Source organism: Ignatzschineria ureiclastica (genome assembly GCF_003121845.1).
Classification (GTDB): Bacteria; Pseudomonadota; Gammaproteobacteria; order Cardiobacteriales; family Wohlfahrtiimonadaceae; genus Ignatzschineria; species Ignatzschineria ureiclastica.
Map to the genome: position 1 here is coordinate 461,374 of NZ_QEWQ01000001.1, position 57,671 is coordinate 519,044.

General features: G+C 40.7%; 49 protein-coding genes (2 of these 49 only partly in view). 19 read left to right on the top strand and 30 right to left on the bottom strand.

Going from position 1 to position 57,671, the window contains the following annotated elements; all coding sequences use genetic code 11:
- The 11 genes from rplD to DC083_RS01970 form a co-directional block, all read right to left on the bottom strand.
- Positions 1-464, bottom strand: partial view of a 50S ribosomal protein L4 gene (rplD, locus tag DC083_RS01920; RefSeq protein ID WP_109188570.1) — the 5' portion only. 145 nt of this gene lie to the left of the window's left edge; the window shows 464 of its 609 coding nt (coding positions 1-464); its start codon is at positions 462-464; its stop codon lies off the left edge, out of view.
- Entirely contained in the window at positions 464-1,117 is a 654-nt protein-coding gene (rplC, locus tag DC083_RS01925) for a 50S ribosomal protein L3 (protein WP_026878330.1), read from the bottom strand. Before rplC ends, rplD begins: the two co-directional genes overlap by 1 nt.
- A 78-nt stretch (positions 1,118-1,195) precedes the next feature.
- Positions 1,196-1,507: a 30S ribosomal protein S10 gene (gene rpsJ / locus DC083_RS01930; RefSeq protein WP_026878329.1), complete on the bottom strand. Its 312-nt coding sequence runs from the start codon at positions 1,505-1,507 to the stop codon at positions 1,196-1,198.
- A gap of 53 nt (positions 1,508-1,560) precedes the next feature.
- Positions 1,561-2,751: an elongation factor Tu gene (gene tuf, locus DC083_RS01935; protein ID WP_109188571.1), complete on the bottom strand. Its 1,191-nt coding sequence runs from the start codon at positions 2,749-2,751 to the stop codon at positions 1,561-1,563.
- Positions 2,752-2,870: 119 nt separating this feature from the next.
- Positions 2,871-4,970, bottom strand: a complete 2,100-nt coding sequence (gene fusA / locus DC083_RS01940; RefSeq protein ID WP_109188572.1) for an elongation factor G — start codon at positions 4,968-4,970, stop codon at positions 2,871-2,873.
- Between the two features lie 104 nt (positions 4,971-5,074).
- Positions 5,075-5,545: a 30S ribosomal protein S7 gene (gene rpsG / locus DC083_RS01945; protein WP_026879365.1), complete on the bottom strand. Its 471-nt coding sequence runs from the start codon at positions 5,543-5,545 to the stop codon at positions 5,075-5,077.
- A 54-nt stretch (positions 5,546-5,599) separates the two neighbouring features.
- The gene (gene rpsL, locus DC083_RS01950; protein ID WP_026879366.1) at positions 5,600-5,974 is read right to left on the bottom strand and encodes a 30S ribosomal protein S12; all 375 of its coding nucleotides are present in this window, start codon (positions 5,972-5,974) and stop codon (positions 5,600-5,602) included.
- A 108-nt stretch (positions 5,975-6,082) separates the two neighbouring features.
- The gene (fdhD, locus tag DC083_RS01955; RefSeq protein ID WP_109188573.1) at positions 6,083-6,874 is read right to left on the bottom strand and encodes a formate dehydrogenase accessory sulfurtransferase FdhD; all 792 of its coding nucleotides are present in this window, start codon (positions 6,872-6,874) and stop codon (positions 6,083-6,085) included.
- Positions 6,875-6,934: 60 nt separating this feature from the next.
- Positions 6,935-8,119 (bottom strand): hypothetical protein, encoded by a 1,185-nt coding sequence (locus DC083_RS01960; RefSeq protein WP_109188574.1) that lies wholly within the window; start codon positions 8,117-8,119, stop codon positions 6,935-6,937.
- A 56-nt stretch (positions 8,120-8,175) separates the two neighbouring features.
- A complete protein-coding gene (locus DC083_RS01965) occupies positions 8,176-9,111 on the bottom strand; it encodes a PulJ/GspJ family protein (RefSeq protein ID WP_133243356.1) in 936 nt (311 codons plus the stop codon).
- Positions 9,112-9,127: 16 nt separating this feature from the next.
- Positions 9,128-9,379, bottom strand: coding sequence for a hypothetical protein (locus DC083_RS01970; RefSeq protein ID WP_133243357.1), 252 nt, complete (start codon positions 9,377-9,379; stop codon positions 9,128-9,130).
- A 375-nt stretch (positions 9,380-9,754) separates the two neighbouring features.
- On the opposite strand from DC083_RS01970, the gene rplU reads away from it, so the two are divergent.
- The 3 genes from rplU (at position 9,755) to cgtA (ending at position 11,568) form a co-directional block, all read left to right on the top strand.
- Positions 9,755-10,069: a 50S ribosomal protein L21 gene (gene rplU, locus DC083_RS01975; RefSeq protein ID WP_026879370.1), complete on the top strand. Its 315-nt coding sequence runs from the start codon at positions 9,755-9,757 to the stop codon at positions 10,067-10,069.
- A gap of 25 nt (positions 10,070-10,094) precedes the next feature.
- Positions 10,095-10,355, top strand: a complete 261-nt coding sequence (gene rpmA / locus DC083_RS01980) for a 50S ribosomal protein L27 (RefSeq protein ID WP_026879371.1) — start codon at positions 10,095-10,097, stop codon at positions 10,353-10,355.
- 85 nt (positions 10,356-10,440) lie between these two features.
- A complete protein-coding gene (cgtA, locus tag DC083_RS01985; protein ID WP_109188577.1) occupies positions 10,441-11,568 on the top strand; it encodes an Obg family GTPase CgtA in 1,128 nt (375 codons plus the stop codon).
- Between the two features lie 252 nt (positions 11,569-11,820).
- On the opposite strand, the gene lpdA is transcribed toward cgtA, so the two are convergent.
- The 4 genes from lpdA to DC083_RS02005 form a co-directional block, all read right to left on the bottom strand.
- On the bottom strand, positions 11,821-13,632 hold the full coding sequence (lpdA, locus tag DC083_RS01990; RefSeq protein ID WP_109188578.1) for a dihydrolipoyl dehydrogenase: 1,812 nt from the start codon (positions 13,630-13,632) through the stop codon (positions 11,821-11,823).
- An 11-nt stretch (positions 13,633-13,643) separates the two neighbouring features.
- Complete coding sequence (gene aceF / locus DC083_RS01995) at positions 13,644-15,338, bottom strand: dihydrolipoyllysine-residue acetyltransferase (RefSeq protein WP_109188579.1); 1,695 nt, start codon at positions 15,336-15,338, stop codon at positions 13,644-13,646.
- Between the two features lie 250 nt (positions 15,339-15,588).
- Positions 15,589-18,261 carry a pyruvate dehydrogenase (acetyl-transferring), homodimeric type gene (aceE, locus tag DC083_RS02000; RefSeq protein ID WP_109188580.1) on the bottom strand — a complete coding sequence of 891 codons (2,673 nt, stop codon included), beginning with the start codon at positions 18,259-18,261 and terminating at the stop codon, positions 15,589-15,591.
- 540 nt (positions 18,262-18,801) lie between these two features.
- Positions 18,802-19,227, bottom strand: coding sequence for a DUF1090 domain-containing protein (locus DC083_RS02005; RefSeq protein WP_109188581.1), 426 nt, complete (start codon positions 19,225-19,227; stop codon positions 18,802-18,804).
- 651 nt (positions 19,228-19,878) lie between these two features.
- On the opposite strand from DC083_RS02005, the gene DC083_RS02010 reads away from it, so the two are divergent.
- The 5 genes from DC083_RS02010 (at position 19,879) to rpsT (ending at position 24,546) form a co-directional block, all read left to right on the top strand.
- Positions 19,879-20,928 (top strand): methionine ABC transporter ATP-binding protein, encoded by a 1,050-nt coding sequence (locus DC083_RS02010; protein WP_109188582.1) that lies wholly within the window; start codon positions 19,879-19,881, stop codon positions 20,926-20,928.
- Between the two features lie 85 nt (positions 20,929-21,013).
- Positions 21,014-21,691: a methionine ABC transporter permease gene (locus DC083_RS02015; RefSeq protein WP_109188583.1), complete on the top strand. Its 678-nt coding sequence runs from the start codon at positions 21,014-21,016 to the stop codon at positions 21,689-21,691.
- A 206-nt stretch (positions 21,692-21,897) separates the two neighbouring features.
- Positions 21,898-22,788, top strand: coding sequence for a diaminopimelate dehydrogenase (locus DC083_RS02020; RefSeq protein ID WP_109188584.1), 891 nt, complete (start codon positions 21,898-21,900; stop codon positions 22,786-22,788).
- A 544-nt stretch (positions 22,789-23,332) separates the two neighbouring features.
- Positions 23,333-24,112: a MetQ/NlpA family ABC transporter substrate-binding protein gene (locus DC083_RS02025; protein ID WP_109188585.1), complete on the top strand. Its 780-nt coding sequence runs from the start codon at positions 23,333-23,335 to the stop codon at positions 24,110-24,112.
- 170 nt (positions 24,113-24,282) lie between these two features.
- The gene (rpsT, locus tag DC083_RS02030; RefSeq protein WP_109188586.1) at positions 24,283-24,546 is read left to right on the top strand and encodes a 30S ribosomal protein S20; all 264 of its coding nucleotides are present in this window, start codon (positions 24,283-24,285) and stop codon (positions 24,544-24,546) included.
- Positions 24,547-24,778: 232 nt separating this feature from the next.
- Here the strand turns inward: rpsT and DC083_RS02035 are convergent, their stop codons facing one another.
- From DC083_RS02035 to rpoH, 6 genes are all read right to left on the bottom strand, one after another.
- A complete protein-coding gene (locus DC083_RS02035; protein WP_109188587.1) occupies positions 24,779-25,339 on the bottom strand; it encodes an L-threonylcarbamoyladenylate synthase in 561 nt (186 codons plus the stop codon).
- A 1-nt stretch (position 25,340) separates the two neighbouring features.
- The gene (locus tag DC083_RS02040; protein WP_109188588.1) at positions 25,341-26,816 is read right to left on the bottom strand and encodes an inorganic phosphate transporter; all 1,476 of its coding nucleotides are present in this window, start codon (positions 26,814-26,816) and stop codon (positions 25,341-25,343) included.
- A 46-nt stretch (positions 26,817-26,862) separates the two neighbouring features.
- The gene (gene gorA / locus DC083_RS02045; protein ID WP_109188589.1) at positions 26,863-28,218 is read right to left on the bottom strand and encodes a glutathione-disulfide reductase; all 1,356 of its coding nucleotides are present in this window, start codon (positions 28,216-28,218) and stop codon (positions 26,863-26,865) included.
- Positions 28,219-28,338: 120 nt separating this feature from the next.
- Positions 28,339-28,938 carry a BON domain-containing protein gene (locus DC083_RS02050; RefSeq protein WP_109188590.1) on the bottom strand — a complete coding sequence of 200 codons (600 nt, stop codon included), beginning with the start codon at positions 28,936-28,938 and terminating at the stop codon, positions 28,339-28,341.
- A 349-nt stretch (positions 28,939-29,287) separates the two neighbouring features.
- Positions 29,288-29,854, bottom strand: coding sequence for a D-sedoheptulose-7-phosphate isomerase (locus tag DC083_RS02055; RefSeq protein ID WP_109188591.1), 567 nt, complete (start codon positions 29,852-29,854; stop codon positions 29,288-29,290).
- Positions 29,855-29,926: 72 nt separating this feature from the next.
- Positions 29,927-30,805, bottom strand: a complete 879-nt coding sequence (gene rpoH / locus DC083_RS02060; RefSeq protein WP_109188592.1) for an RNA polymerase sigma factor RpoH — start codon at positions 30,803-30,805, stop codon at positions 29,927-29,929.
- 371 nt (positions 30,806-31,176) lie between these two features.
- Between rpoH and DC083_RS02065 the strand changes: the two genes are divergently transcribed.
- Both DC083_RS02065 and DC083_RS02070 read left to right on the top strand, forming a co-directional pair.
- Positions 31,177-33,504, top strand: coding sequence for an NADP-dependent malic enzyme (locus DC083_RS02065; protein ID WP_109188593.1), 2,328 nt, complete (start codon positions 31,177-31,179; stop codon positions 33,502-33,504).
- 338 nt (positions 33,505-33,842) lie between these two features.
- Complete coding sequence (locus DC083_RS02070) at positions 33,843-34,418, top strand: peptidoglycan DD-metalloendopeptidase family protein (protein WP_229822116.1); 576 nt, start codon at positions 33,843-33,845, stop codon at positions 34,416-34,418.
- Positions 34,419-34,549: 131 nt separating this feature from the next.
- Here DC083_RS02070 and pcnB read toward each other — a convergent pair whose 3' ends face one another.
- The 3 genes from pcnB to rplM all read right to left on the bottom strand — a co-directional run bounded on the left by pcnB (position 34,550) and on the right by rplM (position 37,007).
- On the bottom strand, positions 34,550-36,073 hold the full coding sequence (gene pcnB / locus DC083_RS02075; protein ID WP_157954868.1) for a polynucleotide adenylyltransferase PcnB: 1,524 nt from the start codon (positions 36,071-36,073) through the stop codon (positions 34,550-34,552).
- Positions 36,074-36,165: 92 nt separating this feature from the next.
- Positions 36,166-36,558, bottom strand: coding sequence for a 30S ribosomal protein S9 (gene rpsI, locus DC083_RS02080; protein ID WP_109188596.1), 393 nt, complete (start codon positions 36,556-36,558; stop codon positions 36,166-36,168).
- A gap of 20 nt (positions 36,559-36,578) precedes the next feature.
- A complete protein-coding gene (gene rplM / locus DC083_RS02085) occupies positions 36,579-37,007 on the bottom strand; it encodes a 50S ribosomal protein L13 (RefSeq protein ID WP_026879266.1) in 429 nt (142 codons plus the stop codon).
- Positions 37,008-37,616: 609 nt separating this feature from the next.
- On the opposite strand from rplM, the gene DC083_RS02090 reads away from it, so the two are divergent.
- Positions 37,617-38,414: a siderophore-interacting protein gene (locus DC083_RS02090; RefSeq protein WP_109188597.1), complete on the top strand. Its 798-nt coding sequence runs from the start codon at positions 37,617-37,619 to the stop codon at positions 38,412-38,414.
- 238 nt (positions 38,415-38,652) lie between these two features.
- Here the strand turns inward: DC083_RS02090 and DC083_RS02095 are convergent, their stop codons facing one another.
- From DC083_RS02095 to ptsP, 3 genes are read right to left on the bottom strand one after another with little or no spacing between them, the layout of a single operon-like run.
- The gene (locus DC083_RS02095) at positions 38,653-40,428 is read right to left on the bottom strand and encodes a PTS fructose transporter subunit IIC (RefSeq protein ID WP_109188598.1); all 1,776 of its coding nucleotides are present in this window, start codon (positions 40,426-40,428) and stop codon (positions 38,653-38,655) included.
- A gap of 3 nt (positions 40,429-40,431) precedes the next feature.
- Positions 40,432-41,391 carry a 1-phosphofructokinase family hexose kinase gene (locus tag DC083_RS02100; RefSeq protein ID WP_109188599.1) on the bottom strand — a complete coding sequence of 320 codons (960 nt, stop codon included), beginning with the start codon at positions 41,389-41,391 and terminating at the stop codon, positions 40,432-40,434.
- Complete coding sequence (gene ptsP / locus DC083_RS02105) at positions 41,388-43,946, bottom strand: phosphoenolpyruvate--protein phosphotransferase (RefSeq protein WP_109188600.1); 2,559 nt, start codon at positions 43,944-43,946, stop codon at positions 41,388-41,390. The genes DC083_RS02100 and ptsP overlap by 4 nt, the downstream gene beginning before the upstream one ends.
- 404 nt (positions 43,947-44,350) lie before the next feature.
- On the opposite strand from ptsP, the gene DC083_RS02110 reads away from it, so the two are divergent.
- From DC083_RS02110 to ygiD, 4 genes are all read left to right on the top strand, one after another.
- On the top strand, positions 44,351-45,805 hold the full coding sequence (locus tag DC083_RS02110; protein WP_109188601.1) for a DUF4139 domain-containing protein: 1,455 nt from the start codon (positions 44,351-44,353) through the stop codon (positions 45,803-45,805).
- Between the two features lie 166 nt (positions 45,806-45,971).
- Positions 45,972-47,027 carry a hypothetical protein gene (locus tag DC083_RS02115; RefSeq protein ID WP_109188602.1) on the top strand — a complete coding sequence of 352 codons (1,056 nt, stop codon included), beginning with the start codon at positions 45,972-45,974 and terminating at the stop codon, positions 47,025-47,027.
- A gap of 92 nt (positions 47,028-47,119) precedes the next feature.
- Positions 47,120-47,692: a LemA family protein gene (locus tag DC083_RS02120; protein WP_157954869.1), complete on the top strand. Its 573-nt coding sequence runs from the start codon at positions 47,120-47,122 to the stop codon at positions 47,690-47,692.
- A gap of 176 nt (positions 47,693-47,868) precedes the next feature.
- Positions 47,869-48,690, top strand: coding sequence for a 4,5-DOPA-extradiol-dioxygenase (ygiD, locus tag DC083_RS02125; RefSeq protein WP_109188604.1), 822 nt, complete (start codon positions 47,869-47,871; stop codon positions 48,688-48,690).
- Between the two features lie 180 nt (positions 48,691-48,870).
- Here ygiD and DC083_RS02130 read toward each other — a convergent pair whose 3' ends face one another.
- The 3 genes from DC083_RS02130 to DC083_RS02140 are packed head-to-tail and all read right to left on the bottom strand — an operon-like array spanning position 48,871 to position 52,335.
- Positions 48,871-50,190, bottom strand: coding sequence for a c-type cytochrome (locus DC083_RS02130; protein ID WP_109188605.1), 1,320 nt, complete (start codon positions 50,188-50,190; stop codon positions 48,871-48,873).
- A gap of 11 nt (positions 50,191-50,201) precedes the next feature.
- Positions 50,202-51,791 (bottom strand): GMC family oxidoreductase, encoded by a 1,590-nt coding sequence (locus tag DC083_RS02135; protein ID WP_109188606.1) that lies wholly within the window; start codon positions 51,789-51,791, stop codon positions 50,202-50,204.
- 10 nt (positions 51,792-51,801) lie between these two features.
- Positions 51,802-52,335 (bottom strand): sugar dehydrogenase complex small subunit, encoded by a 534-nt coding sequence (locus tag DC083_RS02140; protein WP_109188607.1) that lies wholly within the window; start codon positions 52,333-52,335, stop codon positions 51,802-51,804.
- 517 nt (positions 52,336-52,852) lie between these two features.
- Between DC083_RS02140 and DC083_RS02145 the strand changes: the two genes are divergently transcribed.
- The 4 genes from DC083_RS02145 to DC083_RS02160 all read left to right on the top strand — a co-directional run.
- A complete protein-coding gene (locus DC083_RS02145; protein ID WP_109188608.1) occupies positions 52,853-55,165 on the top strand; it encodes a TonB-dependent hemoglobin/transferrin/lactoferrin family receptor in 2,313 nt (770 codons plus the stop codon).
- A 215-nt stretch (positions 55,166-55,380) separates the two neighbouring features.
- Positions 55,381-56,292 (top strand): heme/hemin ABC transporter substrate-binding protein, encoded by a 912-nt coding sequence (locus tag DC083_RS02150; RefSeq protein ID WP_109188609.1) that lies wholly within the window; start codon positions 55,381-55,383, stop codon positions 56,290-56,292.
- 3 nt (positions 56,293-56,295) lie between these two features.
- Complete coding sequence (locus tag DC083_RS02155; RefSeq protein WP_229822122.1) at positions 56,296-57,309, top strand: FecCD family ABC transporter permease; 1,014 nt, start codon at positions 56,296-56,298, stop codon at positions 57,307-57,309.
- On the top strand, positions 57,309-57,671 hold the start of the coding sequence (locus tag DC083_RS02160; protein ID WP_109188610.1) for an ATP-binding cassette domain-containing protein. 435 nt of this gene lie beyond the right edge of the window; the window shows 363 of its 798 coding nt (coding positions 1-363); the start codon lies at positions 57,309-57,311; the stop codon falls past the right edge of the window. The genes DC083_RS02155 and DC083_RS02160 overlap by 1 nt, the downstream gene beginning before the upstream one ends.

Here is a 57,671-nt window from a genome sequence, read left to right on the forward strand (position 1 = left end):
TCTACCGCTTCCGTGACTATTAACACGCTTCTACTTTCAATATTTAAGCCCGCAAGCTTCTCAATGAACGCTTTTGTTTTAGGCTCAGCTACTGTGAAATCTTCCACAACAACTAATCTTTCACTTCTAATTAACTCAGAAAGAATGTTAAGCATTCCCGCTTTATACATTTTCTTGTTAATTTTTTGACTCCAATTTTGTGGCTTAGCAGCAAAAGTTACACCACCGCCTCTCCAAATTGGGTTACGTTTACTACCAGCACGAGCACGACCCGTTCCTTTTTGTCTCCAAGGTTTAGCAGTACTTCCTGCTACCTCTGAACGTGTTTTTTGTGCACGTGTACCAGCTCTACCACCTGCTTGATACGCAGTTACAACTTGATGAACCAATGCTTCGTTGAAATCACGAGCAAATTGCGCTTCATCTAATTCAACTGGAGATCCGCCAATTACTTGAATTTCCATTACGCCTTACCTCTTTTCACTTTAATTGCAGGAGACACAACAACATCTGACCCCTTAGATCCTGGGACAGCACCCTTAATGAGAAGTAAGTTGCGCTCTGTATCTACGCCAACGATTTCAAGGTTTTGAGCTGTTCTGCGAACTGCACCCATATGCCCTGACATTTTTTTGCCTTTGAAAACACGACCAGGATCCTGACATTGACCAATTGATCCAGGAACACGATGTGACAATGAGTTACCATGCGTATTACGTTGACCAGCAAAGTTATGACGTTTAATTGTACCAGCGAAACCTTTACCTTGTGTAATACCTGAAACGTCGACTTTTTGTCCCGCTTCAAATAATTCTACAGTTAACTTTTGTGCAATTTCAAACTCAGCAACTTGTGTTGCATCAAGACGGAACTCCCAAAGCGAACGGCTTGAAGTAATTCCTGCTTTAGCAAAATGACCATCTAATGATTTTTTCTTTTTGCTTGAGTATTGAGGACCATGCGCGACTTGAATTGCGCTGTAGCCATCGACATTTTCTGTTTTAATTTGAGCAATTTCATTGTTTTCGATTTGCACAACAGTCACTGCTAGTGAGCGACCATCTTCACCAAAAACTCTACTCATTCCGAGTTTTTTTCCGATTAATCCTACTGCCATTTTAATAACCTCAATTAAATAATAATAAAAACGAGAGGAAGGTTGGCGACCTTCATCGCGGACAAACCCCTTTAGGAATTACCCTAAACGAATTTGCACATCCACACCAGCAGCTAAGTCAAGCTTCATTAAAGCATCCACTGTCTTATCTGTTGGATTTACGATATCCATAAGTCTCTTATGGGTTCTTAACTCATATTGATCACGCGCATCTTTATTTACATGCGGTGAAGTCAATACAGTGAAGATTTCACGTTTGATAGGTAAAGGAATAGGACCTTTAACCTGCGCACCAGTGCGCTTAGCTGTTTCAACAATCTCTTTAGCTGACTGATCGATTAAACGATAGTCAAATGCTTTAAGGCGAATTCTAATTCTTTGATTATCCATACTACTCTCATTTTAAAAATCCTAGGCTCAAAAAGAGCCTAGGAAAAAATTAATTATGCAATAACTTTAGCTACAACGCCCGCACCAACGGTACGACCACCTTCACGAATTGCGAAACGTAAACCTTCATCCATAGCGATTGGGTTAATCAACTCAACAACCATTTTCACGTTATCGCCAGGCATAACCATTTCTACGCCTTCAGGTAACTCAACTGAACCAGTTACGTCTGTAGTACGGAAATAGAATTGTGGACGGTAACCTTTGAAGAATGGAGTATGACGACCACCTTCTTCTTTAGAAAGAACGTATACTTCTGCTTCAAATTTTGTATGTGGCTTGATTGAACCTGGTTTTGCTAATACTTGACCACGTTCAACATCTTCACGTTTAGTACCACGAAGAAGAACACCTACGTTATCCCCTGCTTGACCTTGATCAAGAAGTTTACGGAACATCTCAACACCTGTACAGGTTGTTTTTTGTGTAGGACGGATACCAACGATCTCTAACTCTTCACCAGTCTTAACAACACCAGTCTCAACACGGCCAGTTACAACTGTACCACGACCTGAGATTGAGAATACATCTTCGATTGGCATAAGGAAAGGCTTGTCGATTTGACGCTCTGGAAGTGGAATCCAGCTATCAAGCGCATCAAGTAATTTTTTGATTGCAGGTACACCAATCTCAGACTCATCGCCTTCAATTGCTTTAAGTGCTGAACCTACGATTACTGGAGTATCATCGCCAGGGAATTCATACGCATCAAGAAGTTCACGAACTTCCATCTCAACTAATTCGATTAACTCAGCATCATCAACCATATCTGCTTTGTTTAAGAACACAACAATATATGGAACGCCTACTTGGCGAGATAAAAGGATGTGCTCACGAGTTTGTGGCATAGGACCATCTGCAGCTGAACAAACAAGAATTGCGCCGTCCATTTGTGCCGCACCAGTGATCATGTTTTTAACATAGTCAGCATGCCCTGGGCAGTCAACGTGCGCATAATGGCGTAATGGTGATTCATATTCTACGTGAGAAGTAGAGATTGTAATACCACGTTCTCTCTCTTCTGGCGCATTATCGATCTGATCGTATGCACGAACATTCGCACCTGAAGACTCATTACCCACTTTAGTTAAAGCAGCTGTTAAAGTAGTTTTACCATGGTCAACGTGACCAATTGTACCGACGTTTACGTGCGGTTTATTACGACTAAAAGTTTCCTTTGACATATTCTAATACCCCAATTTTTTAAAGAGCTAAAAACAAGCTCTACATTATAGAGCTTGTCTCTTAGATTGCAAACTATTATTTCAACTAATTGTTTTTTAGAGCGACTAACTCTTAAAAATTAGTCTTTTTTGCTTGCGTTAATAATTGATTCTGCAACATTATTAGGAGTTTGTTGATATTTCAAGAACTCCATAGAGTATGTTGCACGACCTTGAGTTGATGAACGAAGTGCAGTTGCATAACCGAACATTTCTGATAATGGAACTTCTGCACGGATCAATTTTGAACCATATGCATCATCGATACCTTGAAGGTTACCGCGACGACGATTCAAGTCACCCATTACATCACCCATATACTCTTCAGGCGTTTCAACTTCCACTTTCATTACAGGCTCAAGCAATACTGGACCTGCTTTCTGCACACCATTCTTGAAGCCCATAGAACCAGCGATTTTAAACGCCATCTCACTTGAGTCAACATCATGGTATGAACCATCATAAAGTGTTACTTTTACATCTTCGATTGGATATCCCGCGATAACACCATTAGCCATCTGCTCTTGGATACCTTTATCAACCGCAGGGATATATTCTCTTGGAACCACACCACCTACGATCTCATCAATGAACTCATAACCTTTACCAAGCTCTTGCGGCTCGATACGCAACCAAACATGACCGAACTGACCACGACCACCTGATTGACGAACAAATTTACCCTCAGCTTCAACCGCTTTAGTAATCGTTTCACGATAAGCAACTTGAGGAGCACCAACACCACACTCAACTTTAAACTCACGCTTCATACGGTCAACGATAATATCCAAGTGAAGTTCACCCATACCACCGATAATTGTTTGACCTGACTCTTCATCAGTTCTTACACGGAAAGATGGATCTTCTTGCGCTAAGCGAGAAAGTGCAAGACCCATTTTTTCTTGGTCAGCTTTTGTTTTTGGCTCGATCGCAACAAAGATTACTGGCTCTGGGAATTCCATACGCTCAAGTGTAATTTGATCTTTCTGATCACAAAGTGTATCACCCGTAATCACATCTTTAAGACCAACCATCGCAGCGATATCCCCTGCACGGATCTCATCAATCTCTTCACGAGAGTTTGAATGCATCTGCAATAGACGACCTACACGCTCACGCTTACCTTTTACAGGGTTATAAACATGATCACCTGATTTAATAACACCAGAATAAACACGCACGAACGTTAAGTTACCTACAAACGGGTCATTCGCTAATTTAAACGCTAGCGCAGAGAAAGGTTCATCATCAGACGAAACACGCACTCCAGGCTCACCATCTGGCAACACACCCGCAATATCTTTTACTTCTGTTGGTGATGGAAGATAATAAATCACATCATCAAGAAGCGCTTGAACACCTTTATTTTTGAATGCAGAACCACAGCATACAGGCACTAATTCTGACGCAAGCGTACGAGCACGAAGACCTTGACGAATCTCTTCTTCAGTCAATTCACCTTCTTCAAGGTATTTATCCATTAACTCTTCGCTTGATTCAGCCGCTGCTTCTACCATTTTTGAACGATAGTTTTCAGCATCTGCAAGAAGATCTGCAGGAATTTCACGCTCTTCGAACGTCATCCCCATATCTTCTTCATTCCAGTAGATTGCTTTCATTGTTACTAAGTCAATCACACCTTCAAATTTATCTTCAGCACCGATTGGAATTTGGATCGGCACGGCATTCGCACGTAAGCGCTCTTTCATCTGGCTTACAACACGGAAGAAGTCAGCACCAGTACGGTCCATTTTGTTTACAAATGCAATTCTTGGTACTGCATATTTGTTTGCTTGACGCCATACAGTTTCAGATTGTGGCTGAACACCACCCACTGAACAGTAAACCATTACCGCACCATCTAATACACGCATTGAACGCTCAACTTCGATTGTGAAGTCAACGTGCCCCGGAGTATCGATAAGATTGATACGATGCTCTTGGAATTGTTGTTTCATTCCTTTCCACGAACAAGTTGTTGCAGCTGAGGTAATAGTAATACCACGCTCTTGCTCTTGAGCCATCCAGTCCATTGTTGCAGTACCATCATGAGTTTCCCCAATACGGTGATTTTTACCTGTATAGAATAGAATACGCTCAGAAGTCGTAGTCTTTCCTGCATCGATGTGAGCACTGATACCGATATTACGATATCGATCAATAGGCATAGTACGAGCCATAATTAAAATCCTTCTTTATAAATTCAATTTTTTCTTTAAACAACAAATGCGGTGACCCATTATAGATGAGCACCGCAGTTGCATAAACAAATTCTGTAAATTTCTTACCAGCGGAAATGTGAGAACGCCTTGTTTGCTTCTGCCATACGGTGCATATCTTCTCTTTTTCTCACCGCAGCACCACGATTCTCAAGGGCATCTAAAATTTCAGCACCCATACGACGAACCATTGATTTTTCAGAACGTTTTCTAGCCGCATCTACCATCCAGCGCATAGCTAAGGCATCACGTCTTGTGGCACGAACCTCTACAGGAACCTGATAAGTTGCACCACCAACACGTCTTGACTTAACTTCAACTTTTGGTCGAACATTTTCTAAAGCCTGCTCTAAGGCTTCAACAGGATTTTCGTGGCCTTTCTCTTTAACGATATCTAATGCGCCATACATGATTCGCTCAGCGATCGATTTCTTACCAGAAACCATCACCATATTAATAAACTTCGCAAGCATTACATCGCCATACATTGCATCAGGCAAAATCTCGCGTTTTGGGACTTCTCTTCTTCTAGACATGAGATACTCTCAATAAATACTAAATCCAATCTTAACTAAAATCACCAAGCTTGATTAAGCTTTAGGCTTCTTAGCACCATATTTTGAACGACCTTTACGGCGTTTATCAACACCTTGTGAGTCCAATGCACCACGAACAACGTGATAACGAACCCCTGGAAGGTCTTTTACTCTTCCACCACGTACTAAAACAACACTGTGCTCTTGTAAGTTATGGCCTTCACCACCGATGTAGCTAGACACTTCATATCCGTTAGTTAAACGAACACGACATACTTTACGCATAGCAGAGTTAGGTTTTTTAGGTGTTGCTGTATAAACCCTTGTACACACTCCACGACGTTGAGGTGAACCCTCAAGTGCAGGAACGTCAGATTTATCAGCTTTCGTTCCGCGCGGACGGCGGATTAACTGATTAACTGTTACCATTAAATCTAAATCCTTGCTTAAAACATGAGTTATAAAAATAACAAAAAACGTAATTACCCCTCAGTTACCCTAGGGGATACGAGATAGTATAATTAATCACCATTTCTGTCAACCTTGATAGAGATTAATTTTACCCACTCGACTAAAAGCAGCGAGCTTTAAATTCATCTCACGCGCTAAATCAATGGCCATAGATGTGGGCGCTGACATTGTCACCAATAGTCCCACTCGCGCAGCAACAGCTTTCTGTATCATTTCAAAACTTGCCCGAGAAGTGGTCAAGATAAAACCCGTTTTAGGATCGATATTCTGTTGTATCATCGCACCTATCAGCTTATCGAGCGCGACATGCCGGCCAACATCTTCCCGCATCAATATAATTACGCCATCACTTGCGACGAAGAAAGCGGCATGCGCCCCACCCGTCTTTTGATTCATAACCTGCGTATCCATAGCATCACCTAACGCTTTATCAATCGCAATTTCACTGATTTTAAAATCAAAGTCTATAGGCTTTTGCTCTCTCACTACATCAGTCAATGTATCTAAACCACAGATGCCACATCCTGTCCGGGCACTCATCTGCCGTTTTCTCCCCTCAATACGCGACATACAAAGAGGTGTAACCTCAACGCGCGCTTCAATTCCTAGTGGCTTAGGGTGAATATCGATAGAACGAATATCATCCCGACTCATGACTATCCCTTCGGTTAGCGAAAATCCATAGATAAAATCTATCAAATCTTGTGGCGTACACATAATTACCACATGAGGCATACCATTATAAATAAGCGATACTGGACGCTCTATTAACACGTCATCTTCCACCACCCGCCACTCTCCAGCGCGATACCGCTGAACATTGACTGTTTCAAAAAAAGCCGTTTTATCTTTTGTCATTTAATCCCTCATTTACCTTAATTCATTAGCCATCAAATAAACGTACAACCACCCACTAGATTACTCTATCACTATTTTACTTTCTCGTAATCGCTGACATCCTAAAGGCCATCCCGCTACAGGTTCAAACAATGTTTGTTGCAGACCGCAATAAACCTCATCTTTTTCTCTTCTCCCCCAAAAAGCACTACTACCCCATAATGGTCGACCTTGCCAATCTACTGCAAATAGTCGATCGTTTTCCCGGTTAAGATCCTTAAATAATAAGATCATTCCAGCCTGATCCAACCACTCAACATTCCAACGATCTAGGCTCAAATCATCCCTATTTCCCAATAGCCTATACTCATCAAAATCCCACTCATCTTGAAGATCCCATCTCCCTATCTCCTCCCCAACACCCACAAGATCTATCGAATACAATCTCAACTCCGATTTTTTTGATTGCACTAAAAAGTAGACTCTACTCAAATTGACTTCATTCGAATACAGCCTCTCTTTTCCATCATCATTGTCAAACCCGCTCTCCACAGAGATAAAAGCCGATAATAGTATGGATTCAAATCTAAAGGGTAAATCTCGCATTATAAGCTCAACTTCCCCAGTAAACGATAAAAACCAGAGTGTGTGATTTACAACAATCATCACACCATCATCAACTCCTCTTACCAATTGATATTGTATCCAACCTCCATCATCAAATAAGGGTAAATGATACCCATACTGTTGATCCTCATAGCGAATAACAACCAATACAAAACCCTCTTCAACCCCAGCCAACTCAACTAAACTAGCGTTTTCTAAAGCTCTACTGTCATTATTGACTTTATAATAATAGTGCGCATAAGAGATATTTTGCTCAGGAGATACCGCATCTAGGTAGAAATCAACATTCAATTTATAAAAGTGATCATTATAACAATCAGATATATTTAAAGAATGATTCCCCTCTAACTGACGATCTCTAATTAGAATTTTCTGCCGATATAGATCACAACTCCCGACTTGATAAGCCTCTTTTTTCACAATTGCAGCTTGACCCTGTTTTTGAATAGGAAATTGTGAAATATCTAGCTTCTCAACCCAAGCAGATTTTTTACGTAACAAAAACCATTCTTGAGAGAGCATCTGTTGCATCGCCCAAAAAAATAGAAAAAACAACCCTACTACTATAATGATACCGACAAAAATAGAACCTGATTCTCGTTCTTGCTCACCCTCGATCCCATAGCCTGCCTCATTCATATAATCAATACCTACGGTAAATTAAATAATCATTAAGCCCAATCTCTAACACCAATCTATTCTAAAGAAATCTCAATGGGCCAAACATTGATATTCCAACCATTCTCAATAGTTCGCCCATAAAAATCTTCTACAATATTTTCAGCTGACGCACTTCTTGTAATGCCGGACACCAATAAAACCGTCAATACCCCATTTTGTAATTGCAATCCCACATCCACAATATAAGGCGCTCTATAGAAGGCCTGACCATCCATATAATCTATAACTAAAAAACTCTCTTGATCTCGAATCTGCAGATATACGAGATATTCTTGTACGACATAAATCTGTAACTTTTTCTGATCAAACCATTGAGTAATCAATTCTAAATCTATAGCCGATAATTCAAACCCCTCATTTTTGCGATTTGCCGATAACAACATACTGTTACGGCAATCCGTTAAATAAAAAAGAGCTTCTCGTATTCCGATAAGCGATGCTGGCATCTCCCCTTGAACCTTTGCACCTTGCAGCGATAACCCTGTCTCTTTAAGACCAATAAGGTAAAAAAGTTCACTTCCCTCCACTAAACGTTGTAATTTTTTTACTGGCTCTGGTGAATATTGTCCACTTCCGCGCCCTTGCAGTTTGTGTAGATTCAGCACTTTGGCTTTATGCGCCGGCGTGGGCGAAGATATTAAAAGGCTTTGTTGTAAAAAATCCCGATATTGTCTATCAACATTCACTCCAAGCATCATCGACGAATAAGAAGGCAGTAAAGATGGACAGTATGGAGCAAATAACAGTGTTTCAAATTCCTTCCGTAAGAGATCTTCTGTCACCACTAACGAATCTAATAGCTCGACCTCTTGTTTAAGCAGGATAGTCTGCCCCATCCAACTACGAGTAATGATTGATATCATTAAAAGAATGATAGCGAACAGCGTCAAACCAATCAGCATAGAAAACAGACTCTGCCCCAACTCGCTACCCGGATACGAATTCTTCATATCTGCTATCTCTTTATCAATCATTTTGTTTCTGCATCAATACTTGATGAGTTATAATGACTTTCTGGTAATTCAGGTGATAAAATCCTAATAAACGGTTACCCGCACTCATTACTAACAAAAGAAATAGCGAGGCAATGATGACTTCCAACAAAATAGCGCCTCGTTCTCTCGCACTCTTATAACGCTTCTGCCTACTGTCGCTCTTTTCAGCTTGTTGATTACGCTCAGTAGTCTCTAACTTTTTGTCATTTTCTTGTATCGACACAAAACCACCCACTCTATCTATTTGATTCAATAAGAAATCGTTTCAACCTTTCTTCCATATTCGAATCACCCTTCGTATGACCATAATTAAAGCGTAGTGAATGTCTGAAAATTGAGGGATTCAAAAACATTTAAATTATTTGAAAATATTTAAAATGACTGATTGATTGTTGTATTAAAGCGTGGGATAATCCCGAGCTAGATTGATCATAGAGTTGTGTTATTCCTAGAAAAGTCCCTAGGGATTGCTTGACTATTTTTTAGTTAAGCAGTAATATTACCCCTCTTAAACCCGACCGTTTTGTAGTCCCCTCTCAAATGGCTGGTTTGATCGAATATTTTATGTAAATTAATTTATGCGGAGCATTCAGCAATTATGTATGCAGTAATTAGAACGGGCGGTAAACAATATCGCGTTGCGGAAGGTCAAATCCTCCGTATTGAAAAAATCGAAGGCGCAGAAGAAGGTTCAAACATCGAATTAAATGATGTTCTTCTTGTAAGTGCAAATGGTAACTTAACTGTCGGTACTCCTGTGGTAGCCGGTGCTAAAGTAACTGCGGAAGTTAAAAAACAAGGTCGTACTCGTAAAATCGACATTATTAAATTCCGTCGTCGTAAGCACTATCGTCACCATGCAGGTCATCGCCAGCATTTTACAGAAATTAAAATCACTGGCATTAGCGCTTAATTAAACTTATAGAGGTACTTAAACTATGGCACAGAAGAAAGGTGTTGGTTCGAGCCGTAACGGTCGTGACTCAGAAAGTAAACGTCTTGGAGTAAAGCGTTTTGGTGGTGAGCTTGTAACAGCTGGTTCAATCATTGTTCGTCAACGTGGTACACGTTTTCATGCAGGATTAAATGTAGGTGTTGGTAAAGATCACACACTTTTTGCAAAAACTGATGGTCATGTAACATTCGAAACCAAAGGTTTAGGCAAGCGTAAATATGTAAGCATCGATCCAGTTGCTTAATAATATCGCTCTAAACAGTTATAAAAGCTCCATTATTTAATGTGGAGCTTTTTTTATTTCTTGCTCTAAATTTCGAGGTAATAAAATGAAATTTATTGATGAAGCAAAAATCGTAGTCATCGCCGGTAATGGTGGCAACGGTTGCGTCAGCTTTAGACGCGAAAAATTTATCCCTTTCGGGGGACCTGATGGTGGCGATGGTGGCGATGGTGGCAGTGTCTATCTGAAAGCGACAAAAGGCCTCAATACCTTAATGACTTATCGTTACACTCGTACCTATCGTGCCGAGCGTGGTGAGGATGGTGCAGGAGCAAATCGTACCGGTAAAGATGGTGAAGATCTCTACTTAGATGTACCACTAGGTACTCAAGTATTTGATGATGTCACAAATGAATTTATTGCGGACTTAACGGAAGAAGGTCAAGTCGTCAAAGTTGCACAAGGCGGTTTCCATGGATTAGGCAACTCTCGCTACAAAACCTCTACCAATCGTGCACCAAGACAATCTAAACCCGGTTCTGAAGGTGATGAACGAGAACTACGTTTAGAGCTTAAAGTGATGGCTGATGTCGGATTATTAGGCTTACCCAATGCTGGTAAATCCACCTTAATTCGAGCAATCTCCGGTGCTCGCCCTAAAGTAGCTGATTATCCATTTACGACGTTAGTACCAAGCCTTGGTGTCGTTGAAATTGATGAGCTTCGGAGCTTTGTCGTAGCCGATATTCCTGGTCTTATTGAAGGGGCATCTGATGGTATTGGTCTTGGTCATCAATTCTTAAAACATTTAAGCCGAACCTCAATTCTACTACATTTAGTTGACATCTCACCTTCTAGCGACTCTCAAGATCCTGTTGCAGATTACTTCACTATTTTAGAAGAACTCAAAAAATATAGCGAAGAGCTTCATAATAAACCTCGTTGGTTAGTCATGAATAAGATCGATATTATTCCCGAGGAAGAACGCGAAGAAGCCATTAATCATTTCTTAAATGCAATCAATTGGGATCGTTCAGTTCCGCATTTTGCAATTTCTGCGATTGCTAGACTAGAAACTCGCGCAATGTGCTTCCAAATCATGGATGAAATTGATCAAGAGCGAGCTGATGAAATCAATGAGTATGATGAGAAAGCCAAAAAAGCAATTATCAAAGAACGGGATAAACTACTCACTGAAGAGGAATACTATGCAATGATGAATGAAGAGAAATAGTCTTAATTCATTCAACTCATTTCATACAATTATTTATAGTAATGTCGGTTCAAAATAAGCATATTTAAATGCCGGCACATCGGCTTTAATAGTAAGGAAGCTATGCTATCCGGCATCTTGCAAGTATTGTTTAAAATCAGTTTTCTTAAACCAAATTTACTATAATACAATTCAGTAAAAATAAAACCCAAAATATCACTCGATATTTTGGGTTTCTTTTATCACTTTTAAGTAGACTGTATCAGCACTAACCTATTTTTTCCGTTGTGGTGGTAGATCAGTACATGCGCCCAGGATATTTTCTGCAGCCATTCCCACAGATTCGATCAAGGTTGGATGAGGATGAATCGTATGACCAATATCAATACTATCCGCCCCCATTTCAACCGCAAGACAGATTTCACCGATTAAGTCACCGGCATGAATCCCGACAACTGCCCCACCAAGAATAATTTTGCTCTCGGGATCATAAAGCAATTTCGTAAAGCCTTCATCACGACCATTGGCAATCGCCTTACCACTTGCAGCCCAAGGGAAAACTGAGACCTCATACTTAATCCCTTTTGCTTTAGCTTCGGTTTCCGTTAAACCTGCCCAAGCAATTTCAGGATCAGTATAAGCCACTGATGGTACAAATTTTGCATCAAAGAAGCGTTTCTCACCGATGCAAACTTCTGCAGCTACATGTGCTTCATGCACAGCTTTATGCGCAAGCATCGGCTGACCGACAATATCTCCAATTGCAAAGATGTGGGGCACATTAGTCCGCATCTGTTTATCAACAGAGATAAAGCCACGCTCATCGACATTCACACCTGCTTTCTCAGCATGAAGCGTTAAACCGTTTGGTTTACGTCCGACTGCCACTAATACCTTATCAAAAGTCAAAGATCCATCGGGTGCATTTTCACCTTCAAAGGTTACTTCAATCCCTGCATCTGTTGCTTTTGCACCGGTTACAGCCGTTTTAAGCATCACTTTATGGAAACGATCTTTATTATATTTTTCAAAGACTTTGACCAAATCACGATCCGCCCCCGGCACTAAGCCATCTGCAAATTCTGCGATAGTAATTTCACTACCTAGTGTTGAGTAGACAGTAGCCATCTCAAGTCCAATAATTCCGCCACCAATAACCAATAATTTCTTAGGAATATCTTGTAACTCAAGTGCACCCGTTGAATCAATAATGCGAGGATCTTCTGGTAAGAAAGGTAATTTGACAACAGAAGACCCTGCCGCAATAATCGCTTTATTAAAGCTAATTTCACGTTCGCCACCTTCTGTCAAGGCAACCGTTAAGTGGTGATCATTCTTAAAGGTTGCAAAACCTTGAACAATTTCCACTTTACGCATTTTAGCCATTCCTGCTAAACCGCCTGTCAATTTATTAACAACAGACTCTTTAAAACCTCGTAATTTATCAATATCGACTTTTGGTGCTTCGTAGGTAATACCGATATCTGCAAAAGATTTCGCAGATTCCATCACATCTACAACGTGCAGTAATGCTTTAGAGGGAATACAACCCACATTTAAGCAAACACCACCAATAGTTGGATATCGTTCAACGAGAATCACTTTAAGCCCTAAATCAGCCGCCCTAAAAGCTGCAGAATAACCACCAGGACCACCACCAATCACAACAAGATCACAATCTGGATCTAAAATCGTAGACATCACCACATCATCTGTCTGCGCTGTTGCCGTTTGGTGAGTTGCTTGAGCAGGTTCTGTTTTTGCTGCTACTTTTGCCTCTGATTTCGCTTCCGCTTTAGCAGAATCTGCTTTAGAGGCATCAGTTTTAGCAGCCGATTCTGATGAGCTTTCTGCTACTTCTAATTTCGCAATGACAGTTCCTTCACTTACAGAATCACCCACAGAAACTAGCACTTCTGTGATCGTCCCTGATTTTTCCGCGGGTACATCCATAGAAGCCTTGTCAGACTCAAGCGTTAAAAGTGTATCATCAATAGCAACGGTATCACCCGGTTTTACGAGCACTTCAATCACATCAACACTATCAAAATTGCCAATATCTGGAATTTTTAACTCAATAATCATCTCTAACTCCTTTAGATTACCATGCGACGCATATCTGTAAGTAACTCATTGAGATAAACGATGAAACGCGCACCTAATGCTCCATCGATCACCCGATGATCGTAAGAGAGCGATAATGGAATCATTAAACGAGGTTCAAACTCTTTACCATTCCATACAGGCTTAATTTGATTCTTCGCAACGCCGAGGATTGCCACTTCAGGTGCATTAATAATCGGAATAAAGTTCGTTCCACCAATCCCCCCTAATGATGAAATAGTGAAACATCCACCGGTCATTTGATCAGGTTTCAATTTACCATCACGAGCAAGCCCTGCAAGTTCACGCATTTCAGCTGCAATCTCTAAGACGCCTTTTTTATCACAATCACGAATCACCGGTACCACTAAACCATTAGGCGTATCAGCAGCAAAACCAATATGATAATATTTTTTGAGGATAAGTTTATCGCCCTCTAAAGAACTATTAAACTCAGGGAATTTTTGCAATGCTTTCACAACTGCTTTAAAGAGGAATGCTAAAATAGTGACTCTTGCACCTTGTTTTTCATACTCTTTGTTAAGCTGCTTACGAAGCGCTTCTAAATCTGTAATATCTGCCTCATCAAACTGTGCCACATGAGGAATCATCGCCCAGTTACGTGCAAGATTTGCACCCGAGATTTTTTGAATTCGGCTTAATGGTTTCTCTTCCACTTCTCCAAATTTAGTGAAATCTACTTTTGGCCATGGAAGCAGGTCTAAGCCTCCGCCATTAGAAGATACAGTTGCTTTACCGGCAACCGCAGGCTGAGTACCGCTCAATACACCTTTCACATAACTTAGAACATCTTCACGAACAATCCGGCCATTACGTCCTGAGCCTTTCACCTCATTAAGATTCGCACCCAATTCACGGGCAAAAGCACGCACAGAAGGTGAAGCATGAGCCCCACTAATATCAAGTGTTGCTTGTGCAACTTGACTTGGTGGTGCGACAGGAATTTCATCCCCTTTATGGGGCGCAGTTAAATCAGGTTTTGAAGCGCTGGTTACTTTTACATCAGAAGATTTCGCTTCTGGTGCTTGCGCTGCTACCGATGTAGACGTTGATTCTGATGAAGAGCCGCCTGTCGCAATTTTGACGACAAGATCACCCTCTTTCACTTTGTCACCGACAGATAATGCGATCTCAGTAATGGTACCGGCTTTATCTGCGGGAACATCCATTGATGCTTTATCTGACTCTAATGTGGCAAGCGTGTCATCAAGTGCAACGACATCACCTACTTTCACAGGAATATCAATTACATCTAACTCATCATTATTTCCGACAGCAGGAATGCGAATCTCTGCAATTTCACCGGCTGGTTGTGCTGCAACTTTCGCTACAGGTGCTTGAACTGATTCAGTCTTAGCTGCTTCAGTCTTAGAAGTTTCGGCAGGCGCTTGAGCTGTATCCGATTTTACCGAATCCGCTTCGGCATCTCCTGCTACTTCCATGCGACCAATCAGATCTCCCGTCGTTACTTGATCACCTACTTTGACAAGTAGCTCTACAATTTTACCCGCAGCTTCTGCTGGGACATCCATTGAAGCCTTATCTGATTCTAATGTCATGAGCGTATCATCGACCGCTACTGTATCGCCAACCTTTACCGGAATTTCGATAATATCTACGGCATCAAAATTACCAATATCTGGCACTCTTAATTCAATTGTCGCCATATTTTTAATCCTTTTAATCAGTTATATTCAACCATTTCAAAACATTGAATGATCTCATCACTATAAACGCATCACTATAAGTGCATTACTACAATGCGTACTTCCTTCATCCACGTAATAGTCCTATTCAGAAGCCAGTGTTCTATCATTTTACGTTCAAATATTCATACTCAAATCGTACTCAAATATTCAACTTCGAACATTACAATCTCGATAGAACACTGTCTCTATCCTCTATTACGGGTAGTTACTACACCCAAAGTGGATTTGGTTTATTAACATCAATGTTGTATTTCTGAATCGCTTCAGTTACGACTGATTTAGCAATAGTACCAGCATCAGCAAGCTCTTTGAGCGCTGCAATCGTAATATAGTAGCGATCAACTTCAAAGAATTTACGAAGTTGTGGACGTGTATCTGAACGACCAAAACCATCCGTACCTAAAACACGATAAGGGGCATTTGTGATTGCCGGGCGCACCTGCTCTGCATACATCCGCACATAATCCGTTGACACAATAATCGGTGCCTCTTCGTGATTCAGTTTTTGTGCAACGAAAGACTCTGGTGCTGCTTTCTCTGGATGGAATAGTGCTTGACGCTCACATTCATTGAAATCACGCGCAAGTTCCGTAAAGCTTGTCGCACTAAAGATATCACTCTCCACATTCCAATCATTTTTGAGAAGCTCAGCTGCATGCATCACTTCTTGCAAAATGGTACCTGATCCCATTAAGCGAACTTTTGGACCTTTACCTTTATCCGCTGCTTTCAGTAGATAGAGACCTTTAAGAATATCTTCCTCTACCCCTTTCGGCATTTCAGGGTGTGCATAATTCTCATTCATAATGGTGATATAGTAGAAGATATCTTCTTGCTCTTCGACCATACGGCGTAAACCATCTTGCATAATCACTGCTAATTCAAACTGAAGTGCAGGATCATATGATTTACAATTAGGAATCAAGCTTGCCAAGATATGGCTGTGGCCATCTTCATGCTGTAGACCTTCCCCATTAAGCGTTGTACGACCAGAAGTACCGCCCATTAAGAAACCGCGAGTCCGCTGATCTGCTGCCGCCCAGATAAGATCCATAGTGCGTTGCATTTGGAACATAGAGTAACAAACAAAGAATGGAATCATCTCCACATTAGAGTTTGAATAAGCCGTTCCTGCCGCAATCCATGAGCTTACACCGCCTGCTTCATTGATCCCTTCTTGCAGAATCTGTCCATCTTTTGTCTCTTTATAGAACATCAATTGACCAGCATCTTGTGGTGTATATTGTTGTCCTGCTTGTGACCAGATACCTAACTGACGGAACATCCCTTCCATTCCGAAAGTTCTAGATTCATCTACAAGAATAGGCACTACACGCTTACCAATCGTTTTATCCTTCACTAAGGTATTCAGGATACGGACAAAACTCATGGTTGTTGAGATTTCTCGGCCTTCTGCAGTCGCTTCAAGTTGTGGTTTGAAGGCTTCTAACTTAGGGACTGTTAATTTCTCTTTCGCTTGTGTACGGCGAGAAGGAACATAACCCCCTAATGCTTTACGACGCTCATGCAGATACTCAAGTTCAGGGCTCCCTTCAGGTGGACGAATAAAGTTCACTGCTTCTAAATCTTCATCTGAGATTGGCACTTCAAAGCGATCGCGGAAACGACGGAGGGATTCAAGGCTAATAGATTTCTGTTGGTGCGCAACGTTTTGTGCCTCACCATCTTGCCCCATCCCGTAACCTTTAATAGTTTTTACCAGAATAACCGTCGGTTGACCTACTGTTTTAACCGCTGCATCATAAGCTGCATAGACTTTATTCTCATCATGGCCACCACGATTTAAACGCCAAATATCATTATCTGACATATGCGCAACCATCGCTTTTAATTCTGGCGTATTGAAGAAATGCTCACGAACATAAGCCCCATCACGTGATTTATATGTTTGATAATCTCCATCAACACATTCCATCATACGACGGCGTAAGATCCCATCATGATCTTGTGCTAATAAGGCATCCCAACCATTTCCCCAAATAAGTTTAATCACATTCCAGTTATTACCGCGGAAGTTTGATTCAAGCTCTTGGATAATTTTACCATTACCGCGCACAGGGCCATCAAGACGCTGTAAGTTACAGTTAATCACAAAGATCAAATTATCGAGTTTCTCGCGGCCTGCAAGTGAAATCGCACCTAATGATTCAGGCTCATCCATCTCACCATCACCACAGAAGCACCACACTTTGCGATTTTCAGTATCCGCTAATCCCCGAGAATGAAGATACTTCAAGAAACGAGCTTGGTAGATCGCTTGCATCGGACCTAAACCCATCGATACTGTTGGGAATTGCCAAAAATCTTTCATGAGCCAAGGATGTGGGTAGGATGATAAACCTTTACCATCCACTTCTCTGCGGAAATTATCCATCTGCTCTTCTGTAATACGTCCTTCAATAAACGCACGCGCATAGATACCTGGGCTTGAGTGACCTTGGAAGAAGATTAAATCGCCATCTTGCGTTTCAGTATTCCCTTTCCAGAAGTGGTTAAAGCCCACTTCCCACATCGTTGCTAAAGAGGCGTAACTTGCAATATGTCCGCCTAAACTAGAATCTTCTGCATTGGTGCGTACAATCATCGCCATCGCATTCCAACGAATATAAGAGCGAATTTTATGCTCTAATTCGGAATTACCAGGATAGCGAGGTTGTTTATCTGCAGGAATAGTATTGATATATTCAGTAGTACCGATAAAAGGGATCTGTACGCCATCACGATGAGCACGCTCAATCACTTTCTCAATCAGAAAATGCGCCCGCTCTTCCCCTTCTACTTCAAGGACACTTTCGATTGAATCGACCCAATCTTTGGTTTCTAACGGATCAATATCATTCAATAACTTTTGGTCTGCCATAAAATTATCCTCTTTTGCATTGACTAGAACGTCCTATCTCTCGATAGAATCTAGCCTTGTGAAAAATAGACAGATGACTGCCTTTAAAATCAAAGTGAATGCTCTCAGATATGAATAGATCTTCAAGCTCAAGTATTTTCCACACAATTGATAAAAGCCTCACGAAAAATAGGGTTCTTCTGAGGCCAATAAATGTAAGTAACTACTACAGTATAACGGATATTTAGTGAAATTTACGCTATTTTTATTAATAGCAATTATAACGAAAACAAAAGGCTTCTTCCGCTTGAGCTAGGATATCGCTCTGATATTTATTTGATTTTTATTTAATTTTTATTTAATTAAATTCATATAACTTTAAATTTAACCGCCTAAAACGTAGATTCAATCTGCATAATATTTGCCAGTGATATGATAAAAGGCAAAAAAGGGATAGAAGTTTCCCTCTATCCCTCTCAATTTTGAGTTGTTTTAACTAGATTTAGCTAGCTTTTTTTAATTTTTTAATCTTACTTTCCCTTTAAATTAGAGAACTAAAGATTATTGCAAACCATCAAAGTAACCTTCATACATTTCGATACGCATTTTAGCTTCTTTAATTTTGTACTCGGCCTCATATTGATCTTCAATATCGCCTTTCAGTTTTGCTTTTTGTAACTTATATTCCGCTTTTGCTAAATCTTTTTTAGCATCTTCAATCTTCTCTAACACTTCTAAGCGTTGCTCTGCTTCATAGTAAGATTTTGCTTCCGGTGAATCTAAAGGGTATCCGCCGCCACAATAACTTTGAACATTAGCAAGCGCACGCTCTAAGCCTTTAATACGATAGGTGTTATTATACTTTTTAGCATATTCTAATTGATTTTCGAGTGCTGCCACTTTACGTCGACAACCATAGTCAGCCATAGAAATCGCTGGAACCATAAGTCCTGAGAGTACAAGTGCAATCACACTTAACTTTTTCATTTTCTGATCTCCTATTAACCTAGTATAAAAAGACTAATGTGAAAAACGCCATTAACTAGGTTGAAATGATATTATTATGGCGCCATCAATTCGTTTTACGCATAAAACATTGATACGCAATAACTTAACTGAAATTTTGTATAAAAAAGTCAACATTATATAAATAATTATAATCAACTATTTATCAAAATAATCAGATGATTAAATACAATTATTATAGATTCCTCTTATCTCCCTGTTTATAGCTTTCTTTATCTTGTTTTATCTCATTATGTTATGAGCACCTCTCAGAACATCAATCATCCTTACTTTTCACCTATCCTCGTAACTCAATTTACCCCCTCTTTTTAAAGTTTTTTAAACAATGATTCATCAAACCATTCTATCTATACTTAAAAGAGATGCCTCACCCCAACCCCACCTATTTACAACTACCCAAAGATATTGATTATTCAATAAAAATCCCATTACCATTCGGTTTTTTGTTACCCTAACAGCACTGATTGCACCATAATCTTGCTATAATCACTCTCGATTTAAATATGCCACTAAAAATAAAGTGCAAAGAGCTTTCCCTTACAGCTTAATTAAGCTTATGATTTTATAAAGTTTCTTCTGCATACTATCGAATAAAGATATAAAGATTGTCTTATGATAAAAATTAAACATCTCAAAAAATCCTACCCTACTAAAAATGGGGCTAAAATTGCGCTGAATGATATCTCCTTGAATGTCGATACAGGTACAATCTTCGGCGTAATCGGCCATTCTGGTGCCGGGAAAAGTACCTTGATTCGTTGCCTGAATCTCCTTGAAAAACCCGATAGCGGTGAAGTCATCATTGATGGTACAGATATTACCAAACTTTCCGCCAAAGCCTTGATGCATGAACGCCGGAAAATGGGGATGATCTTCCAACACTTCAATCTACTCTCGAGTCAAACAGTATTCGATAATATCGCCTTTCCCTTACGTTTAGAGAAGATGAGCGCAAGTGCGATTCAAAAACGCGTAGAATCCCTATTAGAACTGGTCGATATCGCCGATCATCGCAATAAATATCCGTCAGAACTCTCCGGCGGACAAAAACAGCGCGTAGGGATCGCAAGAGCGCTTGCGAATAATCCGAAAGTACTACTCTGCGACGAGGCAACTTCGGCACTTGATCCACAAACGACACAATCTATTCTGGAACTGCTCGTTGATATCAATCAGAAACTGAATTTAACAATCGTCTTGATTACCCATGAAATGGAAGTGATTCGCTCTATCTGTCACCGTGTTGCAGTGATCCACGATAGTCAAATTATCGAGGAAGGCCCGGTAGAAGAGGTCTTTTTGCATCCAGCATCTGATGTTACCAAAGAATTTATCATTGATAAGACTGAGCAAGCACAACTGATTAAATATCTTGAGCGTGCTCCTGAACAGCAAGATCATCTCTATCAGCTCTCTTATATCGGTAATGAAGCATTTGAACCCCATCTCAGCCAGATCATCAAACAGAGTAATATCGATCTCTCTATCTTATCGGGTTCTATTAGCTATATCCGCGATATTCCTTATGGGCAGATGATTGTCACGATTAATGGTGACAAGGATGAAGTTGAAGAGGCGATTACGCTCTTTAAAGCCCATAAAGTATTAGTGACATCACTTTCACCGGCACTTACTCAAATCACAGATCATTCGCACTTATAACAATCTATCGATTCGATAATTGATCGTTCATTGTGGTATTCATTCTGTATTAACAACCTGATTCAAAAAAAAGGCTTTCCAAACTATGACAGCGTTTTTAGATGCTCTTAGCAATGCACAATATTGGGATATGATTCTCAAAAATACTTGGATTACTCTAATTATGTTAGGGTTTACTTGGCTCTTTACCATTCTGATTGGACTTCCTTGGGGAATTGCGCTTTTTCTCTCTTCGCCTAAGCAATTACTCGCAGCGCCCAATTTTTATCGAGTATTCTCTTTCATCACCAATATTTTGCGTTCCATTCCTTTCTTAATCTTAATTGTCGTCCTACTTCCCCTAACCTTCCATCTTATGGGCACCAAAATGGGCGTAAAAGGGGCCGTTTTCCCGCTTGTTGTCGGCTCTGCCCCCTTCTTCGCTCGACTTGCAGAAACCGCATTTAGAGAGATCGATCGAGGGGTGATTGAAGCCGCGCAAAGTATGGGAACACCACTTCGTACAATTATTCTCAAAGTTTTACTTCCTGAAGCAAGACCGAGTTTAATTGCCGCAACAACAGTTACCGGTATTTTAATTCTCTCCTATACCGCTATGGCGGGAACAGTAGGTGCAGGCGGGCTTGGGGATATTGCGGTTCGTTTTGGCTTCCACAGAAATATGTCAGAATTGATGTATCTTATTGTGATTGTACTCATTATTATGGTACAAATTATGCAATGGGTTGGCGATTGGCTCGTTCGTCACTACACACGAAAATAATCCATTTTCGATCTAAATGAGAGTGCATTCTTGTGGCAATAGCCTTGAGATTGCACTTTTTTTGAGAGTATTTTTTAATAAATGATAAGTGTTCTCACTTGCAAAATATAAACAGTGGATCCCTGATATTAGTTATATTGGTATCATTTTTATAAAACTCTCTTAACGAGCTTCTTCTCACAATTTTACAACCGGAGATTATTACTATGAGCAAAATAACTGCTGCTATTGTAGGTTACGGCAATATTGGACGCTACGTTTTAGATGCCCTTGAAGCGGCACCTGATTTTACAATCGCAGGCATCGTACGCCGTCAAGCAACTCCAATTAAGGGCGTTGATTATCCCGTTGTCACAGAGATCACCGAATTAGGCAAAGTCGATGTCGCAATTCTCTGTGTGCCAAGCCGTCAAATTGAGCAATATGCTTCTGAAATCTTAGCGAAAGGTATCCATACCGTAGACAGCTTCGATATTCACTCAGATATCACGAAAGTCCGTGCACACTTAAATGACGTAGCCCAAAAGCATGGTAAAAGTGCGATTCTTTCAGCAGGATGGGATCCCGGTTCTGACTCTGTGATTCGTGCGCTTCTCTTAGCCGCTGCGCCTAAAGGTATTACTTATACCAACTTTGGCCCGGGCATGAGCATGGGACACTCTGTTGCCGTTAAAGCCATTGAGGGTGTAAAAGATGCACTCTCTGTTACCATTCCGATTGGTACAGGAAAACACCGTCGTATGGTTTATGTGGAAACAGAACAAGGTGTTAATTTCGACACCGTTAAAAACACTATTTTGAATGATGATTACTTCAAAAATGATGACACTATCGTTGAGCATGTTGATTCTATCGATTCGCTCAAAGATGCAGGTCATGGCGTGACGATTACTCGCAAAGGTGTTTCGGGTAAAACGGATAATCAACTCTTCGAATTTGATATGCGCATCAATAACCCTGCATTAACTGCACAAATCCTTGTATCAAGCGCACGTGCTGTGACAAAACAACAACCTGGTGCTTACACCATGATTGAGATTCCATTAATCGATCTATTATATGGCGATCGTGAAACCTTAATTCATGATTTAGTGTAGTCTATTAATCTTATCTATCTCATTGATAGATAAGCAGAGATATGAATCGTTTATAGCTATAATTTATAGTGATCAATGTATAGTAAATTTGGTTTAAGAAAACTGATTTTAAACAACACTTGCAATATGCCGGATAGAATGGCTTCCTTACTTATTACAGCCGATTCGCCGGCATTTAAATAAGCTTATTTTGAACCGACATTACTATATAAATCAGAAAGGCCAAAGATCATTTCTTTGGTCTTTTTATTTTATTTCGATATTTCAATCGATCTATTCGAGTAGCTTCCTCGCCTCGATCAGCTGATGTGCCGGCATTTGAATAAGCTTATGCTGAATCGGTCTCACTGTAAAACTCATAATAGCTCATTGAGATTGCTATTATAGAATGATGCGTCTAACCTTGAACGCCACCCATTAAATACATACTAAACATACTTTTTAAATATATTTTTATCAAAATGGCTTGATTTCATAGAGAAAGCTCGCTATAAAAGAGTTCTCGAGGCTCGATTCCTCATCATTCATATAAAGGATATTCATCATGCGTAAATTAGCACTTGTTTCAGCACTTTCCCTTATTCCATTCTTTGGTCTTGCAGCAGAAAAGCTCACTGTAGCGGCAACACCGGTACCTCATGCAGAGATTCTAGAGCAGATCGCACCTAAACTCGCAGAGAAAGATATCGATCTTAATATCGTAGTTGTGACTGACTATGTATTACCGAACATGATGGTTGATGAGAAAGAAGCAGATGCAAACTTCTTCCAACACACGCCTTATCTTGATGAATTTAACAAAAATCACAATATCAATTTAGTAGCCCTAACGCCTTCGATTCATATCGAACCCATTGCCGGTTATTCACAAAAAATTCAAAATATTAGTGACCTTCCTGATGGCGCAAAAGTGAGTATTCCTAATGACCCATCAAACGGTGGTCGCGCACTCATTTTATTGCATAATGAAGGTTTAATTAAACTGAAAGATCCGAGCAATATTCTTTCAACCACATTTGATATCGTTGAGAATCCTCATAAATTAGAATTTGTGGAACTTGAAGCGCCTATGCTTGCTCGTACACTAGACGAAGTTGAGTTAGCACTCATTAATACCAACTTTGCATTAGATGCAGGTTTAAACCCTACCAAAGATTCTCTCTTCATCGAGGGTGCGCAGTCACCTTATACAAACATCATTGTTGTCCGTCCTGAAAATGAAAATGATCCTCGTATCAAAGCATTAATGGAAGTGATTACATCAGATGATGTTCGCCAATTCATTGAAACAAAATATGAAGGTAGTATCGTTCCTGTTTTCTAAGAAATCGCTCTTAAAAAAAGTGATCGCTTTCTTCCCATTTTCAGTGAAATTACATTGACAAAACCTTGAAAAAGGTTAATCATATGTGATTATTACAAATTTAATTGCGCCGATTTTAGGCGCAATATTGTGTTATAAATTCATACATTTTTTTAAATTGGAGTACAACCTTGGCAAATACAGCACAAGCAAGAAAACGCGTTCGTCAAGCTGAGAAGCACAATGCAGCTAACGCTTCATATCGTTCAATGACTAGAACTTATGTTAAGAAAACCATCAATGCAATCAAGAGCAATAACCGTGAAGAAGCTGTTAAAGCTTTCGCTAAAGCTCAAGGCGCACTTGATCGTTCAGTAAAACGTGGTTTAATCCATAAGAACAAAGTTGCACGTCTTCTTAGCCGTTTAAATGCTCAAATCAAAGCATTAGCTTAATTGATTCGTGGATATTGCCGTTATCTATGATGAATAGCAATATCGATATACAATCATTCTCCTCCTAGAGTTATAACACTCTTTGAGTGATGAAGATCATAGAAAAGCCCTGTCATTCATGTCAGGGCTTTTTATTTGCCTAAATTTAGAGGGGGATCGATACACATAAAAAAGAGACTTACATATAAGCCTCTTTTATTCAAATCAAATATGATGCCATCCTAATTAAAATCTAAGCACGAATCACCGCTTTAGTTTTAAGATTTACGATACGTGTAGGCGATGATAGCCCACCCGTCTCTCCAACCATCACACCGGCAATATTAGCGCCAAACACCTCTATAATCGCTTCAGGCGACATTAATGGCGCCTCTTGATGTAAATTAGCACTTGTAGAAACAACACCAACAGGCATCCGTTCACAAAGCGCTAAAGCATCCGGATGATTGGTAACCCGAATGGCCAACGTCGAAAAATCACCTCGCAGATAATGTGGAACGGATTCTTTTGCCGGAACAATCCAAGTGTAACGAAAACCGCCACGATATGATTCTAATACTTCAGTTCTCTCCGCTGCATTTAAAGGCTCAATTAATGAGCCTAGTTTCTCCAAGGAAGCACTCATCACAATAAATCCTTTACTAGATGCACGTTGCTTCATGGCTAGCAAACGTTCAACCGCTGATTGATTAGTCGCATCAGCTGCTAATCCATATACCCCTTCCGTGGGGTAGGCAATCACTTCCCCGTTTTGCAACGCGAAAGCTGCCTCGTCATAACTTAATAATTTCATCCTAATTCACAAACAGATAAGTGCCCAGCACATAAAGCCCAAAAGAGAGCGCAGTTGAGACCGGCAAGGTCAAAATCCACGCGATAATAATATTTTTAACCGTTGATTTTTGTAGCCCTGCCTTATTGGCAATCATCGTACCGGCGACGGAACTTGAGAGAATATGTGTCGTAGATACAGGGAAACCAAAATGACTCGCTGAAGCAATCGCAAAGGCCGAGACAATTTGCGCACTCATTCCCTGTGCATAAGTCATATCTTTCTTACCGATCTTGCCGCCCACAGTATCTACAACACGCTTCCAACCAATCATCGTTCCCATCCCAAGCGCAGCCGCTACTGCAACAATGACCCAGAAAGGCGCATATTGCGTTGTCTTTGTGAGATCTTTACCAATCGCTTTATACGATTTACGATAACCCTCTGGTAATGCATCTACTGACTCAAGCGTTTTAGCAATATTTGCTAAACACATAACTTCATTACGTACACCCCAACGCTGTTCTGTTGTAAGTTGATCATAATTATCAATGCCATCTAAAAGATGAATTAACTTCTCAGAATGTTGTGTCATTTCACTATATTCACAACTAAAGAGACCTTCATCTTCAGCTTGAACTTTACTCTGCTTAGGATAGAGCTCATCTAAGACCGTTTTATTACTATCGTAATAAGCGATCATCTGCTGTGCCGCAACCCTTGTCTGTTCAATCTCAAAAACACTCGAATTGAGATTTAAGACAAAGTGCGCAGGCACAACACTGAAAAGCACCAACATCACTAGACCAATACCTTTCTGCCCATCATTTTGCCCATGCGCATAACTCATTCCCATCGCTGAGGTTACAAGCCAAAAACGTGGCCAAAAAGGAGGCTTTTTCTTATTGTCTATCACATGACGCTGATAAGGCGTTTTATGAATATAACTATTCGGTAGAAAACGCAATAAACCTAAAAGCAGTAATCCCGCTAACCCCGCACCAATAAAAGGTGAAAAGAGTAGAGATTCAAAGACACCTAGAGCTTTCCCCCAATTCACGCCATCCACTAATGAGTGATCATTAATCAAGGCATTCGCAAGCCCAACCCCAAGAATTGAACCAATTAATGTGTGTGAACTAGAAGCCGGAATACCAAAATACCAAGTACCAAGATTCCAAATTAATGCTGCCACTAAGAGCGACACCACCATAACTAAGCCTTTTGTTGAATCGGCACTCGCCAAGAGATCCATCGGTAAAAGATTGACAATAGCGTAAGCAACCCCCAATCCTCCGAGTAAAACGCCGAGAAAGTTAAAAATCCCTGACAGAAATACTGCTAAACGTGGCTTCAATGATTTAGTATAAATGACCGTTGCGACTGCATTTGCCGTATCATGAAAACCATTGACAAACTCAAAGGCGAGCACTAAACCGACCGATAAGACTAATGTTAATAAAATTGCGAAATCAATACCCTGAAAAAATTCTAACATTCCGTTTTCTACTCTTAATTCATCTGAAATTTATTAGTCTTATTATTTAACGCATTGTCACTAATTCTTCGGCTGCTGTCGGGTGAAGCGCTACCGTATCATCGAAATCTTGTTTACGCGCACCCATTTTAACTGCCACAGCAAAACCTTGAAGCATCTCATCAACAGAAGGACCAATGAGATGAATACCGACAATTTTTTCATCTTCACCTGCACAGACCATCTTCATCGCTGTTTTCACAGGTTTATCGCTAAAGTTCGAGTACATTGCTGTAAACGAGGTAGTATAGCAGGTGATCGCAGCTTGCCCATACTCAGCTATCGCCTCTTTTTCAGTCAGACCAGTGGTGCCAATCGGAGGATGTGAGAAGACAATGCTTGGAATATTGTGATACTCCAAATGACGATCTGTCATGCCATTATGCAGACGATCTGCTAAACGCCGCCCCGCAGCAATGGCAACCGGTGTTAATTGATATTTTCCACCAATAATGTCGCCTAATGCGTAGATACCCTCAACATTTGTCGCTTGATATTTATCCACAGTAATCGTGCCATCCGGATTGACCGGTACATCTGTATTCTCTAGACCAATATTACGCGTGTTATAACCACGACCGATCGCCCAGACTAAGAGATCCACCTCAAGTGTTTCACGCTCTGTGCGAACCGTTAACGATCCATCTGCATTTTGAGTGACTTCTTGTACATTAGAGCGAGGATGAAGTGTCAAATGCTCATCTTTCATCAACTCCTCATAGAGATGCTCTGTAATATAAGAATCAAAATGACGAAGAACCATATCACCACGGCACAAGAGCTCTGTTTTACTTCCTAATGCCGATAATAATTGTGCTAATTCAACGGCAATATAACCTGCCCCCACCACAGCAACCCGCTTTGGTGCTTCTTCAAGGTCAAAAAATTCATCAGAAGTAATACCATACTCTGTTCCGGGCACATCTAAACGAAGCGGATATCCTCCCGTTGAGATAACGATCGTTTCGGCGCTATATTGTTCACCATTGACTTCTACCGTCTTGTTATCTACAAACTTTGCAGCGCCATGAATGACATCGACACCAGCATTGGGCATATAACTTGCGTTATACCAGCTAACAATATTTTGAATATATTGATCCCGTTTAGCTTTAAGTGTCGGCCAAGAGAATGTTGGCCCTTCGAAAGAGAAACCATATCCTTTCGCATCATCAAAAGTATGAGCGATATTCGCTGCATTCCACATCACTTTCTTAGGAACACAGCCTACATTTACACAAGTACCGCCGAGCTTATCTTTTTCAATAAGAAGGCATTTCACACCATAACTTGCAGCGCGCTCCGCATAGGATAATCCCCCCGATCCGCCACCGATTATAATTGCATCATACTTTTGTACCATTACATTCACCTTTTTAATGTTATTCATCTGAATAATGAACAGCTCTATTTTACTATAAACTCGCTGAGCAATTTTTTATTTATTCAGTTTTTATAAAGAATCTTATATTAAAGTTTTGTATTAATTTACATTATAGAATTGTCGATTCACAATATCAAAGAATGGCACGACCTCTTCCACCCCTTCGACATGTCTTGCGATATTAATCGCCTCTTTCGCCTCTGCTTCGTTGACAATTCCCATTAAGTAGACTTTTCGACGAGACGTTTCTACTTTCACATTTGCCGCATTAAAGCCTTTAAGGGTAATCTCTGTCGCTAGCGCTGCTTTCACTTTAGCAGTAATCATAGAATCGGTAGAGATACTAGCAATAGATGCTTCAGGCGCAACTATCAGCTCATTATGTACGCCTTTCACATGTTCCGTATTAAGTACAGCTTTCTCCACTTCAAGCCCTAACTGCTGTGTTGGGACCTCTCCCAAAATGAGCACTACACCGTTATAACTGAGAATACTAATATGAGCATGCATTCTGCCGGGCAACTCTCCAATTTTACTTTGCACCTTTACGGTAATCGCATTATCTTCGACAATCTGTCCTGCTGTACGTCGATCATTGACCCCTAATGCAGTTGCACCAACGCCACCTACTATCAGCGCAGGAACACACCCTGCTAGAACCCATAAAACACTGCCTAATAACAAAAATCGTTTCATCATATTTACTCACCATTTAGGGCAAAATATCTTTACATTATATCTTACAATCAAACTTATTATTAATAATAAAGAAGATAATTCATTATCTAATTTGCAAATTTCAAGCTGATTTTGAGATCACATATACTTATTGATATACATATTACTGCGTCTTATCTTATCACTACTTCATGATGTCCTATACAACTTCCCTATTCTCTCTGACCTTCATCACATTTTGATTCTGATCTATCTGAAGATCTAAGAGACTGAAATCTAAGAGACTGAAAAAATATTCCTTAATCTGACCTAACGCTTTCAGATAACAACTAACCTATTTAGTTGTACGGCCACTTATGTGAGTCATAATTTAAAATGATTGGTCAATCATTGCGCACCAAATATGGATCACCAAAATATGCATCTCTTGAATGCGTGCGGTCCTACGACTCGGAATTTTCACAAGATGTAGATGATCCGAAGCAATCTCTGCCATTTTACCGCCCGTTTCCCCAGTTAAAGCTAATACTTGCATATCTTTTGCAAGCGCTGCTTCTACCGCATTATTAATACTCACAGAATTACCACTTGTACTAATCGCGATCAGTACATCGCCTGCTTGCCCTAACGCTTGCACTTGTTTTGAGAAAACCACCTCATAACTATAATCATTCGCGATCGATGTGAGATTCGAGCTATCTGTTGTTAAAGCAATACCCGGCAGTGGGGCGCGTTCTGTTTCAAAGCGATTAATTAATTCCGCTGCAAAATGTTGTGCATCTGCCGCTGAACCACCATTACCACACACTAAAACTTTCTTCCCTGCTTTTAATGCTTCTACTAAAATATGACCTGTCGATTCGATCACTTCCGGTAATTGTGCCAATACTTTCTCTTTAACGGCGAGACTCTCTTGAATATGGGAAATTGCTGTCATTGTTGTTTGCTCTCCAAATAATAGAAAAGACCCAGAAAGTCATCTTCTGAGTCTTATTACTATAATAAATTCTTATACGGTTAACAGGTCTTTGATTTTATTCATCGCCTGATTTTCAATTTGTCGAATCCTCTCTGCTGAGACTTCATACTTATCCGCAAGCTCTGTCAAAGTCGGACGCGCTTCATCTTCATCTTGCATCCAGCGCTGCATAATAATATCTTTACTGCGAGGATCTAGCTCTGCTAAGGCCGTACTTAACTTCTCATTTTCATAATGCGTGTAATCCTCTTTCTCTAATTGTTGCGAAGGATCTGCATTATGGCTTGCAAGCCAATCAGATGGGCTAAAGTCACCATCTTCACTACTACTATTCACAGGTAGATCAAAAGCAATATCGTTAGAAAAAAGACGCATTTCCATCTGTTTTACTTCTGCTTTACTCACCTTGAGCTCTTTCGCGATGTCAGATGCTTCTTGATCTGTCAACCAGTCGAGATTCTCTTTAGATGAACGAAGATTAAAAAAGAGTTTACGCTGTGCTTTTGTGGTTGCGACTTTCACAATTCGCCAATTGCGAATCACATATTCATGGATTTCTGATTTAATCCAATAAACCGCAAAAGAGATCAACCGGACATTATAGGCAGGATCAAAACGTTTAACCGCCTTCATGAGACCCACATTACCCTCTTGAATCAGATCAATCAGTGGTAAACCGTAACCTGTATAGTTCTTGGCAATATGGACAACAAACTTCAAATGGGAAAGAATCAACGTTTGTGCAGCATTGAGGTCTTGATGTTCAAGCAAACGATAAGCAAGCGCTTGCTCTTCTTCTGCAGTGAGCGTTGGAATATCACTGATAGCACTAATGTAAGCATCTAAACCATCTGCGACCGATGGGAATGTATTGGCTCGTAGTACTAATTGTTTATCTTGATTGGACATTCAACCCTCCAAATTTGAGTGGAAGAAATGATCTCTTCCATTAAACTCAGTTCAAAACAGTTTTTGCCATACTGTTCACTGCCGGTTAGTATAACAAATATCATCTAAATCGTCCTTATTATATCGTCATTTAATATTCTTATGAAGATCATAGAATTGAGAATTTAACGCCTAAAACCCCATTATAAACAAATGATAATTTCACTGTAGCTATCCCTATTTAATCGATTTTATTCGGGCATTTCCAGATATCCAAGATGGATTTCTTTCACCATTACGTTTTTTTATAACACGATCTGTAGATTCACAATAAAATCCTTGTTAGTATCTAATATTTCCCTCATATTTCAGTATAAAGGATAGATCTAAATATGGATTCTCCCAACAATAAAACTGAAGATCTTCGTATTGAAGCGCTTCGCTATCATGCACAGCCTAAACCTGGAAAAATTTCGGTTGAAGCCATCAAACCGCTTGTCAACCAAAAAGATCTCTCTTTAGCCTACTCTCCCGGCGTTGCCTATGCTTGTGAAGAGATCCAAAAAGATCCATTAACAGCTCTAGATTACACCGCTAAAGGAAATCTTGTTGCCGTCATTAGTAACGGTACAGCCGTTTTAGGATTGGGCAATATTGGCCCACTCGCCGGCAAACCTGTTATGGAAGGTAAAGGCGTTCTCTTTAAAAACTTCTCTGATATCGATGTGTTTGATATTGAAGTCGACGAACTCGATCCTGATAAATTTATCGATATCGTTGCAAGTCTAGAGCCAACATTCGGTGGTATTAACCTCGAAGATATCAAAGCACCTGAATGCTTCTATATCGAAAAAGAACTCAAAAAACGGATGAATATCCCCGTTTTCCACGATGATCAACACGGTACTGCTATTATTACTGCTGCCGGCGTGATTAATGCACTCAAACTCACCGACAAACGGATCGAAGATGTAAAAGTCGTCTGTAGTGGTGCTGGGGCTGCAGCAATCTCTTGCTTAAATCTGTTAATGCGTTTTGGTCTTAAGAGAGAGCATATTACAGTGGTCGATCGTGAAGGCGTTGTGAATCATCTTCGCACTCCTGAAAGTTTAGATGAGTATAAATCGGCTTTTATTCAACAGACAGATTGCACAACCTTAGGTGAAGTGATTGAAGGCGCTGATATCTTCCTAGGTCTTTCAGCTCCTCGCGTTTTAACCCCTGAAATGGTGGTTAAAATGGCACCTCATCCGCTCATCTTTGCTCTTGCAAATCCTGAGCCTGAAATCCGTCCTGAATTAGCCCATGCCGTACGGGAAGATGCCATTATTGCAACGGGCCGTTCTGATTACCCAAATCAGATTAACAATGTGCTCTGCTTCCCGTATCTATTTAGAGGCGCTCTCGATTGTGGTGCAACAGAGATCAATGAAGCTATGAAAATGGCCTGCGTTGAAGCGATCGCAGAATTGACTCATAAAGAGCCCACCGATGAAGTGCTTCATGCTTATCCGGGTGAAAATCTACGCTTCTCAAGTAGCTATATTATTCCAAAACCATTTGATCCGCGTCTAATCGTCGAACTTCCCATTGCCGTTGCAAAAGCAGCGATGGAATCAGGGGTTGCACAACGTCCTATTACCAATTTTGAGGAATATCGCCAACGTCTTACTGAGCATTTCAATAAGACCAATATGGCAATGCGCCCAATCTTCAATCAAGCAAAAGAGAATGCTAGAACTATCGCTTATTGTGAAGGTGAAGATGAGCGTGTTCTACGTGCGGTTTATCTTGTCAAACAAGATCGTCTCGCAAACCCTATCTTAATTGGCCAGCCTAAAGTGATTCAACGCCGTATCGAAGAACTTGGCATCAATCTACCAACTAAAGTATTAGCACCGACCGATAAGATCAATAAAGATATTATGAGCGACTATGTTCAGATTATTGATTATCGCAATCCGCCAATGCTCGATGAATGTGCCGAGAAATATTACGATGTCATGCGCCGTAAAGGGATTACACCGGAACTTGCTCGCCAAAGAATGCAAACACGTGGCAACCTACTTTCAGCAATGCTCTTGCAATTAGGCGTTATTGATGGCCAAATCAGCGGTATTTTAGGTCAATATCATCGTCATGTTCATCATATTGTCGATGCAATTGGTCTTCGTAAAGGTACTTTACAACCAGCGGCAATCACGATGCTCCTCTCTCCAAAAGGCCCTCTCTTCTTCTGCGATACACATGTCAATGAAGATCCAACCGCCGAAGAGCTTGCAGATATTACCCAAATGGCAGCAAAAGTGGTTGAACGTTTTGGTATTACGCCAAAAGTGGCTTTAATTTCCCACTCTAACTTTGGCTCTCGGGAATCTAAATTTGCACGCAAAATGCAACAGACTCTGAATATCCTCAAAGCAGAAGCGCCTGAGCTTGAATGTGAAGGTGAGATGCAACCTGATCTTGCGCTCTGGGAACGTTATCGTAATGCATACTTCCCTAATTCGGAACTGCAAGGGATGGCAAATCTCTTCATCTTTGCCAATATAGATACGGCAAATGTAACTTATAATTTCGTTCGTACGATTACAGATAGCATTGCTGTAGGCCCGATTCTTACAGGAATCTCTAAACCTGCACATGTTGTTACGAATATTGCAACAGCGCGTCGCATTGTCAATGTCACTGCAATCTGTGCAACGGATCCTATTGAGTAAGTCTATCCGTCATCAAAAAATCGACAGATAAGTGTTACAGTGATAAAGATTAATGATTATCCACTCTTTTTGTGAATATCTCATTGATATAAATTGTAACATTTATCTTTAATACGAATTTATTATGACAAACCATACCCCTAAAAGCATGAAGGTGTTAAAATGATCACCCTCCTTTTAGGGTTTTTTATTAGCGATAGTTAAAGTAGAGAGTTATGCACCTTAAACGACTAGCACTATTTTTGATCACTCTTTTGATCGTTCAAGCTTGTAGCTCCACAAGAGAATATACTGTGCGCCGCGGCGATTCATTAAGCAAAATCGCCCAACGACATAATATGTCAGTTAAAGAATTACAAAGATTGAATAATATCTCGAACCCCAATCATATTCGAGTCGGCCAAACGTTAGTTGTTAAAGGTAAAGCCGGCGCTGCCCCTGTTGCTTCCACTGCAAGTAGTAATGCTAATCCACAAGCGCTCCCTAAACGCAATAATACTGTTGTCACGCCCGCAGCTGCAGCGGCACCAAAAGATAAAGTTGCAACGAAAGTAAAAAATTGGCGTAAACCCACTGCTGGAAATGTCGTTCGCTCTTATAATCCGAATATCCCTGGCCAAAAAGGGATTCAGATTGCCGGCACATTACATCAACCTATTGTTGCCGCAAATGATGGGGAAATTGTCTTCTCAGGCGCCGGAAATTCTGGTTATGGTCAGCTCATTATTATTCGCCATGATGCTAATACCTACTCCGCCTACGGTTATCTCTCCTCTATTAATGTGAGAGAAGGTCGCAAAGTGAAGAAAGGTGAACAGATTGGCACTATGGGAAATAGCTTTGATGGTCGCACAGTGCTCTATTTTGAAATCCGCACACAAGGGCAAACGGTTAATCCGATGAATTATATTTAACGATCTTTCAATATTGAGAGATACTCGGTATTTAATACAAGTAAGCATCAAAAAAGGTAGCCAGGGCTACCTTTTTAATACCTATTTATAAATCTACTGATTAGAGTCTATCAACGATTACCACTTACTTATCAAGAGTCACTCTCTTGTGAATTATTTTTAGACTTCGAGCGCTTACGAGGACGTCTTTTGCGTTTCTTCTTAACTTCACCTTCTGCCCTATCGTTACCTGTAGTCGATTTACTCTCAATCGGCTTTAGATTGACTTTATTCTCGCCGGGATGATGATCCGTTTTGGATTTCTTCGATCTACGTCTTGAAGGTCGTTTTTTCTGAGAACCATCATTGGCATTCGTAGAATCATCTTGTCCATTCACGACATTTTTCAAAGCTTGTTTGACTTCTCGGCGCTCTTCTCTGTTACGTTGCTGTTCATCCGCTAAAAGCGTTGCTTCATAGACAGAAAATTGCCCTTTCCAATAATTCGCTCGAGCGATAACCGACTCACTCTCTCCCGCCTCAGCGCGAAGTAGTAAAAAGTCATAAGCCGCCTTAAAACGCGGATTTGTCATCAATTTTTCAGGATGATGAATCACTTTTGCTTCTAATCTAAATTGTAATATCCATAATTCTTCAATAAACTCACGCACATAACGCGGAATCACTGTAATCTGATGCTGAATTTTAAAAACTTCATCAATGGCTTGTTCAGAAGCCTGGCGATATTTTACACCTTGTGCGGTTAATGTATTAAAACGGGTAATAAAGGGTTCCCATAACAAAGAACCATACACAAAATAAGGGGAACTCGATAATCCCTCTTTAGCGCGTAAATCTGAATTATGAAGCGACTGACGTAGCAGATGTTGTGCCGGGAAATCTTGTTGCGCTAATGCTTTATAAGTTAAAGGGAATAAAATCTCAAATAACTGATGCGCCATTAATCGCCCATACGATGCTTCACCATGCCCTGTTAAAAAGAGCTTCAGGACTTCATCATACATCCTTGCCGGTGAGACATTTTCAAGTAATTGCCGATGCTCAGCTATCGGTGCTAATAACGCAGAATCAATTTGGAAACCAAGCTTTGCCTCAAAACGAATTGCTCGCAAAATCCGCACAGGATCCTCTAAGAATCGTTCAGTAGGGTTTCCAATTAAACGAAGTTGCCGTTTTTTCATATCAGCCAAACCACCACAATAATCAATAATGGTTTGGTCACGCACATCATAAAAGAGCGCATTAATGGTAAAATCTCGGCGCATTGCATCTTCATCAATATCTCCATAGATATTATCCCGCGTAACAAATCCTTCTTGATTAGTCTGATAGTGCTTCGAACGATCATCCACTTCATTAGAACGGAAAGTCGCAACTTCTACCACTTCTCGCCCAAATAGGACATGCACTAAACGAAAGCGACGACCAATAATTCGGCTATTGCGGAATAATTTACGAATCTCATTTGGATGTGCATCAGTGACAATATCAAAATCTTTCGGTGCTAAACCCAACAAAAGATCCCGAACACCGCCACCGACCAAATAGGCATTAAATCCGGCGCGATTCAATCGTTGAATGACGGTCATCGAATTTTTTGAAATTTGGCGATTACGGATAGGATGCGTATCTGCCGAATAGATTGTTGGCTCCATTGCCACTGGCTCCTCGCCGTTATTCCAAAAAGAAAAGCCTTTCGCTAGAAAGGCTTTGATCTGTTTTATCATACTCAAAATAGCGATAGAAATTAACGTTTTGAGAACTGTGTTGCACGACGTGCACCACGAAGACCGATTTTCTTACGCTCAACACTACGTGGGTCACGAGTTACGAAGCCAGCTTTACGTAATGGTGCACGATTTGCTTCATCATAATCGATTAATGCACGTGTTAAACCATGACGAATTGCACCAGCTTGACCACTCATACCACCGCCTTTTACAGTTACGATCACATCAAATTGATCTGTAGACTCTAAAAGTTCTAATGGTTGACGAACGATCATGCGAGTGACTTCGCGTGGGAAGTACTCATCAATTGCTTTGTTATTTACAATAATGTTGCCTGTACCTTTGCGTAAGAAGACACGTGCTGCTGATCTTTTACGTCTTCCAGTACCATAGTTTTGGTTAACTGCCATAATAAATTCTCTCTTCTTAATTAGATGTCTAAAACTTTAGGTTGCTGTGCTGCGTGAGCATGCTCAGGACCTGCGTACACTTTAAGCTTACGAAGCATATCTCTTCCTAAAGCATTTTTAGGGAGCATACCTTTTACCGCAAACTCAATTACGTTCGTAGGTTTAGTTTGCAACATCTTTTCAAGTGTCGTTTCTTTTAAATGACCAACATAACCAGTATGCTTGTAGTAAATTTTTTGCTGCATTTTGTTACCGCTTACACGAATTTTATCCGCATTCACAATAACGATATAATCACCTGTATCTACGTGTGGTGTAAATTCAGGCTTATGCTTACCACGTAAGCGTCTTGCAACTTCGCTCGCTAAACGGCCGAGGGTTTTTCCTTCTGCATCGATTAAAAACCATTCACGGGTTACTTCAGCAGGCTTTGCACTAAATGTTTTCATTGAAAACTCCAAAATAAATAATCACTAACAAAAAAATCTAAGACCAACAATTCAATCCACCGGTAACGAGAATACCGGCAAGCGCTAGGCGCTCATAGAATACTGGCTTAAATCAACGTTAGGGGTCGCTGGTAAACGATTCGGGCATTTTACTGAATATATGCCTAAAGATCAAGCTAAATAGCAATCGAACACTCTAACATAAATCTATAAAAATATCGCCTAGTGGCTACTCTCGTTATCGAACCTTCTATTTTAATTAAAGTTGAGTTCACTGAAATCAAAACCCCAATTTATAGAATAAAAATCACTTTAAAAACAAAAGCATAAAAATACACTTCTACAGTGCAAAAAACAGATCTTTACTCCTCAATCTCTTCAAAAAAATCAGAAAATGATCTCTGAAAAATCATATTCATAAAAGCGGTCTTCAAGATCCTTCAATAAATGCAAATGATAATCTATTGCATTTGAAAATAAGATCCATAAAATAGAGTATTCACGAATAAATTTTAAGACTTTGACAAAGTCTCTATTTCAGCGATCTATGGTAACTTTTACGCAAAATTGGACCATCACGCTGATGTTTAAATACTTAAAGGATGGTTTATGAAAGTCCATAGAACAACTGTTTCACTGGTAGATAAGCACTATATTACACCCAGCTACTTACGCCTGACATTCCACTGCGAAGAGATCACCCCTTTTGCAGAGGTACCTTTAGGTGTGAATAACAAACTCTTTATTCCACCGCAAGGTGTGAGCCAAGTAATGATGCCGAGTTATAATGCTGATCTAAAAGCCTGGGAGATTGAAGATGAATCCCTACGCCCGACTGTACGTACTTATACCCATCGCGCCATTGATCTTGAAAAGCAACATTTAACGGTTGATTTTGTTATTCACGAGGGAGACTCCGTTGCCTGCCAATGGGCACGCAATGCAAAAGCCGGCGACACCATTGGACTTGCTATGAAGTTGGCTCACCGAGACGTATTGCCCCCGCGAGACCACTATCTCTTTATCACTGATATGACCGGTATTCCTGTCGTTTCCGCATTAGTCTCGACAGTCCCACCATCAGCATCTGTAACCGTCATTACAGAAGTGTTAAGTGAAGCGGATATCCACCCTGCTCATTATCAGACAGCAGCAAACCTTCAACTTCAGTGGCTTGTGAATGCTCATCCGGAACAAGGTAGCGAATTAGCCTCTCGCGGAATAGAAGCATGGAAACAATTGCCGGAATCGAATTTTAGTCATATTACAGCCGAATATCATACCGTTAAAAAACTTCGTGACTTTCTTCGACAAGAGATGGGAAAAGGTAAAGAGGATTTCTTCGCCTGCGCCTATTGGCAAATAAATAAACGAGAAGATGAAGAGCGGGAAAAACGTTTAGATTAAGGATCACTCACTTGCAGGCGCTCGATTGTAATGGAATTGCAAGTATTCCCTCCCGCCGCGAAAGAGCTTTGATTTGAAATCACCTATTCTGAAAATAAAATTTTATCAATCCCCATAAAAATACCCTCAGATCTTCATCTTGAGGGTATTTCTGTATTGGATATATCCCTAATACTATTTATAGTGAATATATCGCCGTATATGGTAGATCGTTACTGCTCATATTGAGAAGCAATGATTACTTCGCAGGAGCCACAACTTCTACACGTTTTTTCAATACGCCAAGTAATAGCGCTGAAACAACGGTTCCGGCAACGATTGCAATGACATAGCCTAATAAGTGACTAATTGCACCTGGAATAAAGAGTACGAAGATACCACCGTGTGGTGCACGAAGTTCACAACCGAGCATCATTGAGATACCGCCAGCAACGGCTGCTCCCACAACGAATGCAGGAATAACGCGTAATGGATCTCTCGCGGCAAATGGAATCGCCCCTTCACTAATAAATGAGAGACCAAGAACCCCTGTTGCTGCTCCTGATTCATACTCATCTTTGGTGAACTTACTACGATAGAGACGCGTTGCAAGCGCTGCGGCAAGCGGGGGTACCATACCGGCTGCCATAACAGCTGCCATTGGCTCATAAACACCTGAACCGATAAGCGCTGCTGATGTTGCATAGGCTGCCTTATTCACAGGTCCCCCCATATCAACCGCCATCATACCACCGATTAAAGCGCCTACAAGGAAACCACCTGCACCTTGCATCCCTTTCAACCAGTTTTCAAGTGCGTGTAGGATATAAGCCACCGGTTCACCCACGATATAAACCATAATAAGACCCACAAAGAGGGTACCTAATAATGGCAAAATCAAAATTGGCTTCAAACCTTCCAAATTGCGAGGTAATTTGAGGTATTTCACTAAGAATCTCACGAAATAACCTGCTACGAAACCGGCAATAATACCCCCTAAGAAGCCTGAACCTGTTGCCGTTGCCAACATCCCGCCGATCATACCGGGTGCAAGACCGGGTCTATCAGCAATTGAGAAAGCAATATATCCCGCTAATACAGGAACCATCAAGCCTAATCCATAGCTACTACCAATAGTAAAGAGGTAATATCCTAAAGTCCCCTCTTCTTTTCCAACGTTGATACCGCCGACTGCGAAAGCAATGGCCATCAACAATCCGCCGGCAACCACGAACGGTAACATGAATGAAACCCCGTTCATCAGATGCTTATAAACGCCTGCTGATTTCGCTTTTTCACCTGTATCTTCTTCTACATCATCAGCATCACTACTCGCACCTTTTTGCATTTTTGCTTCTTTCAGTGCTTGTTCAATGAGGCCTTGACCATCACTAATGGCTTTTTTAGTACCTGATGAGAAGACACGTTTACCATTAAAACGTGAACGATCCACTTCACGATCCGCAGCGATCATTACGATATCGGCTTCTCGAATCTCTTTCGCAGTCAATGTATCTTGTGCACCCACTGAACCTTGGGTTTCAACACGCATCTCAATCCCCATCGCTTTAGCAGAGTTAATCAACCCTTCTGCCGCCATAAAGGTATGTGCAATCCCAGTGGGACACGAGGTAATACCCACAATTTTAATGGGACCAGAATGCGATGCTTCTTCACCATTATCACCACTACTTGCCTTGGCATCTGATTTAGCTAAAGAAGTGGAACCTGAAGCTTGACCGGCAACGGCTTTCTGTAATACCTCAGTAGTATTATCTAAAACCGCATCCGCTGTAACCGATTGGAATTGACCTTTTAAACCTGAGACTTGATCGGCAGAAAGATCCACTAACAACACCGCGTCCTGCGCTGTTGGGTTTTGCGAAAACTGCGGTAAACGTCCGATTTCCGTTAAAGAATTAAGATCTAAGGTAATACCTTCTTTTTCTGCCGACGCTTTCAAAGCTTCTAAAACAACAATACGCCGGACATCTGAAGTTTGTGGTCCTACGACTACCCATAACTTTCGATTCATAATCTATTTCTCCACTTTGTCAATTTGAACTGCTTGTGCCAATGTTTCGACAACACTATTTTCCGGAAGATGAGGTCCGATAAATCCTAAAGTTCCCACCGCAAAAGCTGTTCCTAAGCGTGCAACACGCTCAAGATCTAGTTCATCGGTAGAATCTGTTAATGAGGCTTCTGCAATAGCCGCAGTCATTCCTGCCACCATTGCATCTCCTGCACCTACTGTTGTAAGCACTTTCGGTGCTTTAAGATAGGCGCGTAGCGTTCCTGTTTTAGAGAGGAAATAAGCACCCTCTCCACCCATAGAGATCACTACTAATGCAACCCCTAAATCTACTAATTTTCGGGCTTCTGTCAAAATGGCTTCCGTCGTTTCTAACTTTCGACCGGCCCATTGAGAAAGTTCTACTTCATTGGGCTTCACAGCAAATGGTAAACGATCGCCCTTCAATGCTTCAATTAAGGCTTCACCCGATGCATCAAGAATTACCTTACTCCCTTGCGGTGCTACTTTAATCAATTGTCGATAACTATCTACCGGCATCCCTTCAGCTAAAGAACCTGAAAGAACCAATAATGCAGGTTTCTGTTCTGCAAAAGTCTCGGCAACACGCTGTAAAGCCACTTCATTTCCTGCAATGCCAGGTAGATTAATATCAGTTGTATCATTTTGATCGACAATTTTGATATTCGTGCGATTTTGCCCTGAGACGCGCACAAAGCAATCTTGAATCGATTTGGCTTTCAGTGCTTCTTCAAAAATCTGAGAATTACTCTCCCCTAACAAACCACCGGCACGAATAGAAAACTGCCCCCAATCCGCTAAGCAAGAGGCCACCATAATACCTTTACCGCCGGCATTGTAATGGACAGACTCCGCTCGCTGTACCGCACCGACAGTTAAGAGCGGTACTTTGATAGTCTGATCAATCGCCGGATTGAGCGTAATGGCTAGAATAGTGCTCATTCATCGCCTCCTTGAAGTGCTTCCACTTCATCGGCGCTCTCAAATGAGAGGGCTTTTTCAGCAAGCGCTTTAATATCTGCAAAAGATTTTTTACGAATACCGGCTTTCACTGCCGCAACATCTCTTGGTGTCATCGATAATTCACTCACACCTAAGCCCATCAAGATCTGTGCACCTAAAGGATCGCCCGCTAAACCACCACAAACACCCACTGGACGTTGATGTTTTTGTGCCCCTTTTACCGTTAAATCAATCAGACGTAAAACCGCAGGGTGCAGACTTTTCGCTTCCGCCGCTAATACAGGGTTTTGACGGTCAGTTGCAAGGGTATATTGTGTTAAGTCATTCGTACCAATTGAGAAGAAAGCCACGTGTTCCGCAAGTTTATCGGCTAATACCGCAGCCGCCGGCACTTCGATCATAATTCCGATGGGAATTTCCGGCGCATCTAAGCTACTACGCACATCTTCACAATATTGTTTGAGCGTTAATACTTCTGAAACAGAAGTGATCATCGGGAACATAATCTTAATATTGCTCACCTCTTTTGCCGCACGATAAAGTGCACGCAATTGTGGCAACATCAGATCTAAACGTCTTAATAAGAGTCGAGATCCACGCACTCCTAAGAAAGGATTCTCTTCATGCGGTAATTTAAGATGCGCCACTTGTTTATCGCCCCCGATATCAAGTGTTCGGATAATAAGCTCACGCCCTTCAAGTTTTTGCCCCATCTCGAGGTAAGTGGCATATTGCTCATCTTCTGTCGGCGTATCACCACGCTCAAGGAAGAGGAACTCAGTACGCATCAAACCAACACATTCTGCACCTTCTGAGAGGGCTAATTTCACCTGGTCAGGACGGTTAATATTCGCACCGATAATAATATTCACATCATCTGTTGTCGTTGCCGGTAATTGACGACCTTTCTCTGCCTCTAAGCGTTTCTCCGCTAATTGCGCTGCCCACTCTTTCGCAGAAGCTAAATTCTCTTCTGAAGGATCGAGATAAACACGTCCGGCATCTCCATCAACAACCAAGGTATGTTTTTGTCCAAGATCAGCTAGCGTGGAACCTAATTTATCCCCCATCTTATCACCAAGTGCAACCACGGCAGGAATACCTAAAGTTCTTGCTAAAATAGCCGTATGAGAAGTAGGTCCACCGGCAAATGTTGCAATCCCTTTCACTTTATTCGGATCTAAACCAGCTGTATCTGATGGTGTTAAATCTTCTGCGACGACGATAAATTCACCGGCAGGTAGATCTGTCAATGAGTTTTTCTTCAAGCTACTATCAATATTCGCTAATACCCGCTGCCCGATATCACGAAGGTCGATTGCTCTAGCGGCAATTAGAGGATTACCATTACTCGCTAATTGATTCGCTTTCACTTCCACCGCTTCATGCCAAGCCCAAGCAACACCATGACCTGCTACCATTTGTTGGCTAGCGAGTGTCATTAACTCTTCATCCGCTAAAAGGGCTGATTGTGCTTTAAAGATCTCAGCATCTTTGGCACCTAAACGACGGGTAATATCATCCACCACCGATTTAAGTTGCAGTTGTGTTTTTTCTAACGCACGGCTTAAACGATCACTCGCACTAATGAGTGGCTCAGGTTGATCAGGAATTTCAAGCACTTTTGATTCAAGGTAGTAGACTTGCCCCATTGCAAATCCAGGGCTTGCTGTCACACCGGCAATCGGCGTAATCTCTGCTGCAGGCTTCCATCCACCATGTTTAACATTCATTAAGGCTTCAGCTGCTTTTTTCGCGGCCTCAATCTCCCCTTTTGAAAGGCTCGTAATCACTTGTTTCAGTTGCATTAAAGCATCTTGTGCTTTATCACCTTCGGCAGAGATCACAACTTGATCTCCCTCCCTTAAGCCTAACTGAAGTAATCCCACCATATTGCTAGCATCCGCTACTTCTTGTTGGTGACGCACTTGAATTTTAATCCCTTGCTCAACCCATGCTTTCGCCGCATCTGACCATGCAGTTGCAGGACGCGCATGTAAACCTGAAGGATAGTCAACAGTCCATTCAAATTTCTCCGCGAAGTCTGTTGCCGCGTCAGTATTACCTGCATTATGAGCGTTAGCACTCGCATCATCGTCCAATAATGCTTTTAAAATAAGAGAAGGATCATTAGTCGTTTGTAATTGTGTAAGAAGTTCTTTATTTTGCATCAAACGGGTTAAACGACGCAGAATCGTAATGTGGTTATCCCCTTTTGCCGCAATCCCCACGACTAAAGTCGCTTTTTCACCATCGTTCCATTCAACGCCTTCCGGCACTTGTAACACGGCAATCGCATCCTCTTTAATCGAAGATTTATCCTCAACCATTCCATGAGGAATCGCAATTCCGGAACCAAGATATGTATTAGAAACAGATTCTCGCTGAAGCATGCTCGCCCCGAAGTTGGGTTCAACAGCATTCGCTGCTACCAAAATTTCTCCGACTTGTTCAATTGCTTCAGATTTACTCTTAGGTGCTGCATTTAGCTTAATGGATGATTCGGTTAAGATAAGCTTCGTTGATGATGCCATAAGACCTCCCATTCAATAATTCGTAGTCAATTATTACTTTAATCAATAACAATTAATTGACCTGATAACTAATTCTGCATTCAATAATGACAGAAGATTGATGCCGTACTACTCCTAGCTACACACTACTATAAATCAATCTATAAAAAGAATTAACTTTCTAATAAATTGTCTAATATATAGTAATATATATGTCTGATGATATTTGATATTACAACACATTATTTTCTTCTATCTGTCGCTATCTTGTTAAAATTTTCTAATAAGATACAATTTATATCAATCTATACTCCCATTATCGCCGAAAACTATTAAAATTTATCGAATAATTTTCATTTTTTATCAACAAAAATTGATGTAAAACCGTTTTTGCACATTTTTTCAGACTCAAGGAGTAGCTCAAGATGAAATCTAAAATGATTCACACAATTCTTCCTTCACTAATTGCTTCATCTATTGCCTTACCATTCTTGGCTAATGCAGAAACAGCGACCTCTCAGCAACAACCTATTATCACTATCTATCAAGGCAATATTGCGTTAGTTCAAGAAGCAAGACCATTAGAACTCAATCAAGAAAATAGCGAGCTATTTCTCTCTGGCATCTCTCCATCAGCGAATACCTCTTCATTAATGCTCAACTTTACGGCTAAAGAAGCAGGGGAAAAAGTACCCGCTATCGTTGCCAAAAAACTAGATCGCAACATTCTTTCGCCTCATACGCTGCTTGATGATTTTGTCGGCAAACAAGTCAAGATCTTAACAACCCACGAGGGTCAAGAGAAAGCAGAGACAGCGACCATTCTCTCGAATAACGGCGGAATCATTATTCAATATCAAGACCGTATTGAACTCAATCTTCCAGAGAATGCACGTATTGCCTTTGATACGTTGCCTGAAGGATTAAGTAATACGCCTGTACTATCGGTAATTTTAAAAAATTTACCAGAAAAAAAATCCCCCTATCAAGCTAATTTAGCCTATCTCACAGGTGGATTAAATTGGAGTACGGATTATATTGCGCAGCTTGATGACTCCCAGAAAATACTCAAATTAGAAGGCTGGGCAACGATCAATAACAGTAGTGGTCTTGATTATCAAAATGCCAAAATTCGTCTCATTGCAGGCGAACCTAACATTATTCGCAATAGTATTGAGCCACGTTACAATATGGCTCTGATGGCTTCTGCGAAAATGGAGATGATGGATGACTCTATCTCTATCCCATCGCAATCTATCGGTGATTTTTATCTATATGATATTCCTACCATTTCAACACTCAAAAATAATGAAGAGACCCAATTAATGCTCTTCACGAGTGAAGCCATTCCTTATCAAAAAAATTATCATTTCACGAACTACGCATCTTATCAGCGCGAATCCGATAAGATGGATTTAACCAATGCCGAAATTCGTATCTCTTTCCAAAATAACGATACATCTCACCTTGGCTTTCCACTCCCTTCTGGCGTTATTCGTCTCTATGAAGACTCTAGCGCTACGACATTCTTAGGGGAAGATCTATTACCTACGACGCCGAATCAACAAACGGTCGTACTTAATAGTGGTAAGGCCTTTGATGTGACACAAAAACGTCAATCAACGGATTTCAAGGTTATTAATGAAGATGAAGTAGAGATGAGTTATCAACTAACGCTCTCAAATGCTAAATCTGAGGCAGTTGAAGTCACAGTTCAAGAAATGATTCCCGATAGAGATGACTTAAATTGGGAAGTGATCGATACCAACAATAAGGTGACGAGTTCGAATAGTGAAGGCGTTACTTGGAAAGTGACGATTCCTGCCAATAGTGAAAAGGTCTTAACCTACACTATTCGCTATACTCACTTTAAAAATTAACGCTGAAAATTAATGCGCTTCAAATAGCATCCTAAATGACCTTCAAAGCTAGCCTAATCCTCACAGGCTAGCTTTTTTTTTGAGTTTTTCCGATTTATCGCCCTTAAATGATAGCATTGACTGATAACATATTGTCACAATCAATAGAATAAGGAGAAAGAGAAACATGGCCTTAATCGCCCATAATCGACGGTTAAAGCAGTTTATTGACCATATCGATCACGCCCTACAAGATGCAAAGACCCCGCAAGCGCTTATCGCTGTTGTCGAGGAAGCCAAAAGTTTTGAGGGGAATTTAGCCTTTGATCAGCGGGATTTCTATCTCTACTTTGCGCTCGATTTTCTGCTCCTCATCGGGAGTACACTCTTCTACCATAGAACAGGAGAGGGTTTTGCGCTCTTTCTCTCTTTTCTCTCTATTTTTGTCGCCATTATTCTCGCTCGCCGCTTTTTGACTCGCCGAAAACTGCTCGATAATCTTTCGACTAAAATCTTCTATCAAGATTTTCTTTTTGATAACCAGCTTTCACATGATTCTTCAAAATATTACCAATTACCGGCACTCCTCGAACGATTATCAGACTTCGATCGAGGCAATCACTCGCGAGAATTACGGGAATGTTTAAAGGGGATTTACCAAGGTGATCAACTCACTTTTACCTACCATTACTATCATCTCCATTATGTTGATCAACGCACTGTGGAAAAACGAGGTAATGATGGCAAGATGAGTCAAGAGACTGTGCTTGAGCATTTTGACCGATATGGTTTGATTCTTAATCTACAATCCATTAGTACCATGACCCAAATCGCCCCCATTGTCATCGCCGCCAATAGACGACTCCTTGGGCTCAATGAGGGAGATTATGCGCCAGCATCACTCAACTTTCGTAAGACGATGATTGTCTATAGTCAAATACCCCAACAAGCGGCCCGTTTCTTAACACCGACAACGGTTGAACAATTGGAATATTTCGCTAAACACTATCAAAAAATCGTTCTTGAGGTCAATGAAGAACAGGAGCTCTGCTTCTCATTTGATGATAAGGATCTCCTAAAAGTACCGCAACAATATGATCTCTCGAACCCAGCGCAATTTATCGCAGAACTATCTGGCAAATCTACGGCGCTCAAACTAGAGAGAACCCTTAAAGACCTTGAGACGATATTGTGCGAAAATGATCATAATTTCAATGATGTTGATTTCTCAAAGAGGGATTAATCATCAGCAACAGTCTCGATCATAATGAAACACCGATAACGGCTCCACAATAATGAGCCTATAGATTATAAAGAATGATAAAGGAGATCTTTATGTCAACACCACTACTAATTCTACTTGCGATTATCGCCTTACTCCTGTTATTGATTATCATGATTCATAACAGCATTATTACTTTCTATAATGCTTGCCAACGGGCTTGGGCAGATGTGATCGCCGAAGAGCTCAAGAAAACAAGACTCCTGCCGAACCTTGAAAAGATGGTGGAAGAGTACAAGATTCACGAAGCTTCGGTACTACAAAATGTCACAGAACTTCGCTCCGCTTTACAGCAGATCTCACCAGATAAGACCGATATTGAGGCACTCACGAAAGTGAATCAGCAATCCAAAGCGCTACTCAATAATATCAATATGGTGGCAGAGAACTATCCGGAACTGAAAGCTTCCAATATCTATCAAAGCTTTATGCGAGAATTATCCGAACTTGAAAATAATATCGCCGCCAGTATTCGAATTTTCAATGGCAATGTAGAGCGTTATAACACGAAAATTGAGGTATTCCCCAATGTTTTGATCAATAATATGATCACCCATAAACCACGTCTCAATGTCTTCACAGATGCTGTTGCTACCGACCACTTCGAGTATAAGCCTAATTTTTAATAACTCGAATAGCTCTATCCTACATCATTATGCAAAGCAGACAATACGTGATAGGGCTCATACAATTTTGAATAAAATATTGGTAACATATTGTTATACCAACTAATTATTCTGAAATTAACGACATCTTTTGATCTGTAGTTATTGAATATTCGCTCTGATTACTAGGAGGTACTATGAATTTGCAGCAACTTAAAATAATCACCGCAAACTTCCCTCAGACAGAGGAGATGCCGCTTCTCTTTATAGGTCATGGTAGCCCAATGAATGCAATGAGCGATAATCAATTTACCCAAACATGGAGAACACTTGGGGAAAACCTCCCTAAGCCTAAAGCGATCCTCTCCATTTCAGCGCATTGGGAAACAGATGGATCGCGCGTGACGGCAATGCCGACTCCACCGACTATTCATGATTTTTATCACTTTCCTCAAGCGCTCTATCAGATGGAATACCCTGCTCCCGGTGCCCCCTTATTAGCGGAGCAGATCCAATCGATGGTCAATTCCATTCAACTCGATCATATCTGGGGCTTAGATCATGGTACTTGGTCTGTCCTCTGCCACCTTTATCCACAAGCAGATATTCCTGTATTACAACTGAGCCTCAATACCAATCTCTCCGCGATGGGACATTTTGAATTATCCCAAACATTGCAATCCTTACGACAAAAAGGCGTTCTCATTATAGGTAGTGGCAATATCGTTCATAACTTACGCCGTATCGATTTTCACAATGAAGATGGCGGTTACGATTGGGCAGAAGAAGCAAGAGAGATCATTAACCGACAAGTTCTTGCACGAGATAACATCGCCTTGCAAGAGTTTCGAGATGGTAATGAAGCATTACAACTTGCAATCCCTACTGATGAACACTTTCTACCGCTACTCTACATTATGGGATTACAATCTTCTAAAGATGAAACGCTCATCTTTAATGATCAAACAGTGATGGGGTCACTTGCAATGACAGGATATTTGATGGGACGGTTATCGTAGTAGCGATAATTACTCACTGTCTTTTTCACAATAGCTTCAAACTAAAAACCCTCTCATTATATATGATATTGATAATCAGCATAATTAGAGGGTTGTTATTTTGAGGCATCTATTGGGATAAGCTCACATCTATCTCTGTACCTTTATATTTTGATCTACCATACCTCTATTAATAGATAGCTACTCTTTACCGCTGAGAATTTTCTCAACATCTTTGGCAGAAATAGACTCATTAATATTGCCAAAATGTGTTCGAACATAATTAGTAATTGCAGCGATTTGCCCTGCGGTTAACTCTGATTTAAATCCTGGCATAAACACTTCATCTCCAGGTACTGCTCGATGAAGCCCTTCAGCGATCACTTGTACTAAATTATTAGGTAATGGGCTTTTCACCGTACTATTGAGAATCAATGAGGGGAAATATTGATCTTGAGCCCCTTCCCCTTGGATACCATGACAAGCGGCACAAACATTAAGGTACAGCAATGCACCATCTGTCGTATTATGCTCAATAAGTGTTTGGTAATCTCCTTGACCTGCATAGATACTATTAATCTCAGTAACAGGAAAGCGTTTAGTGTAAATAGCTTTAGGAACTGCACCATGAATAGCATTCATTGATTTTAGAGCTGTAGCGATTGCCATCAAATCTTCATCTGTCATTTTACTAAAACTCTCCACAACTGCTGTTGCCATCTCTCCGGCAGAGGAAGCTTTATTTTCTATATGACCTGTTTTTAGAAATTGCACAATCTCCTCTTTACTCCAATTGCCAATTCCCGTTTCTGGATCTGGTGTAATATTGGGCGCATACCAGCCACCTAAATTAGAGCCGGATAAAGCTTTAGACTCCTCTTCTGAATAGAGTAGATTTCTTGGTGTATGACATGTCCCACAGTGTGCAAGATTATCTATTAAGTATTCTCCCCTGTTAATTTGAGCTGATTGATTCGGATCGGGAGTAAATGTCTTCTCATCTAAAAACATTCCATTCCAAATAGCCATCAATGAGCGATACTCGAAAGGAAAGGAGAGTTCTGTCTGCTCTTTTGCCGGCTCATCAACTGCCACAACGCCTTTCATGAAATAGGTATATAGCGCATGAATATCCTCATCTGTAATACCATGATAGGCCGTATAAGGCATTGCAGGATAGAGTCTAGTACCATCCGGTGTAATGCCTTTACGAACAGCATCTGCAAATTCGGTTTCACTCCAATTACCAATTCCATATTCTTTAGAAGGGGTAATATTCGGTGCAACAATTTTCCCCATCGGCACCTCAATCACATAATCCCCGGCAAAGGGTTTTGCATTCTCAGTTGGAGCTGTATGACACGCAACGCAATCCGCAGCAATGGAGATATATTGACCTTTTTCAATTAACTCAGCTTCAGATATCTCCGGTTGCGATTGTGCGAATAACAAGCTACTACTCACCCCTAAGGTAAATAGAGAGATCAAAAGACGATTACAAAGTGTTAGATTATTTTTCATCTTCAATCTCCTTAAATTTCACGATCAATAATTTCAGCAAGTCGAATACTCAAAGCCACACCTGTTAATGTTGGATTCACAACACCTGAGGCCGGAATAACTCCCGTAGTTGCAAGAAAGAGATTAGGATGATCCCAAGTACGACACTCATGATTCACAACAGAATCTTGAGGGTTATCGCCCATGATTACTGTCCCCATAAGATGATCTCTATTTTGAAACCCTGTACGGTCAACAATCACTTTTTCGCCCATCTCTGCGACTATTTTGGCATAATCTTGATAAGCCACTTCCCGTGCCTTTTTCACATAATCAGCTACATTATAATGAACAGTTAGCATAGGAATTCCTAATGCATCTTTTTTACTGGTACTTGGACGTACAGTATTATTAGGATCTGGCAACATCTCAAATACTGTCGAGATATCTACCCATCGAGATGCTTGATAACGGATTTGTTCATCCAATTCTCGCCCCATATAACCTTGCTCTATTAGGTTCTGTGTCAATGTTAAATTAGGATTTGAATTTGTGAAACCATGGCGCATAGCAGCATGGTTTTTACGGAATTCGCCATCTCGATGGTTGACTATCACACCATACTCAATAGACCCTCTACCAGGCCAGACTTCTTCATCTGCAATAAATTGCAATCCAGCACCTGAATGATCCATTAAGTTTCGTCCTACCTGATCTGAACTATTGGCGATATCAGACATTAATAATAATTTAGGGGTTTCCAATCCATGCGCAGCAATCACAAAATACTTAGCGGTTAATCGTTTATCCTCTCCTTTTGAAGAGCGATAATCGATTGACTCGATCTTATTCTCTTTCCCGCGGTTAATTTTATATACCGTTGCATCTGTTAAAAGAATAGCACCCGCTTTTTCCGCTTTTTCAACATCAGAAATCCCACTGTACATCGCCCCAATAGGACAGATAGGCATACAATTATTATTGCCTGCACAGGCAGGACGATTTTCAAACTTAACCGTAGCACGTGCGCAAGGCTCATGTACAAAACGATATCCTAATGGTGATAAGCGATCCCGAACTCTCTGCAATAAATAGTTATCTTGTTCTGGAGGCAAAGGATAGGGTTTTGATCTAGGTGGAAATGGTCCTTGATTATGTCCACTTTGATCTTGAGTATCGTTACCGGCAACCCCTAAAGCATATTCCGCCTTTGTATAAAAAGGTTCTAAATCATCATATTCAATAGGCCAATCTCGACCTATACCATAGAGCGTATTAATTTTCATGTCATTAGGAAGATAGCGCCAAGCAAATGCAGCCCAATGCCATGTTGTTCCACCTACAAGCTTCAACATTCCTGGTTTAAATTCAAATGATCCAGTATTTTCAATATAATCCTCATCAAAAGAGTGCCGTGCCCAAGGTGTATTAGGATAAGGGGAATTTAAATTCCCTTTGCGAGGTGAATTACGGAAATTTTCTAAAATTTTCCATCTAGGAATTTTTTCACCTGCTTCCAAGATCGCAACACTATGATTTCTTTCAGCTAATACTCTGGCTACATTCGCGCCCAACGCTCCAGATCCGACAACGATGACGTCATAATCATATTCTTTACTCATTTTCTTCTCCTTATGAACGTTGATTCATCAAATGTGCTGGGGGATTAAACCAATAATTAGGCTTCTCCCTTGAAAATGAAGGAATAATCGTTGCATCTAGTGTTGGTCGATACATTAATGCGTCCGTATAAGTTACAAATCGAACATCATCGGATACTGTAAATGGCAAAGGTGTTCCGGTATATCCTAGGTACCAAGCCTTCGTGATTTTTTTAGCCAAATCTGCTATTTGAGCATTTTGCATTAAAACACTTTTTGAAAATGCAACTGCATTCGGCAAACCACTTTGAATAATTGCAGCATCAAGTTCTCTCAACTTATCAATCAGTACACTATCCTCTAGCATCAGATTACTCAGTGCTCGTTGTGCCACAATGAGTTTTAAATCATCCTTATCCGTCAGAAATTCTGATACACGTAAAAAAAGCGCAACATTTTCTGCGCTTACAGGAGAGGCATAGGGTTGAGCTTGTAACATTCCAAGAGGCATAACGAGCGTGGCAAAAACACCACTAGTCATTTGCATAAAACGTCTTCGATTCATGAACTGTTCCTTATATATCAAACAATAAGAGATAAACATAACGATATACTTCGCCTAAAAATATCATATATAAACAGATCAAACTATAGATTAAATCTAAAATATCAGTAATTTACATAGAAAATTATCGGCATATTTATCTAGATCTAAAAATAAGATATTGGTAAATTTTCATTACGAAAATTCAATATTTCTCAAATATTTACGCACAGCTAATAGACACGTTTTTAATCATAAAATTACGTTTATTCAAAATCAGAATTCTCTGACCTAAAAATGATTATTTTTTAGACAACTTCTTTTTCCTATTTCCATAAATGACTGCAACTAACCTCGATAAATCGGTCTTTTTGCTCTAAAAAACTGTGAATCTCTGTGAATATACTCTCGATTTTTATGAAAAAATTTGACAATGATCAACCAATGTGAAAAATATACAAATAAGAATTGATATCATTCGCATTAAACAATCATATTCATTTGCCATTCAACCACATATAAGAAAGAGTCCATACTTATGTATAAACGTTCGTTGCTATCCCTCTGTGTCTCTTCCCTACTTTTCTCACCCTTTGCGATGGCGCAGACGCCAGCGTGGGTTACTGATAATACAGAAAATGCGGAAGGTATCGTTACCCCTAATGCTCATGATGAGCCAACGCCACCCACTGTAGCTTTGAGTAAAGTCGTGATTACCGGCGCACTTAAAGAAGAGTTGGCTATTGCAGAAAGTGCTGCAACCATTGCTCACTTTGGTGTACAAGAAGTGGATCGATTAAATGCTACCAATCTTGCAGATCTATTAACCTATGAACCCGGTGTTACTGTTGATCTTAATAAATCAGGTGGTTTAAGCGATATTCGCATCCGGGGGATTGGCGAAGATCGGGTGCTGATCTCTGTCGATGGTGCACCTCTTCCGATTACCTATAGTTTCGGAAGCTATCTTGCAACTAGCCGAAATTACTTTGATATTGATGCCATGAAGAGTATTGATATCATCAAAGGCCCTATGTCTACGCTTTATGGTGGTAGCGCCCTTGCCGGCGGTATTTTTATGCAGACCAAAGATCCTAGCGACTTTATTCGTGGTGATCATCGCTTCGGCGGCGAAGTTAAAGCAGGTTATAGAACGGCAACCCGTGAAACACTTCTTTCAGGAACTGTTGCTGGGCGCTTAACAGATACCCTCTCCGCCTTTGCCCGTCTGACTTACACAAATCCTAAAGAACGAGAAAACTACCAAGGTAAAGCCTCTTCTGAAGATCAATTAGGTCCAAATAGAACACATCCGAATAAATCAGAAGCAGATAACTACAACTTCTTAACTAAATGGGTATTTGAACCGAATGCCGATCATCGTTTTAGTTTAACCTATGAGAATTTCAAAGAGACGCTAGATACTGATCCTCTTTCAAAATTTAATTCTGTCACTTACGGTACAACGTTCCTTAATATGCATACAAAGGATACCAATAAACGTCAACAAGTGACGCTTCGCCATGATTTCAATCAGGGGACAGCATTATTTGATCGCGGTTTTTGGAATATTTACTACCAAAACAGTAAAGCTTCTCAAGATCATCATGAAACACGTTATGCAGCGCGGACAGGTGAAACTTATCGTACTCGATATGGTAATTTCAACAATAAAAGCTATGGATTCGGTGCAGAATTTACCAAAGGCATTGCGCAAAATGAAGCCATATTCCATAACCTAACCTATGGAATTAATTACCGTCATAGCAAAGTAACAACAGAAAGAACTGGGGATACGATCTCTCGTAGAACAGGTCAATCCATCGAAACGGAAGCATTCCCTAACAAGAGCTTCCCCGATTCTAAAATTAAAGAATTAGGCATCTTCTTGCAGGATCGCATTAGCTTCTACGATGGGCAATTTGAAGCTATTGCAGGTATTCGTTATGACCATTACAAGCTTAATCCGAAAGCAGGTAGCGCCTTTGAAGCTGCAAATCCTGGTGTGCTACCACCAGATACCTTTAGCAAAAGCCAATTTTCTAAACGTTTTGCACTACTCTGGCACCCCACTGAAGAAAATACCCTTTTCTTCAACTACTCAGAAGGATTCCGCGCACCGACATTCAGTGCAGTTAACGTCGGATTCAGCAATACTAATATTGGTTACACGAGCCGCTCTAATCCAAATTTAAAACCTGAAACCAGTAAATCCTATGAGCTTGGTTGGAACTATCTTGATGATACAAAATCATTCTCAGTTACCGGTTTCTACACAGATTATAAAAACTTTATCGAGGAGCTTAACTTCGTAGGCATCGATCCTAGCTCAGGTTATATGGTCTATCAAGCGATTAACTTAGGTAAAAGTAAAATCTATGGTGTAGAAGCGAAAGCCAGTATGGATCTATTTACGATTCAAAATGGTAACGGAACGATTGGTTTTCATGCAAGCCTAGCTTATGCAAAAGGAAAAGAGAAAGGCACTAACAACCCTATTAATAGTGTAGAACCCTTAACAGCAGTTGTTGGTATCGATTATAACTACCTTGATCAACTCTATTTAAGTGCGCGCGTCAAAGCCGTTCAAGCAAAACGCGATCGCAATATCAAAAATGGAGATGATCCTCGTATGCCGAGAATCCCTGAAGCGCCAGGGTATGCCACTGTCGATTTAATCGCTGAGTATAAACCAACCCGCGGGGTCACGATTAATGCCGGACTCTACAACATTCTCGATAAAGAATATTGGTCTTGGAGTGAGCGTATGACTGCAGTATCTACCGATGATTTAAAACGTGCCTCAAACCCGGGATTCAATGCGGCGCTTTCAGTGAAATATGAGTTTTAGAGGATCAATCAATCCTATTTGCAATAGAGCTATAGCGCATCTCGGCTATGGCTTTATCGCACTTCAAAGCAAAACTATTAACCAATTTATATAAAAAATAACTATTTGAATTATCAGTAAAGTTAGCTAATTCAAATAGTTCAGATAGCTCAAATTCAATAATTAAAACAAGCATATTTATAACAATCTATCTTAGCAGAACAGGTACTCTTACAATGTTACGGAAATTGATCACCCTTAGCTTATTCTCCGCACTTCCTTTTATGGCCAATGCGGATGATGTCACGATACAAAATACCTCAGCCACTATTCAAGCGACGCGCATTGTGTCTGCCTCTAATCCGATTACCCAAATCATCTCGGCGCTCAATGCCGAAGATCGTTTAGTCGGTATTGATCGCACCAGCCATACTAAACCTACTTTGCAAAATATTCCTGATATTGGCTACCGTACCATGCTCTCTTCAGAGGGGATTTTATCGCTCAAACCCGATCTCATTCTCCTTGCCTATGATTCCGGTCCCATCAATGTATTAGAACAATTAAAACACTCTCAAGTATCGGTAATTCAATTTTCTGAATTAAAGGCATTATCAGATATTCAGCAAGCAGTGACCACCATCTCGGCGCAATTAAATCGTACTGAAGAGGGCGTATTACTCAATCAGAAGATTACAGAAGAAGCAGCACAATTAGAGGCGATGACCGCCCAAAATCCACAGATGACCGGTTTCTTCATTATGCAAGAAGCACAAGCTGGTAGTCCGCAAGTATCTGGGGATAAAACCTCGGCCGATAAATTATTAGAGCTGCTCAATATCAATAATGCTTTTGATGAAGACTTTGATAACTATCGCGCCGTTTCCCTTGAGAGCCAATTACAGAAACGCGCAGATGTCGTACTCATAGGAAAACGAGCCAGTTTCGATCACAATATGACCACGCCACAAGCGGAACTAGCCCCCTTTACCCGTAGAACAGAGGGATTAGCAGGTTGGCCAGCAGCCCTTCAACCGAAATGTGTGTTCGATGTCAATATGAGCAATTATCTTGTCTATGGCATTCATATCTATGCCGAAAGCACGCAACTACTCGATGCAATTCAACACTGTATGGCGGAGCAATAAGACGTGAATAGTGCCTTCTTTGAGCAATATCAAAAGCCTATTATTCTCTCGATTCTTTGTGGTTTAGTGGTCATTTTACTGATCGCTACCTGGCAAGGCGCTATGGAGATTCGTTGGGAGAATCTCTTCGATAGCGAATCAATCGAGTATTACATTATCTGGCAGATTCGTATTCCCCGTACACTCGCCGCGCTCTTAGTGGGTGGAGGGCTTGCGATCTCCGGTGCTGTCATGCAAGGATTATTCCGTAATCCCTTAGTGGAACCCGGTATTATCGGCGTTTCAAGTGGCGCAGGGCTTTTTGCGGCATTGGCAATCGTTCTCGGCGTACAATTTCTCCCTTCTCTCTTTGCACTATTGGGCGATTATGCGCTCCCGCTGGCAGCTTGCCTCGGCGGTTGGGTTGTCACTTCAATTCTCTATCTCTTCTCTCGCAATAAACGGGGGATTAGTGTGAGTTCAATGTTACTCATTGGTATTGCTATTAATGCCTTTACCGGCGCGCTGATTGGATTATTGACCTTTATCGCCGATGAGACAGAACTTCGCTCTCTGACTTTTTGGACTATGGGAAGTTTAAGTAGCTTTAACTATGAGAAGATCGCCATTATCGCTGTCGTACAACTAATCTTTATACCCCTTCTCTGCTTTAAAGCACGCGCAATGAATGCGATGCTCCTTGGGGAACGGGAAGCTAAACATCTCGGCATTGAAGTGGAAAAACTCAAACGAATGCAAATTTGGGGAGTCGCCATTATCACAGGGAGTGCTGTGGCATTTGCCGGCGGCATTGGTTTTATCGGTTTACTCATTCCTCACCTCATTCGTATGCTCTTTGGCTCGGATAATCGCTTTGTGTTACCGCTCTCTTACCTTTTTGGTGGGATATTACTGATCGTTGCAGATCTCTTCTCCCGTACTTTAGCGGCACCGAGTGAAATTCCAATCGGTATTTTAACGGCCTTTATCGGCGCGCCCTTTTTAGCCTACTTAGTCTATAAACAAGGAAGAAGCTAATGTTTACACTTGAGAATGTGACTCTCACCTATCATCAAAAAACATTACTCGATATCCCGCAATTATCGATACAAGAGGGCGCATTTACAGCGCTCATTGGCCCCAATGGTGCAGGGAAAACGACCCTTCTTAACCTTCTTGCTGGCGATCTATCACCGACAATGGGCAAGGTCTCTTTTCAAGGAAAGCCCCTTGCTCAATACTCCGTACTGGAACTTGCAACAAGAAGATCTGTGCTTCCGCAAACGGAACATATTCCCTTTGCGATAAAAGCAAAGGCGGTCATTTTAATGGGGATTATGCCTTTTGGTGTGAGTCCCAATCACCCGAAAGCAGAGGCGCTATTAACGCAATTAGCTCAA

What these genes read in the sequence shown, in the direction of transcription:
- rplU (WP_026879370.1), top strand. Translation starts at nt 9,755, where the DNA reads ATGTATGCAGTAATTAGAACGGGCGGTAAACAATATCGCGTTGCGGAA.
- pcnB (WP_157954868.1), bottom strand. Translation starts at nt 36,073, where the DNA reads ATGGAGCCAACAATCTATTCGGCAGATACGCATCCTATCCGTAATCGC.
- gorA (WP_109188589.1), bottom strand. Translation starts at nt 28,218, where the DNA reads ATGGTACAAAAGTATGATGCAATTATAATCGGTGGCGGATCGGGGGGA.
- DC083_RS02070 (WP_229822116.1), top strand. Translation starts at nt 33,843, where the DNA reads ATGTCAGTTAAAGAATTACAAAGATTGAATAATATCTCGAACCCCAAT.
- DC083_RS02090 (WP_109188597.1), top strand. Translation starts at nt 37,617, where the DNA reads ATGAAAGTCCATAGAACAACTGTTTCACTGGTAGATAAGCACTATATT.
- DC083_RS02140 (WP_109188607.1), bottom strand. Translation starts at nt 52,335, where the DNA reads ATGAATCGAAGACGTTTTATGCAAATGACTAGTGGTGTTTTTGCCACG.
- rpsL (WP_026879366.1), bottom strand. Translation starts at nt 5,974, where the DNA reads ATGGTAACAGTTAATCAGTTAATCCGCCGTCCGCGCGGAACGAAAGCT.
- DC083_RS01965 (WP_133243356.1), bottom strand. Translation starts at nt 9,111, where the DNA reads ATGAAGAATTCGTATCCGGGTAGCGAGTTGGGGCAGAGTCTGTTTTCT.
- rpsG (WP_026879365.1), bottom strand. Translation starts at nt 5,545, where the DNA reads ATGTCTAGAAGAAGAGAAGTCCCAAAACGCGAGATTTTGCCTGATGCA.
- DC083_RS02150 (WP_109188609.1), top strand. Translation starts at nt 55,381, where the DNA reads ATGTTACGGAAATTGATCACCCTTAGCTTATTCTCCGCACTTCCTTTT.
- DC083_RS02025 (WP_109188585.1), top strand. Translation starts at nt 23,333, where the DNA reads ATGCGTAAATTAGCACTTGTTTCAGCACTTTCCCTTATTCCATTCTTT.
- rpmA (WP_026879371.1), top strand. Translation starts at nt 10,095, where the DNA reads ATGGCACAGAAGAAAGGTGTTGGTTCGAGCCGTAACGGTCGTGACTCA.
- DC083_RS02145 (WP_109188608.1), top strand. Translation starts at nt 52,853, where the DNA reads ATGTATAAACGTTCGTTGCTATCCCTCTGTGTCTCTTCCCTACTTTTC.
- DC083_RS02010 (WP_109188582.1), top strand. Translation starts at nt 19,879, where the DNA reads ATGATAAAAATTAAACATCTCAAAAAATCCTACCCTACTAAAAATGGG.
- fdhD (WP_109188573.1), bottom strand. Translation starts at nt 6,874, where the DNA reads ATGACAAAAGATAAAACGGCTTTTTTTGAAACAGTCAATGTTCAGCGG.
- aceE (WP_109188580.1), bottom strand. Translation starts at nt 18,261, where the DNA reads ATGGCAGACCAAAAGTTATTGAATGATATTGATCCGTTAGAAACCAAA.
- ygiD (WP_109188604.1), top strand. Translation starts at nt 47,869, where the DNA reads ATGAATTTGCAGCAACTTAAAATAATCACCGCAAACTTCCCTCAGACA.
- DC083_RS02120 (WP_157954869.1), top strand. Translation starts at nt 47,120, where the DNA reads ATGTCAACACCACTACTAATTCTACTTGCGATTATCGCCTTACTCCTG.
- DC083_RS02040 (WP_109188588.1), bottom strand. Translation starts at nt 26,816, where the DNA reads ATGTTAGAATTTTTTCAGGGTATTGATTTCGCAATTTTATTAACATTA.
- ptsP (WP_109188600.1), bottom strand. Translation starts at nt 43,946, where the DNA reads ATGGCATCATCAACGAAGCTTATCTTAACCGAATCATCCATTAAGCTA.
- DC083_RS02110 (WP_109188601.1), top strand. Translation starts at nt 44,351, where the DNA reads ATGAAATCTAAAATGATTCACACAATTCTTCCTTCACTAATTGCTTCA.
- DC083_RS02005 (WP_109188581.1), bottom strand. Translation starts at nt 19,227, where the DNA reads ATGAAAAAGTTAAGTGTGATTGCACTTGTACTCTCAGGACTTATGGTT.
- DC083_RS02065 (WP_109188593.1), top strand. Translation starts at nt 31,177, where the DNA reads ATGGATTCTCCCAACAATAAAACTGAAGATCTTCGTATTGAAGCGCTT.
- rplM (WP_026879266.1), bottom strand. Translation starts at nt 37,007, where the DNA reads ATGAAAACATTTAGTGCAAAGCCTGCTGAAGTAACCCGTGAATGGTTT.
- DC083_RS01960 (WP_109188574.1), bottom strand. Translation starts at nt 8,119, where the DNA reads ATGAATGAGGCAGGCTATGGGATCGAGGGTGAGCAAGAACGAGAATCA.
- rpsI (WP_109188596.1), bottom strand. Translation starts at nt 36,558, where the DNA reads ATGGCAGTTAACCAAAACTATGGTACTGGAAGACGTAAAAGATCAGCA.
- DC083_RS02020 (WP_109188584.1), top strand. Translation starts at nt 21,898, where the DNA reads ATGAGCAAAATAACTGCTGCTATTGTAGGTTACGGCAATATTGGACGC.
- rpoH (WP_109188592.1), bottom strand. Translation starts at nt 30,805, where the DNA reads ATGTCCAATCAAGATAAACAATTAGTACTACGAGCCAATACATTCCCA.
- DC083_RS02055 (WP_109188591.1), bottom strand. Translation starts at nt 29,854, where the DNA reads ATGACAGCAATTTCCCATATTCAAGAGAGTCTCGCCGTTAAAGAGAAA.
- tuf (WP_109188571.1), bottom strand. Translation starts at nt 2,751, where the DNA reads ATGTCAAAGGAAACTTTTAGTCGTAATAAACCGCACGTAAACGTCGGT.
- rplC (WP_026878330.1), bottom strand. Translation starts at nt 1,117, where the DNA reads ATGGCAGTAGGATTAATCGGAAAAAAACTCGGAATGAGTAGAGTTTTT.
- fusA (WP_109188572.1), bottom strand. Translation starts at nt 4,970, where the DNA reads ATGGCTCGTACTATGCCTATTGATCGATATCGTAATATCGGTATCAGT.
- DC083_RS02100 (WP_109188599.1), bottom strand. Translation starts at nt 41,391, where the DNA reads ATGAGCACTATTCTAGCCATTACGCTCAATCCGGCGATTGATCAGACT.
- DC083_RS02095 (WP_109188598.1), bottom strand. Translation starts at nt 40,428, where the DNA reads ATGAATCGAAAGTTATGGGTAGTCGTAGGACCACAAACTTCAGATGTC.
- DC083_RS02035 (WP_109188587.1), bottom strand. Translation starts at nt 25,339, where the DNA reads ATGAAATTATTAAGTTATGACGAGGCAGCTTTCGCGTTGCAAAACGGG.
- lpdA (WP_109188578.1), bottom strand. Translation starts at nt 13,632, where the DNA reads ATGATTATTGAGTTAAAAATTCCAGATATTGGCAATTTTGATAGTGTT.
- DC083_RS02135 (WP_109188606.1), bottom strand. Translation starts at nt 51,791, where the DNA reads ATGAGTAAAGAATATGATTATGACGTCATCGTTGTCGGATCTGGAGCG.
- cgtA (WP_109188577.1), top strand. Translation starts at nt 10,441, where the DNA reads ATGAAATTTATTGATGAAGCAAAAATCGTAGTCATCGCCGGTAATGGT.
- aceF (WP_109188579.1), bottom strand. Translation starts at nt 15,338, where the DNA reads ATGGCGACAATTGAATTAAGAGTGCCAGATATTGGTAATTTTGATGCC.
- DC083_RS02050 (WP_109188590.1), bottom strand. Translation starts at nt 28,938, where the DNA reads ATGATGAAACGATTTTTGTTATTAGGCAGTGTTTTATGGGTTCTAGCA.
- rpsJ (WP_026878329.1), bottom strand. Translation starts at nt 1,507, where the DNA reads ATGGATAATCAAAGAATTAGAATTCGCCTTAAAGCATTTGACTATCGT.
- DC083_RS02130 (WP_109188605.1), bottom strand. Translation starts at nt 50,190, where the DNA reads ATGAAAAATAATCTAACACTTTGTAATCGTCTTTTGATCTCTCTATTT.
- DC083_RS02115 (WP_109188602.1), top strand. Translation starts at nt 45,972, where the DNA reads ATGGCCTTAATCGCCCATAATCGACGGTTAAAGCAGTTTATTGACCAT.
- DC083_RS02015 (WP_109188583.1), top strand. Translation starts at nt 21,014, where the DNA reads ATGACAGCGTTTTTAGATGCTCTTAGCAATGCACAATATTGGGATATG.